The organism is Arthrobacter nitrophenolicus, assembly GCF_000332815.1.
GTDB classification, from domain to species: domain Bacteria; phylum Actinomycetota; class Actinomycetes; order Actinomycetales; family Micrococcaceae; genus Arthrobacter; species Arthrobacter nitrophenolicus.
The window spans coordinates 1-55757 of the sequence record NZ_AOFD01000005.1; the positions used below are offsets into that span (position 1 = coordinate 1).

A 55757-nucleotide genomic window follows, 5' to 3' on the forward strand; every position below is an offset into this window, starting at 1 on the left:
GGTCCCAGCCCGCCGGCCACGGCACCCATCACGGCGGCGGTGAAGCACCAGCTTGCCAGGCTTCCGCGCTGCAGCCGCCACGCAAGCCCGGGCAGCGACACCAGGCCACGGCGGGCACGCTCCGGGCCCGACTCGTTGGCAGCGACGTAGCTGGCGCCCAGGTCCCGCCCCCTGCGGAGCGCCACGGCAGCCCCGCCCAGGATCACGGCGGCGCCGGCCAGGACCAGCAGCGGCAGCGGATCGGCCTCGGTGAAGGGCCGGACGCGCTGGCCCCAGCCGATCGGCGAGAGGAGGGAGGGCCAGGCGGCGGTGACCTGCAGGGTTGACAGCTCGGCGGTTCCGAGGGCGTCGCCGGCGCCCCGGAGCAGATAGGCGGCACCCACCAGCGCCGCAGCCGTGCCGCTGGCGGTGCGGGCGGACGGCATCACCTGGGCCACGAGGGCCGCGGTGCCCACGAATAACAGACCCACGGCGCCCACCGCCGCCCCGGCCAGGAAGGAACCGTCGACCGGCAGGCCGGCCCCAATGAAACCGCCGGCGACGGCCAGGGCGAGGACCACAATGGCGAAGGTGCCAAGCAGCAGGGTGGCCTGCAGCGGCGCGGACCGGGTTACGCCCGTGGAGCCGACGAGTTCGAAGCGGCCCTGGTCCTCATCCGCCCGCGTGTGCCGGACTACCAGGAACGCGCCCATCAGCCCGGCCAGCACCGCGGTGAAGGAAAACCCCTGGAAGAAGGTGACCGCGCCGAAGCTGATGCCGTCCGGGAGGCCGCGCAGGAACAGGAACGCCGGGCTGGCTGCTGCCACGGCAACCAGGGCGGCCCGCTCGGTATCCGCCGCGAACTGGGTGGTGATGGCGGTGGCGGCGGCGTACCCCAGCCCGGCGATGCCGAGTATCCACGCCGCAAGGACTGCGCGGTCGCGGCGTGCCTGGAGCAGTGCCAGGCGCAGGACGGCGCGCATCAGAGCACCTGGCCCTGCTGGGCCTGGGTCTGTTCGGCCGGGGTCTGTTCGGCTTGGGCCTGCTGGGCCTGAACCTGCTGGGCCTGGCTCTGCTGCCCGTCCGGCTGGTCGCTGTAGTGCCGCAGGAACAGCTCCTCGAGGGAGGGCGGCGCGGCAGTAATGCCGGTGACGCCCGCCGACGCGAGCGCGTCCAGCACGGCGCCGAGGTGGGTGGCATCGGCGTCGAACTCGATGGCGTCCCCGTCAACGCGGACGTTGTGGAAGCCTGCAGGGCCGCCAGCACGTCCGGCTGCACGGTGGCGGTAATCCGGAAGCGGGTCCGGGTCAGGTGCCGGAGCTCGGCCAGGGTCCCCGACTCCACGGCAATTCCGGACCTGATGATGGTCACCCGGTCACACAGCTGTTCCACCTCGGCCAGGATGTGGCTGGACAGCAGCACGGTGGCCCCCTCCCCGGTGACCCGCCGGACGTGCCGGCGGAAGACAGCATCCATCACCGGGTCCAGCCCCGAACTTGGCTCATCCAGCAGGTAGAGCCTGGCGCGGCGGGAAAAGGCCGCAATCAGGGCCGCTTTCTGCCTGTTCCCCTTGGAATAGGTGCGGGCCTTCCGCCGCGGATCGAAATCGAATTCCTCGATCAGTTGCCGGCGCAGGGTTTCGTCGGCGCCGCCGCGGAGCCCTGCCAGCAGGTCGATCACCTCGCCGCCGGACAGGTTGGGCCAGAACGTCACGTCCCCGGGAACGTAGGCGACCTCCCGGTGTGCCCGGACCGGCTCGGCCCAGGGGTCAATGCCGAACACCCTGGCCGTTCCCGAAGTGGGCCGGATCAGCCCCAGGAGGATCCTCAGGGTGGTGGACTTTCCCGCGCCGTTCGGCCCCAGGAAGCCGTGGACCTCGCCGGGCATGACGGTCAGGTCCAGGCCCGCCAGCGCGGCGGTCCTGCCGAAGTTCTTCACCAGGCGGGAAGTGTGGACAACGGGGGTTGATTCTGTGTGCATGGCCGGCCGTTCCGTGGTCTCGTCACTCACGCACAGGCGGCTGCCATGCACGTGCCGCAGGCGGGGACGTCTGCGGGCCGACCAGGCTTCCCGGCTCTCCGGTCCACATCATACAAGCGGCGGATATGCCGCGGTAGAGGCTTTGGACCACGGGCATTGGCCTGGATACGACGGCTTCCGCCGCCCGGTGCTAACGTGACGCCTATGCATCTGAAGGCCTACCAGCGCGGTCCCACCCCACCGCGGCGGAGGCGGAAACCAAGCCTTGTCCTTGCCGGCTACAGCCGCTCCGTCGCAGCCTTCCAGAACCAGCAGCTCTCCACCCTCCAGAGGCTCGTGCGCCGCCTGCTGCCGCTGCACCCCGCCCAGCTGATCGTCCTGGGATTCGCGCTGGCCATCGGCGTTGGGACAGCGCTTCTGATGCTGCCCGTGGCACGGAACGGCGACGGCGGCGCCTCCCTCTTGGAGGCCCTGTTCACCGCCACCTCGGCCGTCTGCGTGACCGGGCTGATCACCGTGGACACACCGGTGTTCTGGAGCGGCTTCGGGCAGGTGGTGATCCTGGTCCTGATCCAGGTGGGCGGCTTCGGCGTGATGTCCTTCGGTACTTTGCTGGGTGTCCTGACCGCCCGGCGGCTGGGCCTGCGCTCCAAAATGCTGGCGGCAGCCGAAACCAAGAGCACTGGCTTCGGCGATGTCCGCCGGGTCCTGCTGGGCGTCTTCATCATCACCCTGCTCGTTGAGGTCACGCTGGCCCTGGTACTGATACTGCGGTTCCTGCTGGGCTACGGCTACTCCCCCGGCGAGGCACTGTGGCACGGGGTGTTCCACTCGATCTCCGCCTTCAACAACGCGGGGTTTGCCCTGTACTCGGACAACCTCATAGGGTTCGTCAGCGATCCCTGGGTGTGCCTGCCCATCGCCGCTGCGTGATCATCGGCGGGCTTGGCTTTCCCGTCCTGTTCGAACTTCGCCGCGAGTTCCGCACGCCCAAGTTCTGGAGCATGCACACCAAGCTGGTGCTGCTGGGGAGCGCCACCCTCCTGGCCGGCGGCACCGTGTTCCTGACGGCCGCGGAGTGGACCAACCCCGCCACGCTGGGTGCGCTGCCTCCCGGCGAACGGGTCCTGGGCGGGTTCTTCCAGTCCACCATCACCCGCACCGCAGGTTTCAACAGCATCGACATCAGCCAGATGCACCCGGTGTCCTGGCTGGGCATGGACATCCTGATGTTCATCGGCGGCGGCCCCGCCGGCACGGCGGGCGGCCTGAAGATCACCACCTTCGCCGTCCTGTTCTTCATCATGGCCACCGAACTGCGCGGCGGCACGGCTGTGAACATCTTCGGCAAGCGCCTCTCCCGGGCCGTCCACCGCCAGGCCATCACGGTGGTCCTGCTGGCCATCGCCCTCATCACGCGTCCACCATGTTCCTGATGCTCATCACCGACTTCGGCCAGGAACGGATCCTCTTCGAGGTGGTTTCCGCCTTCGCCACAGTGGGGCTCTCCACCGGCATCACGGCGGGAATGCCTCCGGCCGGCCAGGTGGTGCTGATCCTGCTCATGTTCATCGGCCGCCTGGGCCCCGTTACGCTCGGCACCGCCCTGGCTCTCCGCAGCCGCCCCATCATGTACGAATACCCGAAGGAAAGGCCCCTCATTGGCTAAGGACATGTTTTCCCGGCGAGCCGGACGCGCCGCACAGGCCGACTCCGTGGCAGTGATCGGGCTGGGCCGGTTCGGCGGGTCGCTGGCCCTGGAACTGGAGGCACAGGGCACGGAGGTGCTGGGCATCGACAGCAACGAGGAGATCGTCCAGTCCTACAACGGCCTCCTCACGCACGTGGTCCGCGCCGACTCCACCAAGGAGGCCGTGCTCCGCCAGCTGTCCGTGCACGAATTCGACCGGGTGGTGGTGGGCATCGGCACCGACCTTGAGGCCAGCATCCTGACCACTTCCCGGCTGCTCACCTTCAAGCGTCCGCAGATCTGGGCCAAGGCCATCAGCGAACCGCACGCCGAAATCCTGGCCCAGCTCGGCGTCGAGAACGTGATCCGGCCCGAGCACGACATGGGCAAACGGGTGGCGCACCTGGTTCGCGGCTCCATCCTGGACTACGTGGAGTTCGAGGACGACTTCGTGATGATCCGCACCCAGCCGCCGCTGGTGGCCCGGGACCGGCCGCTGGGCGTCCTGGGACTGCGCGACCAGTACGGGATCACCATCGTGGCCGTGAAGAGGCCCGCCGGGGCCTGGACGCACACCACCGCGCAGACGGTCCTGTACGACGACGACCAGATCATTGTGCAGGGTCCCAAGAACCTGGCGGAGGGGTTCAGTCAGCACGCCTAGGCACCTCCTCTAAGCTGGCAGCATGCCTGACCTTGCCGCCCTGGTGCCCACCCTCGTGGCCCTCGCCATCCTGGTGGCACTCACGGTGGGCATCCTGTGGGGCTCGCGGACGCCGTCGTACGCTGCTCCCGCCGCCGCCATCCTCCGCGGGGCGGCCCAGCTGGCGCTCATCAGCCTGGTCCTGGGCGGCATCATCACCGATCCGCTGTGGGTTGCGGCGGCTCTCCTGGTCATGTTCACCGTGGCCGCGGCGACTGCCACCCGCAGGCTGGGATGGTCGTGGCAGCGGTTCGCCGTGGTGTCCGCCACCATGGCGGCCGGCATCCTGGTGACCCTCGGCGTGGTGTTCGGCACCGGCGCCATCGAGTTCGCGCCGCGCTACGTCCTGGCCGTTGGCGGCATCGTGATCGGCAACTGCATGACCATCGCCGTCCTGGCGGGCCGCCGGTTCTATGAGGCCGTGCGGGAGCAGTGGGACGAGGTGGAGGGCTGGCTGGCACTCGGCGCAACGCCCGGCCGGGCCACCCTCAGGCAGGCCCGCGAGTCCGTGCACGCGGCACTGATCCCCTCCACGGACCAGACCAAGACCACCGGCCTGGTAACCCTGCCCGGCGCCTTCGTCGGTGCCATCTTCGGCGGCGCCTCGCCCCTTGAGGCCGGCCGCTTCCAAGTGGTGGTGCTGGCGTCCATCCTGGCTGCCGGGTCGCTGACCGCCGTCGCACTGATGCGCTCCCTCCGCGCCGTGAAGGTCCGCCCCGGAGCGCTCACCTAAGTCCTCCCCCGGCCGGTGTTGCGTGGGGGCCCTTGCGCCCGCGGTATTCAGCGTTACTATGTACTGGTAGTTAGTAACACTGAGTAGCCGAAGGTGGCCGATAAAAATGGGCAAGCAGATGACCGAGATGCTGAAGGGCACCCTGGAGGGCATCGTGCTGGCCATCCTGGCCGCGCAACCGGCCTATGGCTACGAAATCACGGCGCGGCTGCGCGAGCAGGGCTTCTCCGACATCGCCGAAGGCACCGTGTACGCGCTGCTGATCAGGATCGAGCAGCGCCGCCTGGTGGACGTAGAAAAGGTCCCGTCCGAGAAGGGCCCGCCGCGCAAGGTCTACTCGCTCAACACGCAGGGCAAGCAGGAACTCGAAGAGTTCTGGAGGACATGGAGCTTCCTCGCGGAACGTATCGAACAGCTCCACCACGGAGGAAACTGACATGGCCGCCAAATGGATTGAAGCACTCACCGGACCGCTCGAGCAGAAGAAGCAGTACAAGCAGGCCAAGGCCCGCATGGATGCGCTGCCCGAGCCCTACCTCACAGCGGCGAACGCCTACAACCGCTACCTCATGTACTACGGCGGCGTCACCGAGGGCGACACGATCGTCCAGATGTTCTCCGACCTCGCGGACCTCTGGGAGCGCGCCGCTGCGGACGGCACGCCCGTTGGCGACATCGTGGGAGACGACCCCGTGGAATTCGCCGAATCGTTCGCCCAGGCCTACGGCGGCAAGCGCTGGATCGACAAGGAACGCACCCGCCTCATCGAAGCAGTTGAGGACGCGAAGAGGAAGGAAGCCAGGCCATGACCGCCGCGCGGGCCCTGGACCCCGCCATCCGGGTGCAGGGCATCGAGAAGTCGTTCAAGGACCTGCAGGTGCTGCGCGGCGTTGGTTTCGAAGTGAAAGCCGGGAGCATCTTCGCGCTCCTCGGCTCCAACGGCGCCGGAAAGACCACGCTGGTGCGGATCCTTTCCACACTGCTCAGGCCCGACGCCGGCACCGCCTCGGTCAACGGGTTCGACGTCGGCGCGGAGCCGGCCGGGGTGCGCGGCTCCATCAGCCTGGGCGGCCAGTTTGCCGCGGTGGACGAGGTACTCACCGGGCGGGAGAACCTGGTGCTGGTGGCCAGGCTGCGGCACGTGAAAGACCCCGGCGCGGTGGCTGACAGCCTGCTGGCCCGCTTCGACCTTGCGGAGGCAGGGGACCGCAGGGCGGCCACGTACTCCGGCGGCATGCGGCGCCGGCTGGACATTGCCATGAGCCTGATCGGCGATCCGCCGGTCATCTTCCTCGACGAACCCACCACCGGGCTGGACCCGCAGGCGCGGATCGAGGTGTGGCAGACCATCCGGCAGCTCGCCGGCGGGGGCACCACCGTGCTCCTCACCACCCAGTACCTGGACGAGGCGGAACAGCTGGCGGACCGGATCGCCATCCTGCACCAGGGCACCATCATCCAGAACGGCACCCTGGCCGAGCTCAAGCAGCTCCTCCCGCCCGCGAAGGTGGAGTACGTGGAGAAGCAGCCCTCCCTTGAGGACGTCTTCCTCGCCCTCGTCGGTGACACGCGAAAGGAACCACGATGAGCACCCACGTCCTTGCCGACACCGGCGTCCTGACCGGCCGCTCCCTGCGCCATATCCTGCGCAGCCCGGACACGATCATCACGACGGCGGTCACCCCCATCGCGCTGATGCTGCTGTTCGTGTACGTGTTCGGCGGCGCGATCAGCACCGGTTCCCCGGACGCGTACGTCAACTACATGCTTCCGGGCATCCTGCTCATCACCATTGCCTCGGGGGTGGCGTACACCGCGTACCGGCTCTTCCTGGACCTGCAGGGCGGGATCTTCGAACGGTTCCAGTCCATGCCGATCGCGCGCTCCAGTGTCCTGTGGGCCCATGTGCTGACCTCGCTGGCGGCCAACCTGGCCTCCGTGGCGGTGGTCGTCGCCGTCGCCCTGGCCATGGGGTTCCGCACCGGAGCCTCCCCCGCCGCCTGGCTCGCCGTCGCCGGGATCCTGGTGCTGTTCACCCTGGCGCTGACCTGGATCGCGGTGCTGGCCGGCCTCTCGGCCAAGACCGTGGACGGCGCCAGCGCCTTCAGCTACCCGCTGATCTTCCTGCCGTTCATCAGCTCCGCATTCGTGCCCACGGACTCGATGCCCGGCCCGGTGGCCTGGTTCGCCGAGAACCAGCCGGTCACGTCCATCGTGGACACCATCAGGGCCCTGTTCGCCCAGGAGCCTGTGGGCACCGGGATCTGGATAGCCATGGCCTGGCTCGCCGGCATCCTGGTGGCCGGCTATGCCTTCGCAATCGCCGCCTACCGGCGCAAGGCTGCCTGATACGGGGGCGCCCGCGGTGCCCCCTGGGCTGGCCCCCGCCGGGGCAGGACTTCGGACTCTATCTTCCGGCCCGGACGGGGCCAAGAATCAGGGTAGGGATGGAGAAGAAAGGCACCGGCAATGATGTGGGGCTACGGACAAGGCATGGGGTGGATGTGGCTGTGGAGCCTCCTTCTGCTCATCGGAATCGCGCTCCTTGTGTGGCTGGTGGTGCTGGTCTCCACCGGTGGAGTCCGCAGCCGCCACGGACAGCCCGGGCAGGACGGCCGGTACTTCCCCGCCGGGCGGGACACTGCACGCCAGATCCTGGATGAGCGCTTCGCCAGGGGTGAACTGACCGCGGACGAGTACCGCGAACGGCTCAGGATACTCAACGAAGGCCGCTAATGCGTCCCCTCAGCCGCCGGCAGGCGCTGCTCCTGGGCGGGCTGGGCGTTGCGGGCACTGCCGCCGGCGGCGTTGGGCTGGTCTGGACTTTGGCCGGCAGGGATGCACCGGTTCCCGGAAGCAGCCCGGTCCAGCCGAACCAGGAGTCCAGCTCGGCCGGGCAGCTGCAGGTTGAGCTGGAAGCCGCTCCCGCGCTGGTGCAGTTGGCCGGCCGGCAGGTTTCAGCCCTGGCCTACAACGGAAGCGTCCCCGGGCCCACACTGCGCCTACGGGCAGGCGACACGTTGAAGATCAGGCTCGTCAACAACCTGGACCAGGTCACCAACCTGCACCTGCACGGCCTCCACGTCTCACCCGAAGGCAACGCGGACAACGTCTTCGTCCCGGTGGAACCCGGCCGCGCCTTCGACTACGAATACCGGCTCCCCGCGGACCATCCGCCGGGCGTGTACTGGTACCACCCGCACCACCACGGCACCGTGGCGGACCAGCTCTTCGCCGGCCTCTGCGGGGCAATCATTGTCGAGGACCCCGTACCCGTCGAAGCAAGCGCTGAACGCATCCTGGTGGTAACGGACACCGCCGTGGATTCCGCCGGCACCATCAGCGCGGTGTCGCCCATGGAACGGATGATGGGCCGCGAGGGCGGACTGGTCCTGGTCAACGGCCAAAGCAATCCGCAATTCTCGGCCCGTCCCGGACAACGGGAAAGGTGGCGGATCGTCAACGCCTGCGTGGCCCGCTATCTCCGGCTGCGGCTGGACGGGCAGCAGTTGCAACTCCTGGGCATCGACTTTGGCGGGCCGCAGGATCCGGAGGCAGTGGAAGAGCTGCTGCTGGCACCCGGAAACCGGGCCGACCTCCTGGTGACCGCACAGCCCGGCAACGCCGTCCTGCGCGCCTACCGGTACAACCGGGGCAGCATGCCCGGCATGATGGGTCCCGGATTCGGCCAGCGCGCTCCGCAGGAGGTGCCGGACAGCATCGCCCTGGCCACGCTCCAGGTGTCCGGGGAGCCGGCTGCCCCGCCAGCTGCCGCCGTCGCACCGCAGGGGCTCGGTGACCTGCGGCAATCCGTGGTGGCCGCCCACCGCCAGCTCACCATGGCCATGGGCATGGGCATGGGGGGTTTCACCATCAACGGCAGGGAGTTCGATGCAGCCAGGACAGACACGGTGGTCACTGCCGGGAGCGTGGAGGAATGGACCATCGTCAACGCAAGCCCCATGGACCACCCCTTCCACCTCCACGTCTGGCCCATGCAGGTCATTGAGGAGGGCGGGCGCGAGGCCGGCACACCCCGCTGGCGGGACGTGGTGAACGTTCCGGCCAACGGGCGCGTGAAGGTCAGGGTGGCTTTCGAGGATTTCCGCGGCCGCTCCGTGTATCACTGCCACATCCTTGACCACGAGGACCTCGGCATGATGGGCGTGATCGACGTACGCTAGGGCCTGCGAGGGGGTCCAGCCGGCATGAAAGCAATTGTCGTTGGGGCCGGCATAGCCGGCCTGGTCACAGCCCGGCAGCTGGGGCTAGCCGGCTGGGACGTGGCGCTGCTGGAAAAATCGGATGGTCCGCGTCCCGACGGCTACATGATGGATTTCTTCGGCCCGGGCGTGGACGCGGCGGAGCGGATCGGCCTCTACCCGCGGCTCGCTGCGGCGGCGTACCGCCCTGACGCGGTGGAGTATGTGGACACGAGGGGACGCCGCACCTGCAGCCTGGACTACGGGCAGTTTTCCCGCCTGGCCGGCGGCAACGTCCTGAGCCTCCTTCGCCCGGACATGGAGCGGGCAGCACTGGCTGCCCTGGCGGACGTCCCCGCCGGAAGGGTGCGGATCCGTTACGGGGCGAGGCTGGCCGGGGCATGGAATGACGACGACGGCGGCGTCCGTGCCGCCGTCGTCGGCCCCACCGGCGAGGTGCTCACCGGGGACGTACTGGTGGGTGCCGACGGCATCCATTCCGAAGTCCGCGCCCGTATCTTCGGCCCCGAACGTGACTACCTGCACCCCCTGGGCATGCGCGCGGCGGCGTTCATTGCCGAGGACCCGAAGCTGGCCAGCCGGTTCCGGAACCGGTTCGTCCTGACGGACAGCATCGGCCGGATGGCCGGGATCTACAGCCTCCGGACCGACCAGGTGGCCGCTTTCCTGGTCTACCGGGACGCGGGGAGCACGGACTCCGGCCCGTTGGCCACGAGTGCGCGGGAGCGGCTGCGGAACGAATTCGACGGCCTGGGCAGCACCGTGGACCGGCTCCTCGAACTCTGCCCGGAATATCCCTACGACGACGTGGTTGCACAGACCATCATGCCGGTGTGGCACAGGGGCGCCACGGTCCTGGTCGGTGACGCCGGCGGGGCGGTCTCGCTCCTCGCCGGGCAGGGCGGTTCACTCGCTATTGCCGGCGGTGCATTGCTCGGGGACCTGCTCGGCCCCGCCTCCTCGCCGGACGGTGTCAGCGCAGCCCTCGGCGTGTTTGAAGAGCGGTGGCGGCCGCAGGTGGAGGCGGCCCAAAAGGCGGGGCGCCGTGCGGCGCGGTCGTTCCTCCCGGCGAACCGGGTCCAGCGCCTGGCCCGCCGGTGGGTCATCCGCGCAACCCATCTGCCCGGCGTCGACCGGCTCGTGGCCCGGCAAATCCTGGGCCAGACCGTGAAGTGACTGCGGGCCTTGGCCGGGACAGGAGCCGCTAGAACCCGCTGGGCTCGGTTTCCAGTTCCGGCTCGCTGGGCCGGTGTTCGTGGTGGAGCGGGCGCAGCGCGGTTGTCTTTGGGAACCAGATCAGCGCGTCGTACCTCTGTCCCATGACGGTGGGGACGTAGTTTCCCCGCTCCCGTTGCGGGTTGTAGACCACCCCGATGGCCCGGTGCCCCCGCCAGTTGGACAGCCAGGGCCCGGACCGGCGGGAACCGAAGACCAGCGTTGCCGGCCCTCCCAGCGCCTGGTTGAGGAGCTCCTCGTGGCTGCCGTGCACGCCTTCCGGGACGTCCATGGCCTGCTCCGGTGACCCCCATTCGCGAGCGGCTGTGACGGTCCCCGTGAACGAGGAGAAGCCGACCAGGACAGAAGAACCCGGATGCCGCTCACGCACCAGCTGGCCGACGTTGACCATGCCGTCGTCGGCCATGTCGGTGGCCCGGGCATCGCCAACATGGGTGTTGTGCGCCCAGACCAGCCCCTTGGAATCAGGTCCGTGGTGGCTGGCGAGGCGGTCGATAGTGTCGCTCATGTGGTAGTCGCGGATGTTCCAGGACTGGCGGTCGCCGCGGACCATCGTCCGGTAGTAGCGTTCAGCGTTGGCGGCCACGACGGCGTTCTGTACGGCGTCGAATGCAGAGGGATCTTCATGCAACCGCCCCAGGGTCCGCCGGTGCACCTCAGCGAGGAGCGCCACCACGTCCGCCTCGCAGGACTGCGGCACCAGGCGGTTGCTCCAGGCGTACCGCTGCGGGTCCTCGCGGAAGGGCATGAAGCATTGCCAGGCCCGCAGTGCCGCGGGCAGCGAGTCGGCGGCGTTCGCGTCCAGCCAGTTGAAGATTTCGCGGAGGGAATCCCACAGGGAGTAGACATCGAGCCCGTAGAAGCCCGTGCGCCGGTGCCCGGGCAGGTTGAGGTTCCATTCGCGGAGCCAGGTGAGGAAGCCAGCCACCTCGTGGTTGGCCCACATCCACGTGGGCCAGCGCTCGAAGCCTGCCAGCAACTGGCGGGCGTCGAGCTCCTGGTCCGCTTCCCCGCGGACCCAGCGGTTGATGCGCCAGCAGTCCGGCCAGTCGCCCTCCACCCCGATCCAGGTGAACCCGTGTTCCTCGATGAGCCTGCGGCTGAGCAGGGCCCGCCAGCGGTAGTACTCGCGGGTGCCGTGGGACGCTTCGCCGAGGCACACGAACCGGGCGGACGCGGACAGGCTGACCAGCCCGTCCAAATCGCCGATGCCAGTCAACGGCCGCGCCAGGGCTTGGATTTCCGCCAGCTCCGGTCCCCTGCCCGAATCCTCGTGGACGGCGTTCATCGCTGCACCTCCCGCGCAACATTCGTTTCCCGTGACGGGAGCAGGTACTGGCTGAACCATCCGGCAGCCAGCTCGGCCGCCTTGGCCAGTGTTCCGGGCTCCTCGAAAAGATGCGTCGCCCCCGGAACGATCTCCAGCCGGGTGGTGGCCCGCATCAGGGACTGGGCCTCGCGGTTGAGGGCAAGCACCTGGGGATCGGCTCCGCCGACAATCAGCAGGGTGGGGGCACGCACGGCGGCGAGCCGTGCGCCGGCAAGGTCGGGACGCCCGCCCCTGGACACCACTGCCGCTATGTTGGCGTCCAGTTCGGCGGCTGCCCAGAGCGCCGCGCCGGCTCCCGTGCTCGCACCGAAGTAGCCGATCCGGCCGCGCCAGCCGTCCTGCCGTGATTCCACCCAGCGGGTGGCGGACCCCAGCCGGCGTGCCAGCAGGGCAATATCGAACACATTGCTCCGGTCCACTTCCTCGGCCGGGGTGAGCAGGTCAATCAGCAGCGTGCCCAGCCCGGCATCATGGAGGACTGACGCCACGAACCGGTTGCGCGGACTGTGCCGGCTGCTTCCGCTGCCGTGGGCGAAAATGACCATGCCTTCACACCCGGGGGGCCGGTACAGGTTGCCGGGCAGCCGCACTGCCCCGGCCGGGATCTCCACCTCTTCCTCCGCTCCTTCACCCTGCAGAATGCCCTCCTCGGCGGCGGTTTCGCGGATCAGCCGCAGCCGGCGTTCGGCGTCGTTGAGCAGCCGGACCACTTCGTCGTCCTCCGTGGCCGAGAAATCGTAGTAGTAGTAGCCCACCGCCTGGAAGTTCCGCGGCGTGGCCAGGCAGACGACGTCGTCCGCCTCCTTCAGCGACGGGATGGCACGCGCCGGGGCCACGGGGACGGCCAGGACCACCCGGGCCGCCCCGAGCTGCCGGGCAATGTGGCAGGCAACCCGGGCGGTGGAGCCGGTGGCGATGCCGTCGTCCACCACCACGGCGGTGCGGCCGCGCAGGTCCGTGGGCGGGCGCCCCTGCCGGTAGCGGGCCGTGCGGTCCTCCAGCACCTGGCGTTCATTCTTTTCGACGGCGGCCAGGTCCTCTTCCGTGACGCGGGCCAGGGAGAGGACACGTTCATCCAAAACCCGGGCACCGCCCTCACCGATGGCGCCCATCGCCACTTCCGGCTGGAACGGAACGCCGAGTTTCCGGACCATAATCACATCCAACGGGGCGTCGAGGGCTTTGGCCACCTCGAACGCCACCGGAACTCCGCCGCGGGGCAGGCCCAGCACCACCACGTCCCGGCCCCGCAGGCCGGCCAGCCGCTGCCCAAGCCGCCGGCCGGCGTCGGCCCTGTCCAGGAACTCGAACATCGCATTGTCCTCTCAGGGAGTCTCTTCCCCGTGCAGGGGCACCGTCTCCGGAGTCCACCACATGCGGAGGACAAAGTGGGCGTCGGCAGTGCTTTTGGCAATCATCGCCCCGGCGTCCCCGGCAAGTTTCACGCCGAATTCGATCTCCATCTGCTCAGGGGTGAGTTCCGCCATGGCCTCCAGCGCGGCATGGGCGGCAGGGCGGACACTGGCGAGCGCATCTTCCAGGCGCCGGCCCACATCCAGGATTCCCTGTTCGTTGCGGGCCGGGTGGTCCACGCCGTAGCTGTTGTCGTCAGCCTCGACGAGGATGGTCCCGGACCCGACTTCATACCGCAGCACTTCAGTCATGGCGGATCACCTTCCTGCTAGTGCGACATGCGCATGTTGTGATGGACCTCAATGCTGGGCCGGATGGCAACCGCAGTGACCACCAGGGCCACAGCCCCTGCGATCCATGACGTCCAGGCTGCCCCCGTTGCGGAGGTGTAGGACCCCAGCCACGGCGAGAGGACCAGGACGGCGGCCAGGACGGCCTGCACGTACTCCATTGCCGGGGTTCCGGGCATGGCCAGGTTGACGATGCCGCTGACCGCCAGGAGCGCGCCAAGCACGAGCATCAGGGTGGTGGACATGCCTTCCTGCCGGGTGAACAGGACCGCGGCGGCGGTGAAGAGTCCGGCGGCGACGGCCACGTAGTCCTGCCACCGATACCACTTTTTCACTGATTTTCCTTTCTGTTCGGGACGGGGGAAAGCCTGATGCTGTCCGCGCCCCGCGGGCGCTGGGCCCGCAATTCCAGTCAACTCCTGGGCGGCACCGCCATCTAGGGCAGAAAGACCCGGCTTACGGAGGGATGCTGGATGCCAAGTTCCGCGGGCCGGGGTCAGAGCTGCTGGCCGATGAGGGAACCGATGCCAAAGGTGATGGCGGTCGCGGCAAGTCCGCCGGCGACGGTGCGCAGGGCAGCCCGCTTCCACGGGGCACGGCCCAGCCGCGCGGCGAGCGATCCCGTGATCGCCAGGGCAATCACGACGGATCCCATGGTGACCGGCACGGCGATGGGCCGCGGAGAGGACAGGATGGTGATCAACGGGATGAGGGCGCCGAGGACAAAGGAAGCGGTTGATGACCATGCTGCATGCCAGGGGCTGGTCAGCCGGCCGGGTTCGATCCCCAGTTCGTACCGGGCGTGCGCCGTCAGGGCACCCTGGGCCATCAGTTGCTCCGCCACCTGGCGGGCGAGGGGCGGGTCAATACCCTGGGCGGAGAACAGCTCGGCCAGGTGCGAGGTCTCGTAGGCGGGATCGGTGTCAAGCTCCCGCTGTTCGTGCGCCAGTTCGGCCTTCTGGGAGTCCCGCTGGCTGGAAACCGACAGGTACTCCCCCACCCCCATGGAAAGCGCGCCGGCGATCACTGCCGCCACGCCCGCCGCCACCAGGGCGCTGGTATCCACGGCGGCTCCGGCCACCCCCACCACCATCCCGGCAGTAGAGACGATCCCGTCATTGGCGCCCATCACCGAGGCCCGCAGCCAGTTCAGCCGGGAGGCTATGGCTGCGCTCTGGGACTTCCCGCCCGCACCTGCGTCCGCTGGATCCTGCTTCCTGGAGATCCACATGATGTTCCTCCCTGCCAGGGCCGCGCGGTGGCGGCACCGGACCCTCCCATGGCACCATGCCCGTTCCCCGAAATCCACACCCTGGGGTCCCCAGCCGCGCGGACTGCTCCGCACAGAAGCCCGGACTCCGGGCTCCTGAAAAAGGCGCAGCGGTTATGGACCTGCCCGGCCCTCCGGCGCACACTGATAGTGCCGGGCCGCCCAAGGGCAACCGCGGGGCCGGCGGCACGGTCCGGCGCCGCGCCCGGACGCGTCCCCGAGGAGCATCATCACCACCATGAGCACGCCGGGCACGGAGGTTCCGGGCACGGGCACTGACGGGCACGGGCACTGACAGGCGCCCCGGCCATGAACCCCGACCTGCTCGCGGCGGCTGCGGCGCTGCCGGCCGCCGTCGTCGCAGGTTTTGCTGTCCGCCGCTGGCTGCTATTCGTGACGGTGGTGGACTCGGTGTCCATGGCACCCGCGCTGAACCCCGGCCAGCGCGTGCTCACCCGTCGCCTCCGGAACCCGGCCCGCATCCGCCGCGGAGACATCGTGGTGGTCTCCTCGCCGGAACTGGGCCGGACCGTGGTCAAGCGCGTCCTGGGGCTGCCCGGGGAGCGGGTGGTGATCGAACCCGCCGGCAGCATCCGCCTCAACGGAAGCCCGGTGCCCGAACCCTACGTGGCATACCCCGGCGGCCCGGGCGGGACGTTCCAGGTCCCGCCGGGACATGTGCTGCTGCTCGGGGACAACCGCGCCTGCTCCACCGACAGCCGGCACTGGAACCAGCCATACGTCCCTTTGGCCGCCGTCCGTGGAACAGTCATGCACCGCAGGGTTCCCTAGCCGCCGCCCGCCGCGACGCCCACCGTGCAGTTGGCGGCGTCCTCCACCACATCCTCGAGGTCGCCGGTGCGGTGCATGACCTCCAGCTGCCGGATGGCGCCGGTGCCCACATGCAGCAGGTTGTCCGTCAGCTCCTCCACGCGCTGCAGGTCCCCGCTGTCCTCCAGCGCCGGGCGGATAAAGTTCAGCAGGGAATTGACGACGGCGAGCGCGGGCCCCGGCCTGCTGGTCACCGGATCCAGGAGTTCCCCGCGCAGTCCCCAGCGGCTGGCCTTCCATCCCGCCAGCCGCAGCAGCGCCGTCGGCACCGGGACGGGCTCGACGCCGTCCCGCCACTCCCGCGCAGCCGTTTCCACCAGCCCCCGGGCGATCCCGGCGAGCAGCACAGTATTCTCCGGCCGCAGGCAGACATCGGCGAGCCGGACCTCCACCGTGGGGTAGTGCCGCGAGAGCCTGGCATCGAAGTAGACCATCCCCTCGTCCATCGCGACGCCGGTGGCCACCATGTCGTGTACCAGCTGGTAGTAGGCGTCCGGTGTCCCCAGGATTTCCAGCGGCCCGGCGGACGGCCAGCGGTTCCACACCTGCGACCGGTAGCTGGCGTAGCCGGTGTCCTCCCCGTGCCAGAACGGCGAGTTGGCACTGAGCGCGGTCAGCACCGGCAGCCAGTTCCGGATCCGGTCCAGGACCGCCACACCCTCCTCCGGCGATTCGATTGCCACATGGATGTGGCAGCCGCAGGTGAGCTGTTCCCGCGCTGTCAGCCCGTACTCCTCCGCCATGGCCGCGAAGCGCCGCAGCTTCACCGGATGCGGGTCGCAGGGCAGCGGGGACGTTCCGAGTGCGGCTACCCGCACCCCCACGTCCTCCCCCGCCTGGTGCGCAATGGCCCGCCCGGCCACGATGTCCGCCTCAAGCGCGGCCATGGTGGAATGCGGCGGCGTGACCACCTCGATCATCTCCTGCTGGAATTCGGCTGTGAGCACCGGGCCGGCACTGGACTCGAACGGCCGCACATACAGGTCCAGGAGCGCCCCCGCCATGGGCACGGCGTCGCCGCTGCCCGGATCCACCAGGAGGAGTTCCTCCTCGATGCCGAAGGTCCTGACGTTCCCACCGCTGCCTGTACCCGCGCCGCCGGTGCCGTCACTCGGGAATGTGTCCATCGCCGTCGTCCTTTGCTCGTTGCATCCTTGCAAGCTCGTCCCAGAAGCAGGCCAGCGTCACGGCGCCGTTCTCGAGGACGTCCAGGCTGGCGCTTTCGTCGCTGTCATGCCAGTGGTCCTCCACAAGCCCGGTGCCGAAGAACAGCACCGGGGCGCGGAGCACGCGGGCCAGCAGCTCCGCCGGTCCGCCGCCCGCGTTGCCCATCCGGCCGACCGCGCCGGCACGGAAGCCCCGCGCCATGGCCCGTTCCAGCGCTGAAACGGCGGGGTGGTCCGGGGTGCGGTACGGCTCCTGGGCCGTGTCCAGGTCCACCGTCAGCCGGTGGTGGAAGGCGCCGCTGATGGTTGCATCCACCCACTGCTGCAGCAGGTCCGCCAACTTCTCCACCCGCTGGCCCGGGACAGTGCGGAACGTCAGGTCAGCGGCGGCAACAGCCGGCACCGCGCCGCGGGAGACTTCGCCGGGATCGCCGGCCACGAGGGCCGTGACCTCGACGGCGGGCCGCAGCCACAGCCGCTCCAGCACCGTGTATCCCTCCTCGCCGGTGATGGCGCCGGTTTCGGACCGGCTGAGCCAGTCCTCGTCGGTGTAGGGAAGGTCCGCGATGGCCTGCCGCAGGTCCCCGGGGAGCGGCTCGACGTCGTCGTAGAACCCCGGGATCGCAATCCGGCCGTCCTCGCCATGCAGCCGGGCCAGGAGCCGACTCAGTTCAAACACCGGGTTGGGGGCGTTGCCGGAAACGGCGCCGCTGTGGACGTCGCGCTCCGGGCCGAACACCTCCAGGTCCGCCTTGAGGATCCCGCGCAGGCCAACGCACAGGCCGAGTGGTCTTCGCGCCACAGCTGGGTATCGGAGAAAAGGACGACGTCGGCCCGGAGCCTTTCCGCCTGCTCCTCCAGGAGCGCGGCCAGGTGGGGGGAGCTTGCCTCCTCCTCGCCCTCGACGAGGAACTTCAGGTTGACGGCGGGCGTTGGGCCGGCCTGGGGGGACGTGGAGTGGGAGGGCGTTTCGGTTTTGGCCGCCGTAAGTGAGCGGGCGTTGGGGGTTTGACCGCCGGAAGTGGGAGGGCGTTGGTGGAGATGGGCGCGGATCCCCTCGAGGTGTGCCAGGACCTGGCCCTTGGCGTCCGAACTGCCCCGGCCGTACAGCCTGCCCTCGCGCACCACCGGCTGGAACGGTGCCGTTTGGTTCCAGTTCTCCGGCTTGACGGCGCGGACGTCGTGATGGCTGTAGACCAGGACGGTAGGCGCACCGGAGGCAGCGCACCATTCCGCATAAACCGCGTGCGACTCCCCCGTGGGCTGCACCTCGACAACAGGGAAGCCGATGTCCCGGAACGCGGCGGCCAGCCAGTTGGCCGAGCGGAGCAGGTCCTTCGCGTGCCCGGGTTCCCCCACTATTCCCGGGACCTGTACCCACTCGGCCAACTGACGCTTCAGGTCCCCCCTGCGCGAGCGGGCATAGGCGTGCAGGTCCGGGCCGCCGTCGTCCGTTGGGGCAGCGGCGGCAGGGCTGTCCTGCCTCTCCATGCAGGCTCCTCAGGTCAGGTGCGCGGCTGGGCCGGATTGGTGGGGACCCCCTGCGACGGCGGGTTGACCGGCGGACCGGGCACCGACGTGGGCTGCGGTGCGGCCGGGGCTCCGGTGGCAGCTTCCGGGCTGGGTACCTGCGGCCCGCCCGGTTCCGCGCCGCCCTGCAGGTCCTTGTGTTCAGGGACGCTGTGCCCGGGGACTTTGTGCTCGGGAATACGCTTCATCTGCTCTTCTCCCTATCTCCTCGTTACCCGTATGCGGCCCGACTGCCGGCCCCAGGCGGCGGACGGAACTGCTGACGGACTCTGCTTGCCGCCGAAGAGAACAACATAATAAGCACCCTTATTAATCTGCCGAAAGGGTCAGCCGCCCCCTGTTTCCGCGGCAGGAGGCCCTGCGCGGGCCGGATGCGTCCGGAAGGGGAATTAGCGAACACTATTGGGTCTTTTTGATTGGTTCTGACGGGCTTACGGTGGACCCACGAGGGCCGCCTATCCGGGGCGGCCGGCCAAGGAGGACTTTCCATGACAACGCACGTCGCGGACTGCAGCGTAACGAACTGTTCCTTTAACGACCACACCAACTGCAACGCGGCCGCCATCACCGTGGGCGGCGCCGAAAACCACGCACACTGCGCCACGTTCATTGAAACCGGAATGCACGGCGGCCTGCCCAAGGTCCTGGCCGACGTCGGAGCCTGCCAGCGCAGCGAATGCGTCCACAACGACCACCTGATGTGCAAGGCGCCTGAGGTGCACGTGGGTCCGGGCCGTGACAACGCCGACTGCCTGACGTACTCGCACGCATAGCCCGCACATCTGAAGGATCCGGAGCACCCGGGACGGCAACGCCCCCGGGTGCTCCGTTATGTCCGGGCCCGGCACCTCACCGCCGCACCGGCACGCGCTGCCTTGCCGCCGTCGTACGCGCTGAACCGCTGGCGCTACCGAAATTCCGTGCCGCTGCGCAGGCTCCCTGGCGCTGCCCAAATATCAGGCGCGTCAGGTCACGTGCGGGTCGCGGGCGAATATGCGCGTCATCAGAAGGGGGAGAGAGCCAGCAGCACTCCCCCTGCGGCGCCCACGAGCACCACCAGCCACGGCGGCGCCTTCCACGCGATAAGCAGGACGAAGCAGACCAGGGCCAGGCAGAACGGGCCGGCACCGGTGATGGCCGTGGTGAACACCGGGTTGTAGAGGGCTGCAGCCAGGATCCCCACCACTGCCGCGTTCGCGCCGCGCATCAGCGCCTGCGCCTGCGGCCGGGTCCGGAACCTGTCCCAGAAGGGAAGCACGCCGACAAGGAGGAGGAAGCCCGGCAGGAAGATTCCGGCCAGCGCGACGGCGGCACCCGCCACGCCGCCCGGTCCGGCCCCGGACAGGGTCCCCAGGTAGGCAGCGAACGTGAACAGCGGACCCGGGACGGCCTGCGCAGCGCCATATCCTGCCAGGAACTGCTCCGGGGTGACCCAGCCGGGGGTGACCACGCCGGCCTGGAGCAGGGGCAGGACCACGTGCCCGCCGCCGAACACCAGCGCACCTGCACGGTAAAACGCGTCAAAGAGGGCGAGGCCGGCCGATCCGGCGGCCAGGGACAGCAGCGGCAGCCCGGCCAGCAGCACCAGGAACAGGACCAGGCACACGGCGCCGGCCGCCCTGCTCACCGGGAAGCGCATGGCACCCGTCACGACGCCGGTGCCGGCCCGGCAGAAAAACAGGCCCGCCAGCGCACCGACGCCGATCGCCAGCACCTGCCCCAGCGGACCCGCCAGCAGGATCACGGCCAAGGCAGCCACCACCGCAATCGACGCCCGTTCCCGGTCCGGCGTCAGGGCCTTCGCCATCCCCCAGACAGCCTGCGCCACGATGGCCACAGCCACGATTTTCAGCCCGTCAAGGATTCCCGAACCGAGCACGCCCTGGAAGAGGGAGGCGCCTGCGGCGAACGCCACCAGCAGCGCGGCCGACGGCAGCGTGAAAGCAAGGAACGCGGCGAGGGCGCCGAGCGGCCCGGCCCGGTGCAGCCCCAGGCCGAATCCCACCTGGCTGGACGCGGGGCCGGGGAGGAACTGGCAGAGGGCCACAAGATCGGCGTATTCCTTGTCATCCACCCACCGGCGGCGTTCCACCAGCTCGTCCCGGAAGTAGCCCAGGTGCGCGATGGGTCCGCCGAAAGACGTAAAACCCAGCTTCAGGAAGACCCGGAAAACCTCCCCCGCCGAGCCCACCGAGCCGCGTGCGGTAACCGTTTCCGTCACAGGTCCGCCACGAGCCCGGCAACCCGCTCCAGCGCGCCCGGAACCACCGAGTAGTAGGCCCACGTGCCCCGCTTTTCGCGGTGCAGCAGTCCGGCGTCCACCAGGATCTTCAAATGGTGCGAGACAGTCGGCTGGCCCAGGCTGAGCGGTTCCGTCAGGTCGCAGACGCAGCGCTCCCCCGCCTCGCCGGCCTTCACCAGCGAGAGCAGCCGCACGCGGTTGGGGTCCGCGAGCGCTTTGAAAACCAGCGCGGCTTGCTTGGCCTCCTCCGCTCCGAGGGCTGCACCCGCGGGCGGCGGGCAGCAGGAAGGATCCGTCTCAGTGACGGACGAGGTCAATGGCAGCACAGCGGTCATGGACACCATTATGCCGCCATATCGACATTCATCAATATGGCGGCATAACGGTTTTGGGGCTGGAGCCGGATACGGGGGGTTACGTACCTGCCGGTTCCTCGCGGTGGGGGATCACCACGTTGTCTGCCGCCTGGCCGGCGGCGGGAAAAAGGGCCAGGAGGAGTCCGAGTCCGACGGCGGCGCCCGCCAGTTGCGCCAGCACGAACCCAGGCACCGAGCCAGGCGCGATGCCCGCGAAGGTGTCGCTGAAGATCCGGCCCACGGTTACGGCCGGGTTGGCGAAGGAAGTGGAGGAGGTGAACCAGTAGGCGGCGCCGATGTACGCGCCCACGGCCGGAGCGGCCAGCACTCCCCGCGAGGTCCGGGCCAGGGCGAAGATCAGCAGGATGAGCCCGGCGGTGGCCACCACCTCGCCCAGGACGTGGCCGCCGGTGAGGCGGTCCTTGCCGGAGATGGAGGTCCCGACGTCGAACATTGCGTTGGCCAGGACGCTTCCCCCGATTGCCCCGACCACTTGGGCGGCCACGTATGCGCCGACTTCCGGCAGCGTCAGGCCGGTGCCGCTGCGCCGGCCGAGCGCCCAGTCGGCCAGGGACACCACAGGGTTGAAGTGCGCGCCGCTGACCGGCCCCAGCACCAGGATGAGCACCGTCAGGCCCAGAACCGTGGCGGTGCTGTTCTGGAGCAGCTGCAGGCCGACGTCGTTGGGGGAAAGCTGCTGGGCGGCGATCCCGGAGCCGACAACGACGGCCACCAGCAGGCCGGTGCCAAGCAGCTCGGCTAGGGCGCGGCGCCAGAGGGGAGGCTGGGAAATATGCATGCAACCAGCTTGACCCACCCGGAATACCTCAGTCAAACTTGAGTCAATGGAAACTGAACTAAGCGCCGCGTTCCGCCAGCGGCTGGCCAGGCATGCAGCCCTGGCCGACGCCGGCCGGCTGCGCATCGTGGACCTGCTGACGCTGGGCGACCGCTCGCCGTCGGAATTGCAGGCGGAGCTGGGAATGCCGTCCAACCTGCTGGCCCACCACCTCCGCATCCTTGAGGACGCCGGACTGGCGGCGCGGCACCGCTCGGAGGCGGACCGGCGGCGGAGCTACATCCGCCTGGTGGCCGGGTCGCTTGAGGACCTGGTTCCCGGCAGCGGGCACCAGGCGCGGCGCGTCCTTTTCGTGTGCACCCGCAACAGCGCACGCTCCCAGCTCGCGGCGGCCCTCTGGCGCCAGGCCAGCGGTATTCCCGCGACATCGGCGGGGACGCATCCCGCAGACCGGATTTCCCGCGGCGCCCTGGAAGTCGCCGCCCGCCACGGCCTGGACCTGGCCGACGCCGTACCGCAGCAACTGGACCAGGTCATGGGAGAAGGGGATTTCGTGGTGACCGTCTGCGACAACGCCCACGAAGAGGTTCCGGGCCTGCAGGGGGTGCACTGGTCCATCCCCGACCCCGTCAGGCAGGGCACCGCCGCGGCCTTCGAGGAAGCCTACGGGCAGATCTCACACCGCGTCAGCGACCTCGCACCCCGCCTCACCGCCGCCTGACACCAATACATTGACAACCATCAATATTTAGCGCCATACTCCCCATATCGATCATCATCAATCTTTCGGGACTGAGAGGTCGGGCGGGAGCACCACCACCCACCGCGGCACCTCCCGCCGTACGTCATCATTAGGAGAACAGCGTGACCACCGAGACAGCCAAGAAGCCCTCCGTCCTTTTCGTCTGCGTCCACAACGCAGGCCGTTCCCAGATGGCCGCAGCCTTCCTGACGTCCCTGTCCAAGGGTGCCGTGGAGGTCCGCTCCGCAGGGTCCCAGCCCGCGGAGAAGATCAACCCCGCCGCCGTCGAGGCCATGGCCGAGGTGGGCATCGACATGTCCGCGGAGGTTCCCAAAGTCCTCACCACCGAAGCTGTCAAGGACTCGGACGTGGTGATCACCATGGGCTGCGGCGACGAGTGCCCGTACTTCCCCGGCAAGCGCTACGAGGACTGGGTGCTGGAGGATCCGGCCGGCAAGGGCGTAGAATCCGTCCGCCCCATCCGGGACGAAATCAGGACCCGCATCGAAGCCCTGATCACCGAACTGGTGCCCGCGCAGCACCCGGACGCCCAGTAACTCCAGGAGACCTCCATGACGAACGAACAGCTGATCATCATCGGTTCCGGCCCCGCGGGGTACACCGCAGCCATCTACGCCGCACGCGCAGGCCTGGCACCGCTGGTGCTGGCCGGCTCGGTCACCGCGGGCGGTGCCCTGATGAACACCACCGAGGTGGAGAACTTCCCGGGCTTCCCCGCCGGCATCCAGGGCCCGGAACTGATGGACGGCCTGCAGGAACAGGCCGAGAAATTCGGCGCCAAAGTGGTGTTCGACGACGCCACCTCGGTTGATCTCAAAGGCCACCTGAAGACCGTGGTCACCGGCGGCGGCGAGACCCACCAGGCCCCGGCCGTCATCCTGGCCACCGGCTCGGCGTACAAGGAACTCGGCCTGCCGGAGGAGAAGAAGTTCAGCGGCCACGGGGTCTCCTGGTGCGCCACCTGCGACGGGTTCTTCTTCCGTGACCAGGACATCATCGTGGTGGGCGGCGGTGACTCCGCCATGGAGGAAGCCACGTTCCTGACCCGGTTCGGAAAGTCCGTGACCGTCGTCGTACGCCGTGAGGAACTGCGGGCCTCCCGCATCATGGCGCAGCGGGCCAAGGACAACCCCAAGATCAGCTTCGCCTGGAACTCCGCCGTCACCGCCATCCACGGCAACGGCAAGGTCACCGGCGTGACGCTCACGGACACCCGCTCCGGCGAAACCCGGCACCAGGCGGCCACCGGCATCTTCGTGGCCATCGGCCACGTGCCGCGGACGGAGCTCGTGGCCGGCCAGGTGGACCTGGACGCGGACGGCTACATCAAGGTGGACTCCCCCACCACGGTCACCAACCTGTCCGGCGTGTTCGCCTGCGGCGACGCCGTGGACCACCGCTACCGCCAGGCCATCACCGCCGCCGGGACCGGCTGCGCCGCCGCCCTGGACGCCGAACGCTACCTGGCAGCCCTGGACGACGCGGACAGCATCGCCACGGCGCTGGTCGAAGAACCTACCCACAGCTGACAACCCGGGCAGGAAGGGGGTGGGCTGGATGAACACGGATTGCTGCGGCGACAACGGTTGCTGCGACGACGAGGATCAGGACTGCTGCTAGCCCTTCCGCACAACCAACACATCGATGAGAGGACATGCCATGGAAAAGACCAGCCTTCCGGTAGCCGTGATCGGCGCCGGGCCGGTGGGACTCGCCGCCGCAGCGCACCTGCTGGAGCGCGGCCTGGAGCCGCTGGTTTTCGAGGCGGGTCCGACGGCGGGCGCGGCCATTGAGGAATGGCGCCACATCCGCCTGTTCTCGCCCTGGCGGTTCAACATCGACGCCGCCGCCGTCCGGCTGCTGGAGGCATCCGGCTGGGAAGCACCCCGGCCCACCGCCCTGCCGTACGGCGGCGAGCTCATCGACAACTACCTCGCTCCCCTGGCGGCGCTGCCGGCCCTGGCCTCCCGGCTGGAGACCGGCGCCCGGGTACTGGCCGTGACCCGGCAGGGCATGGACAAGACCCACGTCCGCAACCGGGACACCACCCCCTTCATTGTCCGGGTCCTGCACTCCGACGGCGAAACCCGCGACCACACCGTGGCTGCGGTGATCGACGCCTCCGGCACCTGGTCCACCCGCAACCCGCTGGGCACGTCCGGGCTGCCGGCGATCGGCGAGGAGGCGGCCGCGGCCCGCATCTCCTCCCCGCTGCCCGACGTCGCGGGCCGGGACCGCGAAGCCTTCGCGGGCAAACGCGTCCTGGTGGTCGGCGCCGGACACTCCGCCGCCAACACCCTGCTCAACCTTGCCGCACTGGCCAAGGAGGCACCCGAAACCCGGATCCTGTGGGCCATCCGGGGCGCCTCACCGTCCAAGACCTACGGCGGCGGGGACGCTGACGGGCTGCCCGCCCGCGGCCAGCTCGGCGCCCGGCTCCGCCGCCTGGTGGAGGCGGGAAAGATCGAACTGCACACCGGTTTCGGCATCAGCTCCTTCAAATCCCTGGACTCCGGGGTCACCGTCGGCGCCGTGGACGGCCGCACCCTGGAGGCCGACGTCGTGGTGCCCTGCACCGGCTTCCGGCCGGACCTGGACATGCTGCGCGAGCTCCGCCTCAACCTGGACCCCGCCGTCGAGGCGCCCATGGAACTTGGCCCGCTGATCGATCCCGAATTCCACTCCTGCGGCACGGTGCCGCCGCACGGTGCCAGGCTGCTGGCCCACCCGGACAAGGACTTCTACATTGTGGGCATGAAGTCCTACGGAAGGGCTCCCACCTTCCTGCTGGCCACCGGGTACGAGCAGGTCCGCTCCGTTGCCGCCGCCCTGGCCGGGGACCGCGAGGCCGCCGACACCGTCCAGCTTGAACTTCCGGAAACCGGCGTCTGCTCCACCGACGCCGGCACCAGCTGTGACGTTCCCGCTACCCGGCCCGCAGCCGGCGCGGGTGAGGCCGGCGGCGAGTCCGGCTGCTGCGCTGCCCCGGAACCGGTCCTGGTCGCTTTCCCACCGGCCTGGCCCACGGCCGCTCCGCCGACAACTGACACCTGAAAACCACAAAGGAAACCCATGACTGACGCCTCTCCCGCCACCGCCGGGGACAAGAAGCCCGCCGTCCTGTTCGTCTGCAGCAAGAACGGCGGCAAGTCCCAGCTTGCGGCCGGGCTGATGCGCCAGCTCGCCGGCAGCAGCGTGGACGTCTACTCGGCCGGCACCAAGCCGGCCAAGGACCTCAACCCGCTGGCTGTTGAATCACTGGCCGAGCTCGGCATCCCCGTTGAGGGCGAGTACCCGAAGCCCGTCAGCGAGGAGGTCCTTGAGACGGCGGACGTGGTGGTGGTCCTGGGCACCGAGGCAAAGCTTGAACCGCGCGAGGGCACCCGCTTCGAACTCTGGGAAACCGACGAGCCCTCTGAACGCGGCATTGAAGGCATGGAACGCATGCGCCTGGTCAGGGACGACGTCCGGGCCCGCGTCCAGAAGCTGCACCAGGACCTCACCACTTCCTGACGGGCCGGCGCGATGGACCACCAGGACCGGTCCGGCGGGTCAGCGGGGCCCGCCATCCTGGCCGTGCCCTGGGAATGCCCGGAACACCTGGTCCTGACGGCGGCGGAATTTGCGGCCGCCATGGACCTCCACCTCGTCTGCGCCTTCGTTGACCCGGCAAGCTACCTGGTGGAGTGGGCCGGGTCGCCGGAACTTCCCGGAGCCTCGCTGGACCCTGCCGTTAACGATGAGGCGGCCTACCCTTCACGGGAACTCCTTGGGCGCCTGCAGGAAATCCTTGCCAGGGCGGAGGACGTGAGCTGGTCTTTCCGGGTCCTCAACGGCGCCGTTGCCCCGGCCCTGATGCGGCTAGCGGACAGCTTGGCGCTTCCATGTTCATCGTGGGAGGCCGGCGCCCGGGGATCCTGTCCCGGTTCGAGCGGGTCCTGGAGGGCTCAGTGGCGGAGGCCCTGGAGCACTCGCAGCGGCGGCCCGTCCTGGTGGTTCCCGCGGTGGGCCACTAGGCCAAAAAGCCGGGCACAGCACTGCGAAAAATGCTTGGTGGGCAATGCCCCTGTCAGTACACTTAGCTTATTCATCCGGCGGGCTGGGGACCAGCAGCGACGCTCCTCCGGAGGGAGCCTGTTAAGGCGCGAAGGCGGCACCCATGCATGGAAACCGGAAGCTCCCCCGCAGCATTCGCGAGGAAGTCGCCCATCTGGAGCTACAACTGCAGGTCCTGGAAATCATCGACGAAATCCTCAGCGGAACCGCCGCCTGCGAGGCCGATGCCCGCAGCTCGCTGCGATGGTACGTCAGCGCCAATCCGGGCCAGCCGCAGCGCGCCCTGCTGATGCACATGATGAGCATCCAGCGCTCCGATCACACCTGACACAGAAAAAACACCCTGCTGAAACACCACGGCAACCTCGCCACGGCAAGCTGTGCCTACGGGGATACAACAGCAGGAGGCAGCCCATTATGGAGGCACAAGGAGTACGTACGGACCAGCTCCGCATCGGAGACCACATCGAGGCCTGGCACCGGGGCAGGCTGTTCCACCGCGGCCGGGTGACCGGCGTGGTGCCGGCCCTGGAACTGTTCTGGATCCTGGACGCGAGGACCGGCACGCGCAAGCTGCTGGACCCCGAGGCCCTGGAGATCAGGCACGTGGAAGAGCCCGTGGAGCAGCCGGCCCGGCCGGCCAAGCTGGAACCCGCATAACGTCCGGGTGGCAGGTTTACTGGGCCCGGTCCTGGTAGACGTCCGGGATGCCGTCCTGGTCCGCGTCCACTTTCTCCAGTTCCTCTGCCTGCCGGTACTGCCGGTTCCTGGTCCGCAGCACCAGGGTGGCCAGCATGGCGGCGAGCAGTGAGGCGCCGAGGATGCCCACCTTTGCGTGGTCATCGTGGATGCTGCCGTGGCCGAAGCTGAGCTCCGCCACCAGCAGGGACACCGTGAAACCGATGCCGGCCAGCAGCGCCACGCCGAAGATGTCGATCCATTTGAAGGAGCTGTCCAGGGTTGCCCGGGTGGCTTTGGTCAGGATCCACGTGGTGCCCAGGATGCCGATCGGCTTGCCGAGCACCAGGCCCAGGATGATGCCGAGCGCCACCGGGTCGGCCAGGGCAGAAACCAGCCCGTCCCAGCCGCCCACCGCGACGCCGGCTGAGAAGAACGCGAAAATGGGGACGGCAATGCCGGCGGAAATGGGCCGGAAGCGGTGCTCGAAAATCTCCGCCAGCCCGGGCCCGGCCTCCGGACCGCCGCCGGCCTGCGAGCGGATGACCGGCACGGCGAAGCCCAGCAGGACACCGGCCACGGTGGCGTGGATGCCCGAGGCATGGACGAGCGCCCACGTGACCATGCCCAGGGGCAGCAGGATCAGCCACGCGGCTGACGCTTTGCGGCCGAAGAAGTGCCGGTACTTCTGCGCCAGGAAGGTGTAGAGGGCCAGCGGCACCAGGGCCAGCAGCAGCGGCGTCACCTGGATGTCGGTGGAGTAGAAGAACGCGATGATGCTGATGGCGATCAGGTCATCCACCACGGCCAGGGTCAGCAGGAAGATCCGCAGCGCGCTGGGCAGGTGGGAGCCGATGATGGCCAGCACGGCAACGGCGAAGGCGATGTCCGTGGCGGTGGGGATGGCCCAGCCGCGCAGGGTCTCCGGGCTGGTGAGGTTGACGACGGCGTAGATCACCGCCGGGACAACCACGCCGCCGGCCGCTGCAGCCACCGGGACGATCGACTTGCTGATCTGGCGCAGGTCGCCGGCCACGAATTCGCGCTTGAGTTCCAGGCCCACCAGGAAGAAGAAGATGGCGAGCAGTCCGTCGGCAGCCCAGGCGCCGAGGCTCAGCTCCAGGTGCCAGGGCTCGTAGCCGATCTTGAAGTCGCGGAGCGCGAAGTAGCTGTCGGAAGCCGGCGAGTTTGCCCAGACGAGGGCGATGATTGCCGCTGCGACCAGCAGGGCGCCGCCGACGGTTTCCTTGCGGAGGATTTCCCCGATCCGCAGGGCCTCGGAGTAGGAGCCCCGGGCAAAGACCGTGCCCCGGGGCGCGGCGGGCGGCGGTGTTGATGGCGGGGTGGAGTTCATGAAGGAGTCCTAACGTTTGGGCTCGACAAAATTACTGCCGACCAGACTTCCCGGCGCACCTTCGACCCATTCTAGGGGCGCTACCGCCGGCGCCCAAAAGTATTGTGTCCTGCGGTGCTATCCCGCCCGGCGCCGGGACGCCCCCGGCCGGCTTTCGGTCGCGATAGCTTTGACGGCGTGGTCGAGGTAGTTCCGTGCCTCGGCGGAATTGGCCAGCTTCACGAGCTCCGCCGCCACCACCACCAGTTTGACGTTCCGGTGGCTGCTGGTGCTGACCAGCATCTGGAAAGCGTCGTCGGCACCCATTTTCAGCTGGCCCATCAGGATGCCTCGGGCCTGGTCCACCACGCTGCGGGTGGAAGTGGCACCGGCGACGGCGTCGCGTGCGGTCTGTTCCGTTTCGCGCTGCAGGGTGGTGGTGAGGTCCACCATGACCCCCTCCATGACCGAGACGTTGCCGGCGTCATCCATGATGCCCTCACCGGAGGTCAGCACCCGCCGGGTCCGCCCCTTGGCGTCAATGATCCGGTGGTACATGCAGAAGTAGCCGCCTGTTTGCAGGACCTGGTCCACGATGGCCTGGCACCGGGGCCTGTCCTCCGGATGCTTGTGGGAGTACAGCAGCTCCAGGGTGGGCACCACGTCGCCACGCCGATACCCGTGCAGTTCGAACATGCTGTCGGACCATTGGACCTTCCACCCTGCCACGTCCACATGGAAGGTCCCGGCGACGCATTCATTGTCGCCCAGGGCGCTCGAATAGGTGTAAGGGCCGGTCAGGTCCGTCATCACAGGGGCCACCTCCATGTAGCATCCAGCACCCGCGGCGCAACAGATCATCCGGGGCACTACTACCAGTATGGCCGCGGCGGACTCCGACGGGTAGGCCATAGGTCCCGCCTACCCGAAGAGGGGTGGGCCGGCAGCCCCCTCCCACCCCTTGACGAAGATACCCCCTGGGGGTATGCTCAACGTGTTGTCAGTGAAGTGGTATGTCCCGGCGGTTCCAGCGCCTTCACAGCCGTTCAACCCCAGCACCCTGCTTACCAAGGATTCATCCTTCGTCAAGGAACGGAACTGACATGGACATCGAACACCGCACAGCGCTCCCCCTGGCATCCGCCGCCGGCTGCAGCTGCTGCTCCCCCGCAGGCCACGCACCCAAGACCGCAGCCGCCGTCGCCCATTCCCCTGCGGCCTCGGGCCGGCGCGAGTTCGCGCTTGAAGGACTCACCTGCGGGCACTGCGTCAAGACTGTTGAAACGGCGGTAGCGCCCTGGACGGCGTTGATTCGGCCTCCGTTGACCTGGTTCCCGGCGGGCGTTCCCGCCTCACGGTCGCCGGTTCCGCCTCCGAAGAGGCCGTCCGCACGGCCGTCACCACCGCCGGGTATTCCCTGGCCGCACACTGACCTTTGCGCTTCTGCTGGCACCGCCCGGCGCAGTACCAGTCCTCCAAGGAGGAAACCATGCAGGACATGCACCAACCAACGCACCACCACGACGACGGCAGCCAGGCAGGCGGCACGCTCACCCGCCACACCGCTCCCCATGCGGGCCACCACCAGCCGGCGCACCAGCACCACGGCGACGACGACCACGCCGTCCACACCTCCGGCCAGCACGCCGGGCACAGCACCGCCATGTTCAAGAACCGGTTCTGGCTTACCCTGGCGCTGTCCGTTCCGGTGGTCTACTTCAGCCCCATGGTGGGCCACATCCTGGGCTACATGGCGCCCATGTTCCCCGGTTCCACCTGGATCCCGCCCGTCCTGGGCACCGTCATTTTCCTGTACGGCGGGCAGCCGTTCCTCAAGGGCGGGCTCCAGGAACTGAAGGACCGGCGGCCGGGCATGATGCTCCTGATCGCCATGGCCATTACAGTGGCCTTCGCGGCCTCGTGGATCACCAGCCTGGGCCTGGGCGGCTTCGACCTGGACTTCTGGTGGGAGCTCGCGCTGCTGGTGGCCATCATGCTCCTGGGCCACTGGATCGAGATGCGCGCCCTTGGCTCCGCGCAGGGTGCGCTGGATGCCCTTGCGGCCCTGCTGCCCGACGAGGCCGAGCGCGTCACGGACGGCGGCACCGAGACGGTGCCGGTCTCCGAACTCCGCCCTGACGACCTGGTCCTGGTCCGGCCCGGCGCCCGGATGCCCGCCGACGGCACCGTGGTGGACGGGCAGGCCGAGTTCGACGAATCCATGATCACGGGCGAGTCCAAGACAGTTCCCCGCAGCCCCGGAGCCCCGGTGGTGGCAGGAACCGTCGCCACGGACAGCAGCGTCCGCGTGCGGGTCACGGCCGTGGGCGACGATACGGCGCTGGCAGGAATCCAGCGGCTCGTGGCCGAAGCCCAGGCTTCGTCCTCGCGTGCACAGGCGCTGGCGGACCGCGCGGCAGCGTTCCTCTTCTACTTCGCCACCGCGGCCGGCGTCCTGACGTTCATCGCCTGGACGCTGCTGGGCAGTGTTCCGGAGGCCGTCACCCGGACCGTGACAGTGCTGGTGATCGCCTGCCCCCATGCCCTGGGCCTCGCCATTCCGCTGGTCATCGCCATTTCCACCGAGCAGGCCGCCCGGGCCGGCGTGCTGATCAAGAACCGGATGGCCCTGGAACGCATGCGGACCGTTGACGTTGTCCTCTTCGACAAGACCGGCACCCTCACCACCGGTGAACCCGAGCTGATGGATGTGGCAGTGGCCGAGGGCGTCGATCCTGACGAGTTGCTGGCCCTGGCCGCGGCCGTCGAATCGGACAGCGAGCACCCCGTGGCGCGGGCCATCGTGCGCGCGGCCCGGGACCGGAACCTGGTGGTGCCGGCCGCCGGCTCGTTCACTTCCCTGACCGGGCGGGGCGTGCGGGCCACCCTGGACGGACGGACGCTGCACGTGGGCGGACCCGCGCTCCTGCGCGAGCTTGCCGCCGTCGAACCCCCTGCCCTGGCCGCGGTGACCCGCGGCTGGATGGACCGCGGCGCGGCAGTCCTGCACGTGCTCGACGGCGGCCGCATCCTGGGCGCAGTCAGCCTGGAGGACGCGGTGCGTCCGGGAGTCCCGGCAGGCCGTGGCGGCGCTGCAGAACCGGGGCGTCAAGGTAGCAATGGTCACCGGCGACGCGCGGCAGGTGGCGCGGGCCGTGGCGGCGGACCTCAGGATCGATGAGGTGTTCGCCGAGGTCCTACCCGCCGACAAGGACAAGAAGGTGGCCGAGCTCCAGGCCCGCGGGCTGAAGGTGGCCATGGTGGGCGACGGCGTCAACGATTCCCCGGCGCTGGCCCGTGCCGAGGTGGGCATCGCGATCGGCGCCGGCACCGACGTGGCCATGGAGTCCGCCGGGGTGGTCCTGGCCGGAAACGATCCCCGGGCCGTCCTGTCCATGGTGGACCTCTCGCGGGCGAGCTACCGCAAGATGTGGCAGAACCTGGTGTGGGCGACGGGCTACAACATCCTGTCCGTGCCCCTGGCCGCCGGGGTCCTGGCGTTCGCCGGCGTTGTCCTCTCGCCCGCGGCGGGTGCCGTGCTGATGTCCGCGTCCACTATTGTGGTGGCGCTGAACGCCCAGTTGCTGCGGCGCCTGAAACTGAACCCGTCCGAGGTACGTTGACGTTGAGGGTACGTTGAAAGGTGTGGTCCGCGTGAGGGGAGGGAACAGCATGCAGGCAGGCATCCGCACCGCCGTCGTGGCTGCCCTCCGCCCGGCCGCGTTGGCTGCCGCGGTCCTGGCCCTGCTGGCCGGCATCCTGGGGATGCACGTGCTGACCGCAGGCCATTCGGCCCACGCGACGCCGGCCTCCACGGCCGCTGAGCACGCCGGCCATACCGGTGCCGCGCACGACGGCGGCACCCACCCACGTGCCGGGGATCCCGCCGTCGGACATTCCCATGACGGCCACAAGGGGCAGGGCGCCCAGCCCGCGGACGAGTCCTTCACCGCCTCGGGTTCCTGCAGCTCCGGCTGCCCCGGGGCGGAGGAAGCCGGAGCGGCCTGCGTCCCGCTGGTGCCGGCGGGATCGCCGGCCGTCGCACCTCCCCCGGCCACCTCGGCAGCTCCGCTGTATCTGGCGTCGGGAGCCCGGTCCACCGCCTACAGCTACATCCCTTCAGGTCCCACGCCCTGCGAACTGTCCATCAGCCGGACGTAAACCGGCGCCGCGGCGTGCCGCTGCACGCACCGTTTCGGCCCAGTTCCACTGACCTACCTGAAGGACAATCTTCATGAACAGCAAGATCAAGACCCTCTCCCTCGCCGCTGCCCTGGCAGCCTCGCTCGGCCTTGCCGGCTGCGCGGCCGGCTCCGGAAGCTCCGGCGGAAACACCATGCCCATGGATCACGGCAGCTCCGCGCCGATGTCCAGCATGATGCCGGACGCCAGCGCCGACCATAACCAGGCGGACATCGCGTTCTCACAGATGATGATTCCGCACCACGCCCAGGCCGTGGAGATGAGTGACATCATCCTGGCCAAGCAGGACGTCCCGGCCGAGGTCACGGCCCTGGCCACCAGGATCAAGGAGGCCCAGGCGCCCGAGATCGAGACCATGACCGGCTGGCTGGAAAGCTGGAACGTGCCCACCATGATGTCGGACCACTCCGGGCACGGCATGAGCGGCATGGTGGACGCCGAAGGCATCGAGAAATTCAAGGCCGCCGAGGGGACCGACGCCGTCCGGCTCTTCCTCGAACACATGATTAAGCACCACGAGGGCGCCGTCGACATGGCCCAGCAGGAAATCGGTGCCGGCAAGAACGCGGCGTCCATCCAGCTGGCCCGCGACATCATCGCCGCCCAGGAAGCCGAGATCACCGAGATGAAGGAGCTGCTCGGCAAACTCTGACCCTCCCCGGCGACGCTCTCTCACTTACCGCACCCCATCGGCCGACGCTCTCTCACTTTCCTGAGGAAAGTGAGAGAGCGTGCCTTCGAGAATGGCGTTAGGTGAGAGAGCGTTGGTTTGGCCGGCGGCGCCTGGCTTTGGGTGCCGCCGGCTTCACATGCTCGGGGCGGATCCCGACGCCCACGAACCGGGCGGTCACGCGCCGCAGCACCGGTGAGGCGAGCCGGAGGACAGGAGGCAGCCAGCGGGGCGCAACCCGGCTGCCGCTGGTGGCCCTGGCAAGCACCCGGTGCCCGCCGCGCTGGAGCCGCTGCATGATCTTGACCGGCATCTCGCGCCGGCGCTGGACGGCGGCGAGCTTCTCCGGCGGTGCGGTGCCGACGGCAAGGTCTGCCGCAATGGCGTTGGCCAGTGCCACCGCATCCTGGATCGCGAAGTTCACGCCCACGCCGAACATCGGGGACATCGCATGCGCGGCATCGCCGATGGCAATGAACCCGGGGCGGTGCCAGCGCCGCAGCCTATTGATCCGGACGGACAGGAGCTTGACCTGGTCCCAGTCCTGCAGCGTGCCGACAACGGTCTTGAGGAAGGGTGCCGCGTACGTGATCCGGTCCCGGAGCGCACCGAGCCCCGCCTTTTCCAGCCCGTCGAACCCGCCCTTTTCGATGACCATGCCCGACTGGTACCTGTCGCCGCGGTCGATCGTGAGGACCATGCCCCGTGACGAGACGTAGGCGAGGGTTACCGGCGGCGGGTCGGGCGGCTTGGGCAGGCCGAACCAGAGCACATCGATGGGCACACCGTACTCGTCGGGGACCAGTCCCGCCGCCGCCCGGAGCACCGAGGCACGCCCGTCGGCAGCGACGGTGAGCGTCGCGCGGAACTCCCGTCCGCCGTCGGGCCCTGTTGCCCGGACGCCCCGCACCTGGTCCTGCTCCATGATGAGTCCGGTGGCCTCGGTCTCCATGTGCAGTTCGAAGGTGGGGAACGCCGCAGCCTCGCCGGCCAGGAAGTTGAGGAAGTCCCACTGCGGGGCGAGGACCAGGAAGTTGTCCGGGCCCCGAAGGCTGTGGAAGTCGACGAGGGTGAATCGCTTGCCATCCACCACCGCGTCCATCGTGGACAGCCTGGTCAGCGGCAGCTGCAGGAACTTTTCCCGCAGCCCGAGTTCCCCCAGCAGGGTCACGGTTGAGGGGTGGACGGTGTCGCCGCGGAAATCGCGGAAGAAGTCGCCGTGCTTCTCCAGCACGGCCACCTTCAGGCCTGCCCGCGCGAGCAGGTAGCCGAGCACCATGCCGGCCGGTCCGCCGCCGGCGATCACGCAATCATGTTCCGACGTCTCTGCAGTCACGTCGTCCCCTCTCCGTTTCCCGGGCTGCTTCCATGGTGGCGGCAGCGGGCCGGGATGGGTAGTGCGGGTCCCGGGGTGTTGCGTGTTAAGTTGAAAGGCACGGGCTGAACGTCCGTCCACCAGCTGGGAAGAGGGACATCTCCTTGGACACATCCGCACCAGTACGAATCCTCACCGTCTGCACCGGCAACATCTGCCGCTCCCCCGTGGCCGAACGGCTGCTGCAGGCAGGGCTGGACCAGGTGCTGCCCGGCGGTTTCGAGGTGGCCAGCGCCGGAACCCGGGCCATGGTGGGCGACCCCATCCAGCCTCTCTCCGCGGACATCGTGCGGACCTTCGGCGGCGACCCGGAGGGCTTTGCGGCCCGCCAGCTCACCCAGAAAATCCTCCGCGGCGTCGACCTGGTGCTCACCATGACCTCCGGCCATCGCGGGGAGGTGCTGCAGCTGGACGCGTCCCTGTTGAAGCGGACCTTCACCATCCGCGAGTTCGCCCGCATGCTCGACGTGCTGGACGAGCGGGACGCCTCCTCCCAGCCGCCCGCCGCTGCTTCGGACATGCCCGACGGCGGCGATCCCCTGGCTGCCAACACCGCCTTCTGGCGCGGCCTGCCGGCCCGTGCGGCCGGGGTGCGCCACCTCTCGCTCCCCGCGGACGCCGCCGAGAACGACGTCATCGACCCCTACCGCCGCGCCCCCGAGGTGTACCGGCAGATGGAGGACGAGCTGGCCCCGGCCATCGTCTCCATCCTCCGCCACGCACGCCTGCACGCCCCCGACCGCCGGAAGGCTGCCAACACGCTGTAACCGCAGCTGCGTGCCTCTGTGCGGTTTTCCTGTGGATTCCCCCGATGTGCCGCCATGCTTCCCGGTGCTAGATTCCCGCAATGGAAAGTGCCCGGATCACGGTGCCGTTGCGGGACCCGGTCCGGGAACTGGCAGATGACAGTTTGGACAAGTTTGTAGCCAGCAGGGGGCTGGCGGGCGGACACTAAACCCACCAATCACAATGAGGTGGAGGCAGCATGAGCACTCCAGGCGGTTCCGGCCCTTCCGGGGCGGCAGGTTCCGGAGCGGATCCGGCAGGCCACGGCATGGTGGCGCACGGGCGGCGGCGCTGGATCGCGGCGCTGCTGGCGCTGGTGCTCGTCGCCGCGGCCGTGGTGGCGGTGATCAGCCTGAACCGCGCCGGCCAGGAAGCGCAGCCCGCGGCGACCCAAACCGAGTCGCCGAGCCCCACGCCCACTCCCACGCCAACCCCCACGGAGACAACGCCGGCGGCGCCACCGCCTCCCCCGCCGCCACCACCCATCCCTGAACTTCCGGCCACGCCCATGAACGTGCTGGTAATCGGCAGCGACAGCCGCGCCAGTGCCCGGGAGGCGGCTGACCACACGGCCAGGACCGGCGAAGCGATCGACCACCGCGCCGACACCCTGATGGTGGTCCATGTCCCCGCGGACCGCCGGACGCTTTACATCGTGTCCATCAACCGCGACACCTGGGTGGACATCCCGGGCTTCGGGGGCGCCAAGATCAACGCCGCCCTCCAGTACGGGGGCATCGACATGCAGACCTCCACCGTGCAGTCGCTGCTGGGGATCACCATCGACCACACGCTCATGCTTGACTTCCACGGCTTCCGCGGCCTCATTGACGGGCTGGGCGGGATCGACGTCAACGTGCCCATCGCGTTCCAGTCCACCCACGACACCCAGCATGTCTTCGCTGCCGGGGTGAACCACCTGGACGGGCAGTCGGCCCTGGAGTTCGCCCGCGAGCGCTACGCGTTTTCGGACGGCGACTTCCAGCGGGTCCGCAACCAGCAGATCCTGCTCCGCGCCATCCTGGCCCGCCTGACGGGCGGCGGGGCGCTGAATGATGTCAACGCCGTGCGCGGGCTGGTGGATTTCGCCGCCTGCTGCCTCACCGTGGACCGCGGTTTCGACCCCGTACAGGTGGCCATGCTGGCGTACAGCCTCCGCAACCTGGACCCCAACGCGATCGGCACCATGACCATGCCCACCGCCGGGTCCGGGTTCGTGGCCGGCCAGTCGGTGCTGTTCCCGGACTACGGGGCCATCGCCGCGGTGGGGGCCGCCCTGCGCGAGGGCAGGATCGCCGAGTTCGCCAGGCCCTAGGCCAGAGCCGCCCGCTTCCCTGCGCAGTGAACTCGGGTTTTACCGCGCAGGGACTGCCCCGGCGCAGTGAGCCCGGGCTTCACCGCGAGGATCCGCCCACGCTGTTAAGCCCCGGCTCACCGCAAGTTCACCCGTGTGAAAAGGTCTGTGCGCCGGGTGGCGGAAACCTGAGGGCATGACTTCCGCTTCCCGCACTGAGATTTCCCGCCGCATCATCGTCAAGGGCTCCGTCCTGGCCGCCGCCCTGGCTTCCGTGCCTGCCGCCGCGTACGCAGCACCCACCCGGTCCGGCGTCGCACTGGTCCGCAACCGGCTCACCCTGCCCAGCGGCATCGCCACCGGCGACGTCACCTCGGATTCGGCCGTCCTGTGGTCCCGCGCGTCGGGTGCCGGCCGGATGACGGCGGTGCTGCGCGCAGTGGACGACGCCGGCGCGATCCTGCGCGGGCGCGGCGCCTTTGAGCGCACCCTCCGCGGGCCACGGGCGACCCAGGCGTCCGACTTCACCACCAAGATCCATGCCGGGAACCTGCCGTCCAACACGCGGTTCGCGCTGGAGATCAGCTTCGAGGACGACGCCGGCGCGGCCAGTGAGACGGTCCGCGGCAGCTTCCGCACGGCTCCGGACGCCGGGACGTACAACGGCACGGGCCGCACCGGCGGCACGAGCAACGGAGGCGAGGTGCCGGCGTCGTCCGCGCAGAGCTTCGTCTGGACCGGCGACACGGCCGGGCAGGGCTGGGGCATCAACGAGGAGATCGGCGGGATGCGCGGCTACCGGGCCATGCACCAGACCCGGCCGGACTTCTTCATCCACTCCGGCGACACCGTGTACGCGGACGGCCCGATCGCCGAAACCGTGGTGGAGAAGGACGGGCAGGTGTGGCGGAACCTGGTGACCGAGGAGGTGTCCAAGGTGGCTGAGACGCTGACCGAGTTCCGCGGCCGGCACCGGTACAACTCGCTGGACGCGAACATGCGGGCCCTGTTCGCGGACGTGCCCGTGATCGCCCAATGGGACGACCACGAGACCACCAACAACTGGTACCCCGGGGAGATCCTGGAGGACCCCCGCTACACGGTGCGCGACGTCAACACGCTCGCCGCCCGTGGCCGGCAGGCGTGGCAGGAGAACATGCCCATCGCGGACAGTGCCGCGCTGTGGCGGCCGGGAACGTTCGACGACGGCGGCCAGTACCAGCCCGCGCGCATCTACCGGAAGATCTCCCGCGGACCGCAGCTGGACATCTTCTGCCTGGACATGCGGACCTTCAAGTCCCCGAACACCGACGGCAAGGAAACTTACACCACCAGCATCCTGGGCCAGGAGCAGGTGGACTGGCTGATCCGGGAGGTCTCGGCGTCGAAGGCCACCTGGAAGGTGATCGCGGCGGACATGCCCCTGGGCGTCATCGTGCCGGACGGTCCGGTCAACCAGGAAAGCGTTGCCAACCGCGAGGCCGGCGCTCCGCTGGGCCGCGAACTGGAGATCGCAGGGGTCCTTAGCGCGTTCAAACGGAACCGGGTGAAGAACACCGTGTGGCTGACCGCAGACGTGCACTACTGTGCCGCGCACCACTACTCCCCCGAGCGGGCGGCATTCACCGACTTCGACCCGTTCTGGGAGTTCGTCGCCGGGCCCATCGCCGCCGGGTCTTTCGGTCCCAATGCGATGGACGGCACGTTCGGGCCCGAGGTGGTGTTCTCCAAGGCGGGCCGCTTCCCGGGTGAGTCACCGCGCGACGGCGAGAACCAGTTCTTCGGGCATGTCCAGCTGGATACCGACGCCTTCACCGTGAGCCTGCGGAACGCCAACGGTGCCACGGTGTTCTCGAAGGTGCTGACGCCGGAGCGGTAGGTCTGTCTTTCAGCGGCGGCGGGAACCACGGGAGCCTGCCGCCGCCGCCGTCGCATCCCGCCTCCGTCCCGGGAATTCTTAGCGGAGGTCGGGGAGGCGCCTGTCCAGGTATTTCCCAGTGAAGACCAGCGCGGCAGTCAGCACGAGGATGGACGCGAAGTACGTGAGCGCGCCTGTCACGCCGAAGCTGACCCCCGCCACACCGCGGAGCACCAGGTACAGCCCCAGCAGCCCAATCACGAGTCCGGCGGCAAGCCGCCCAACGCGGGCACCGAGGGACATAGAGGTTCCCGCAGGAAGGAGGCCGCATAATCACGCGGCTGACCGAAGGCCTCCTCGCCGCTTTCACCGCTTACAGCAAGGTGGCTGTGGACTTCCTGCAATGTGCTGCTGACCATGTCTTCGCTATGTTTCCGCTGGCGCAACTCATAGGCCAGAGCCTTCAGGTATTCCTGTGATGACATCTAGTGAGCCTTCTTTGCTTGGAGGAGTTTGTTGATGATTGAGGTGAAGGCATCCCAGTCCGATGAGGATTCCTGAAGCCGTTGCCGCCCCTTATCGGTCAGTGAATAAAACTTCTTCCCCGGACCCGCCTCGCCTTCCCGCCACTCTGAGCTGACCAACCCATCAAGTTCGAGGCGATTCAGGGCGGGATAGATCGTGCCACCGCTGAGCCCATCAATGCCGGATCCCTTCAAGACTTGGATGACCTGATATCCGTAAGCCTCGCCGCTGGTGGCCACGGCCTGAAGGAGGCAGACAGGAAGCGCGGCCCGGACCCAGTCGCTGGGCCAACGCTTTTCTGGATTCATAGCTAGATAGTCTCACAGACTAGGTAGTCACACAACCGTCTGGAAGCTGTGCTTTCCCTATCGGCCGGCCGCCGTCGTCCGGTTATTTTCCCTGCCCGGTGGGTACGCCGCTGGTAGTGTTCCTGCATTCGGCACGGCACGCGGACGGGGTGATCTTTTTGAACGACGACGGACTGACACAGGCAGTACAGGAGGCCGGGGCGGTGGAACTGCTGCTGGTCCGGCACGGCGAGAGCGAAGGCAACGTGGCTGCCACGGAAGCCCGGCTTGCGGGGGCGGAGGTCATTGACGTGCCCGCCCGCGATGCTGACGTGAACCTGTCCGGCACAGGTCAGGAACAGGCCAAGGCCCTGGGAATCGCGCTGGCCCGGATCGCCCAGGAGTTCCGGCCGGACGCTGTGGTGTCCTCCCCCTACGCCCGGGCCCGGCAGACGGCGGAGATCGCCGTCGAGGCTGCGGGCTGGCCGGCGGAGGTGCGCACGGATGAAAGGCTGCGCGACCGTGAACTAGGCATCCTGGACCGGCTGACCCGGCTCGGCGTGGAGAAGCGCTACCCGGATGAGGTGGAGCGCCGCTCCTGGCTCGGCAAGCTCTACTACCGGCCGCCAGGGGGTGAGTCCTGGGCGGACGTGGCCCTCCGGCTCCGCTCGGTCCTCAATGAGCTAAACAACCTGGGCAACGGGCACCGCGTGATGCTGGTCTGCCACGACGCCGTGATCATGCTGTTCCGCTACGTGCTTGAGGGCATGTCCGAGCAGGAACTCCTGGACCTTGCCGCGGACACGGCCATCCTGAACGCGTCGATCACCCGGTATGTGCGTCCCTCCGGCGCGGGGCCATGGACACTGGAGAGCTTCAACGTGGCCGACCACCTCGCCGAGCAGGGCGTGGAAGTTACCGAGCATGCAGGGGACACAAGTGTCCACCCGCGGTGACGGCGCCGGCCCCGTGCTGGTCACGCCGTCGCTGCTGCGCGACTGGCCGCTGCCGGCTCCGGGCGAGGACAAGTATTCGCGCGGCTCGGTGCTGGTGGTCGGCGGTGCGCGGGCTACTCCCGGCGCTGCCCTGCTGGCCGGAACCGCAGCCCTGCGCGCCGGCGCCGGGAAGCTGACGCTCGCCGTCGCCGAATCCGTGGCGGTGCAGGTGGGGGTGGCGCTGCCGGAGTGCGGGGCCATCGCCCTGCCCGAGACTGCCGAAGGATCGGTGAAAGCCGACGGGCTGGACCGGATCTCGGCCTACCTTGACCGGGCGGACGCCATCCTGGTGGGCCCGGGCCTGGACAATCCGGACCTGGCTGAAGAGCTGCTGCGGGCCCTGCTGGAGCGGGAGTCCGCCGATGGCGGGCCGAAAGACGGGGAGGGCGCCGCCGTCGTGCTTGACGCCTTCGCCCTGGGCGGCCTGACCAAGATTGAAGAGCAGCTGGAGCCGTGGCGGGGACGGCTGATCCTGACCCCGAATCCGAAGGAAGCGGAGATCCTGCTGGGCCGCGACATCGGGGACCTGGAAAGCGACGTGGCCGCGGTTGCCCAGCAGTTCGACGCCGTGGTGAGCTGCCAGGGCATCGTCGCCCAGCCGCCGAGCCCGGGGGGCAAACGGGAACCGGAGCTGTGGAAGATCACCACCGGGTACGGCGGGCTGGGGACTTCCGGCAGCGGGGACGTGCTGGCCGGGGCGATTGCCGGCCTCAGGGCGCGCGGGACCAGCGGCGCCCAGGCCGCCTGCTGGGGAACGCACCTTCACGCCGCGGCTGCCGACCGGCTGGCCAGCAGGATGGGCCCGCTCGGGTTCCTGGCCCGGGAACTCGCCGACGAACTGCCCGCGCTGATGCTGGAACTGAACACCTGAACGCGGGGTCACATCCCGCCCGATTCCAGCTGATTATTGGGCGCTAAATGACCCCGCGTTGGGATCAGATAGCCCGGGCAAAGTGATGGCCCCCTGCTTGGAAGCTCGGGGGCCATCGTATCGGAGGGGATCACTCGCAACTGCCGATGCGCTACCGGCGCTGTGGCGTCCCTTAACGGCAAACCGCCCAAAACTGGCAGATACAACGCGTTCGGATCCTCCCGGTAACCCTGTTCTAGCACCGGCAGGCGGACCAGGACAAGGCATCCCCGCCGGTAACTTTGGACGACCCCCGGCCGGAGCCGGGGGCCACCGTATCGGGAAGTACGGGTTGACGCTGCCGATGCGCTGTCTGGCGCTGTGGCGTGCACTTGGCGACCCGCCCCATCCTGCAGTCAACAGAGAACCCGACGTCCCGATCCTTGGAGGGAACTAGGCCGCGATCTCCTGCTTTGCCCCCTTCGTCTCGATCTCGATCTTCCGCGGCTGGGCCTTCTCGGCGACAGGAATCCGCAGCGTCAGGACACCGGCATCGTAGCTTGCCTTGATCTTGTCGACATCCAGGGTGTCCCCGAGGATCAGCTGGCGGCTGAAGACGCCGCGCGGCCTCTCGGAGGCGATCAGTTCGGTGTCCTTGCCCGCAACGTCAGGCCGTTCAGCCCGCACCGTCAGGACATTCCGTTCCACATCCAGATCCACTGAATCCACCGCGACGCCGGGCAGATCGAAGGCCACGACAAATTCCTTGTCCTCCCGCCAAGCGTCCATCGGCATGGCTGCCGGACGCGCTGCCGTTCCGAGGACCTGCTGGGCCAGCCTGTCCAGCTCGCGGAACGGATCGGTTCGCATCAACATGGCTTCCCTCCTCGTAAGAGTTGGTCCAACACTATTCTTGAGTACCAGCCGATCTGTATTGGCTGATATAGATTTTTTAGCACTGCAGAGGGAGATCCGCAAGCGGTCCGGAAGGGAATTTTCCAAACTTTTTGGGGCCTGTCCGGGGCATGGAAAAGGGGCCTTCCGCAGTGGGCGGAAGGCCCCTTTCGGGTGGTCCCTGCTAACTCCGGGTGGGGTCCGGGCGGAGCGGGGCCGGCCCCGGATCGGGCACCGGCAGCGGGCCTGGAGACGGCGGCGCCGGGAACGGGTTGGGAGATGGATGTCCGGGCTGGGGCTGGGTGGGGTCCGGCGGTGTGGGCTCGGGGCCGGGTTCCGGCGGGAACGGCTCGGGTTCGTGCACTGGCGGGATGGTCATAAACTTCCCCTCTCACGCGTGGCTGATGTGCCTGGCGTGATCAGGATACGCCTGCCGCCTGAAGGTCACTAGGCCCCCTCACGGCCAGTTGCCCCATCAGCTACGGCTGCTAATACCCTCTTTTAGGGACCATAAGTGACAGGGCATCACGGCGGCGGATGGCGGGTTCAGTCCCCCAACGCGCCCACCAGCCGCAGCCAGTCCCGCAGCTGGTGCACATCCGCTGCCGCGCACCGGAAGCCGATGTGTCCGTCCGGCCGTACGGCCACCAGCCCTGAACCGGGGTGGCTGGTGAGCCGGTGCACGTGGAGCAGCGGGGCCTGCCGGGCGTCCGCAGCGGTGACTGCGGCCGCAACGTCCGGGCCGGCGTCGCGCTCCAGGAAGATATGGATGCCGGGCACGGCGGTCAGCCCGTGCAGGCGGACCTTCCGGCCGTCCACTGTCGCGGGCCCGTCCGGCAGCCGGTCCCCCGGCCTCGGCCAGCTGCCGGCCCGCGGTGTGCCGTCCACGGAAATGGGACTGCGCCGGTACCGGACGAAGGGCTGCGCCAGCAGCCTGATCCCTTTCGAGGTGAGCCAGCGCCGGCGGAGCACCAGCGGAAGTAGCGGCGCACAGAGCGGCAGCAGTGCGCGGATGGCCCGGGCGGCAGGATGCGGTGACGCCTCCCCGAAGAAGATGACGTGCGTCAGGGCAAGCACCCGCCTCGCGGCGAGCCGGCGTTCCTGCCCATAGGACCCGAGCAGCTCGGGCAGTTGCCGTCCGGCCTGGGCGACGAACCCCAGCCGCCAGCCGAGGCTGAGCGCGTCCAGGATTCCGTTGTTCATGCCCTGGCCGCCGGCGGGAGAATGCGCGTGCGCGGCGTCGCCGGCCAGGAAGACGGTGGTGCTGCCGAACGTGCCGGCAATGCGGTGCTGCAGCGGGACCTGGGCGGACCAGCGCACCTCCCTCACCGCGGCCTCCAGTCCGGACGCACGGACCAGGCGCACCACCTCCTCCGCCGGAACGGGCGGTCCGAGCTGCCCGTAGTGCGCGCCCGGCTGCGGTGCTGCCGGCCTTGTGGCCAGCATCCGCCACGAGGCGCCCTCGCCCAGCGCAAACAGGAAGGCCAGCCCGGCCGTCCCGACGGCGGCGTGCAGCAGCCCCGGGTCCAGGGACCCGTCCAGCTCCAGGTCGGCCAGGACCGCCTCCACCGGGTACGGCCCGCCCCGCCAGCGGGCCCCCAGGACGCCGCGGACGGTGCTGGACTGCCCGTCACACCCGGCCAGGAACCGGCACCGGTGCTGCTCCAGCCCGCGGGCGGTGTGGAGCTCCGCACGGAGAAGTCCGTCCGCAGCTTCCGGTTCCAGCCTGCGGAACTCGACGCCCCAGTCCACGGGGACCCCACGTTTCCGAAGCGCCTGCCAGAGCACGTCCTCGACGTCGGCCTGCCGGACCAGGGTCAGGTGCGGAAAGGCGGTGTCCGGAAGGTCGGCGCGGCCGAGCCTGGCGGCCACCACCTTGCGGCCCAGGTGGATGTGGGCTTCCGGAGCCGTATCCGCCCGGTCCAGCAGCTCGTCGGTGACGCCCAGGGGGCGGAGGCCTTCAAGCGCCCGGGCATGGAGCATCATCGCCCGGGACGGGCGGATCCGATCCGCGCGGCGGTCAACCACGCGGACCGTGGCGCCATGCGCGTGGGCCTGCAGGGCTGCGGTGAGGCCGGCGGGACCGGCCCCTACCACCAAGACGTCGGTGGCCGCCGTCGTACCTGCCCCCGCTGTCACGCCTGGCTGAGAAGCCGCCACCAGGCCCGGTCACCTTCCGCCGCCGCCATCCGGGCAGGATCGGCGAGCACCTCGTCCCGGCGCAGGCCGGGCAGCACCTTGTAGCTGATGGACCCGGGAACACTCACAAGCTCGAGGACGCGCCACAGGGCAGCCGCATAGTCGTGGGCCCGCGCCGCACCGTCCCATTCATAGAGGCCGCGGTAGGCGCCATTGGTATCGTGCGCGCACCACAGCTTGGACACGAACCCCGGGAACCCGACGAAGAGCGGGGTGTTGAGCAGGCTTTCAGCCTCGAAGAACCGGTGCGCCTTGCCCCGCACCAGCCGGAGCTTGAAGGCGACCACCAGGACGCAGGGCTCGGCGGGTGAGATCCGGTCGACGGCGGTCTCCCGGTAGACCCGTGCCGTGCTGCCGTCCGCGAAGCGGAGCACCCGGCCCACGTTGTTCCTGGGCAGATGCACCTGGCTCCGGGCCAGCATCACGCAGGTTTTTCCCACGCAGCGGGCCACCGCCCGCCACGCTGCGGCCCGCGGTGCGGGCCCTGAATCAAAGGACATGGTTGTCTCCCTTTCGCGGACTGGCGCTGTCCTTCCACTGCCGGGAAACGCACGCCCGATCCCAGAGTCTTTGGCCCCTTCCAGCCGGCTTGGGAAGGCACGACGGCGGTTCTCCCCCGGTAGCGAACGCGCCCTGCCCTTGGCGGGGACGGTGGCTATATTGAAGGCATGACCTCCACTCCGCTGCAGGATTCCGCCACCACGCCCGCGTCCGCCGCCACCCCGCCCGTGGCCAAGAAGGTCCCCCTGGAGCGGACACACCACGGGGACACCTTCGTGGACAACTACGAGTGGCTGCGGGACAAGGAGTCCGCCGAGGTGGTGGAGCACCTGAAGGCCGAGAACGCCTACCAGGAAGCGGTGACGGCGCACCAGGAGCCGCTGCGCGAGGCCATCTTCCAGGAGATCAAGGGCCGCACGCAGGAAACCGACCTCTCCGTTCCGCACCGCAAGGACGGCTGGTGGTACTACAGCCGCTCCGTGGAGGGCAAGGAATACGGCATCCAGTGCCGGGTCAAGGCCGCCGACACCGGGGACAGGACCGCCGACTGGACCCCGCCTGCCGTAGAGCCCGGCGTCGCGATCCCCGGCGAGGAAGTCCTGCTGGACGGCAACGTCGAGGCCGAGGGCAAGCCGTTCTTCTCCGTGGGCGGCTCGGCCGTGACCGTGGACGGCAACCTCTACGCCTACGCCGTGGACAACTCCGGCGACGAGCGCTTCACCCTTCGGATCAAGGACCTCCGCACGGGCGAACTCCTGCCTGACGTCATCGAGAACGTCTTCTACGGCGTCTCGTTCTCCCCCGACGGCGCGCGCATCTTCTACACCGTGGTGGACGATTCCTGGCGCCCGCACCAGGTGAAGGCGCACGTGCTGGGCACGCCCGTCACCGAGGACGTGGTGATCTACCAGGAGGACGACGCCGCCATGTGGCTGGGCTTTGAGCTCTCCGCAGACCGGCGCTACCTGGTGCTCGGCATCGGCTGCTCCGAATACAGCGAGACCCGGCTGCTCCGCTTCGACGACCCCTCCGAAACCGTCCGGACAGTGATCTCACGCAACGAGCGGGTCCTCTACGAGGCCGAGCCGTTCCTGCTGGACGGCCCGGACGGGCAAAAGACCGAGCGGATCCTCCTCACCCACAACCGCGGTGCCATCAACTCCATGGTCTCGCTGGCGGACCCGGCCGAGCTGGAGAAGCCGCTGGCCCAGCAGCAGTGGCAGACCGTCGTCGAACATTCCGACGACGTCCGGGTCAACGGCGCGGGCGTCACCGCCACGCACCTGATCGTATCCATCCGGAAAGACACTATTGAGCGGGTGCAGGTGATGGGCCTGGCCGGGCTGGGCACGCCGGCGCAGCAGGCCCCGGTGGAGCCGGCCTTCGACGAGGAGCTCTACACAGCGGGCGTCAGCGGATCGGACTATGAGGCCCCCGTCATCCGGCTGGGTTACACCTCCTACTTCACGCCGTCGCGCGTCTACGACTTCGTGCTGCCCACCCCGGAGCGGCCCGCCGGCGAGCTGCTGCTGCGGAAGGAAAGCCCGGTGCTGGGCGGCTACGACGGCAGCAACTACGTGGCCACCCGGGAATGGGCGACGGCGGCGGACGGCACCCGGATCCCGCTCTCCGTGCTGCGGCACAAGAGCATCAAGCAGGATTCGACGGCGGCGGGCCTGGTGTACGGGTACGGGTCCTACGAGCTGAGCATGGACCCGGGCTTCGGCATTGCGCGCCTTTCGCTGTTGGACCGCGGCGTGGTGTTCGTGATCGCGCACATCCGCGGCGGCGGCGAGCTGGGCCGGCACTGGTACGAGGACGGGAAGAAGCTCACCAAGAAGAACACCTTCACCGACTTCATCGCCGCCACCGACTGGCTGGCCGGCTCGGGCTGGGTGGACCCGGCGCGGATCGCGGCGCTGGGCGGATCCGCCGGCGGCCTGCTGATGGGCGCGGTGGCAAACATGGCGCCGGAAAAGTACGCCGCCATCGTGGCGCAGGTGCCGTTCGTGGACCCGCTCACCAGCATCCTGGATCCGGACCTGCCGCTGTCCGCCCTTGAGTGGGAGGAGTGGGGCAACCCGATCACGGACCCGCAGGCGTACGAGTACATGAAGTCCTACTCCCCGTACGAGAACGTGCGGGAGGTGGCCTACCCGAAAATCGCCGCGGTGACGTCCTTCAACGACACCCGGGTGCTGTACGTGGAGCCGGCCAAGTGGGTGCAGGAGCTGCGAAACCGGACCGCCGGATCCGAGCCCATCCTCATGAAGATCGAGATGGATGGCGGCCACGGCGGCGCCTCCGGCCGGTACGTGCAGTGGCGCGAGCGGGCGTGGGACTACGCGTTCATCGCCGATTCCCTCGGCGCCACCGAACTGCTGCCCGGGGCGGGCCTGAAGTAGCATCGACTGCTCCGTAACTGCCGTTTGGGAGGACCAAAAGGGCAGTTACGGAGCACTCGATGGGGCTGCGATCAGGTCTGCGGGTGCTCCGCCAGCCACCGGGCAAGGTTCTTGAGGTTGCCACGGAGTGACCAGCCCAGGATCCTGCTCACCAGCGGGTCGGGCAGCTTGTCGAGGAATCCCAGCCCTGATCTGACCTCGATACGTTCACTAAGGCGCGTGCCGCCGTCGGCCGGTTCCAGGTTGAATGCCACAGTGAGGTCGCGCTTCCCTTCCAGCGAGCGGGACACCAGCCGCCGGGGCGGGTCGAATTCCGTGTACTCGACGGTCCAGTCGGACCGCATGCCCATATAACTGTTCGAGCCCCACCCCCGCGTTCCCAGCCCCACGGGGCCGTCGCCCACCTGCCCGGACGCGGTAACGAACCGGTCATAGGCCGCGAGGTTCTCGAACTTCGACAGGAAATCAAAGACCTCCTGTGGAGGCCGGGCAACGACGATGTTTTCTTCCACTACAGGCACGGGGTTCTCCTCTGAGGGACGCCTGTTGCCGGCGGCCCGGCCGGTAGGAATGCAGGCACAGCGACAGCTTGGACCTGCCTCCAGTTCCTGTCAACGGCCGCTGCAGGGCGGTCTGTCGGATGCATGCACCGCCCTGTGGCGGCGGCCCGGCCGGAACGCTACCTTATGAAGGTAACCGTGCTTACCATTAGCGTCCGGCCACCGGCGCCTGGAGCGCCAGCCTCCGCCAGATCCACCGAAGGAGAACACATGTCATTGAGCAAGGGAACATCCGTGGAGTGGAACACATCGCAGGGCAAGACGCACGGCAAGATCATCGAGAAGAAAACCAGCGACTTCGAGCTGGACGGCCACACGCACCGCGCCAGCGAGGACGAGCCGCAGTACGTGGTGGAATCGGCCAAGACAGGTGCCCGGGCTGCACACAAGGCCTCCGCCCTGACGGAGAAGAAGTAGCGCCGTGGCCGGGCAGCACGAGGTAGTGATCATCGGCGGCGGCAACGCCGGCGTGTCCCTGGCGGCGCGCCTGGAGCGCTACGGCGTCAAGGACGTGGCACTCATCGAGCCGAAGGACCACCACCTTTACCAGCCGCTGTTCTCGCACATCGCCGGGGGCCGGGCGTCGGCCAAGGAGGCGGTCCGCACCCAGGAGTCTGTGACCCCGAACGGTGTCACCTGGATCCGGGACAGCGCCGTGGACGTGGACGCCAACGCCAACACCGTCACGCTGGCGAACGGGTCAACCGTGGCCTACGGGCAGCTGGTGGTGTGCCCGGGCCTGCAGTACGACTGGGACGCGGTGCCCGGACTGGCCGAGGCCGTCCACTCCCCGCACGGCGCCTCGCACTACGAGTTCGAACTGGCGCCCAAGGCCTGGACGCTCCTCAGCGGGCTGACCTCCGGGACCGCGGTGTTCACCATGCCGGCGGGGCCCATCAAGTGCGGCGGTGCCAGCCAGAAGCCCATGTACCTGGCCTGCGACTACTGGCAGGAGCAGGGCGTCCTGGACAAGATCCGCGTGGTGATGGTCCAGCTACCCCACCGTCTTCGGCGTGCCGGAGGTGGACCGGGAGCTGGACCGCAAGATCGCCGAGTACGGGATCGAGCTCTGGACCAACAGCGAACTGGTCTCGGTGGACGCCGCCGGCCAGACGGCCAACATCCGCAATATCGAGACCGGTGAGCAGGAGTCCCTGCACTACGACGTCCTCAACGCCGTTCCGCCGCAGTCGGCGCCCGACTGGTTGAAAGCCACCGACCTGCCGGCGGCCGGGGACAAGGGCGGATTCGTGGAGGTGGACCGGCAGACGTTGCGGCACATCCGGTACCCCAACGTGTGGGCGCTGGGGGACGCCGCCGGCACCACCAACTCCAAGTCCGGAGGTTCGCTGCGCAAGCAGACCAAGGTGCTGGCGAAGAACCTGGTGGCGGCGCGGAAGGGGAAGCCGCTGACCCGGAAGTACAACGGCTACTCGGTATGCCCGTTCACCGTCTCACGCGACACTGTGGTGTTCGCCGAGTTCGACGACCGGTACCGGCCCATGCCCACCATCCCCCGGGTGCCCACGTGGAACGAAAGCAAGCTGTCCTGGGTGGTGGACCGGGACATGTTCCCGCAGATCTACTGGAACCTGATCCTCAAGGGCCGGGCGTAGGTGAGAGAGCGTCCCGGGAAAACCCACGATAAGTGAGAGAGCGTCCCGGGAACCCCATCGAGTGCTCCAATAATGCCGTTTTGGGCGCCGAAAACGGCACTTACGAAGCAACCGATGAGGAGACGACGGCGGCCGTCGCCTCCGCGATGGCGCGCTCCTCGTCCGTGGGAACCACCAGGACGGGGATGGCCGACTGCGGCGTGGAAATGACGCGCGGTTCCTTGGACCGCTCGGCGTTCAGGCCGCCGTCGAGCTCCACTCCCAGGGCTCCCAGCCTGTCCGCCACCAGCGCGCGGAACTGGTGGGAGTTCTCGCCGATGCCGGCCGTGAACACGAGGGCCTTGGCTCCGCCCACCGCCACATGGTAGCCGCCGATGTACTTGGCCAGCCGGTAGGAGGTGACCGCGAGCGCCGTCGTTGCCCGCGCGTCACCGTCTTCCGAGGCCTCAACGACGGAGCGCATGTCGTTGTTGCCTGCCAGGCCCTTGAGCCCGGATTCGCGGTTCAGCATGGTGTCGATGTCCTCCGGGGTCCAGCCGGCCCGGCCCAGGAACACCAGGATGGAGGGGTCCAGGTCGCCGGAGCGGGTGCCCATCACCAGGCCCTCCAGCGGGGTGAAGCCCATGGAGGTGTCCACGGACCGGCCGCCCTGGATGGCCGTGACGGAGGCGCCGTTGCCCAGGTGGGCGATGACGCCGTCGAACTCCTCCACCGGGATGTCCAGCAAAGCAGCGGCGCGGCGCGTGACGTACTCGTGCGAGGTGCCGTGGAAGCCGTAGCGGCGGATGCCGTGGTTGGTGTAGAGCTCGTCCGGGACGGCGTACCGCCAGGCGTGCTCGGGAAGGGTGCGGTGGAAGGCAGTATCGAATACGGCCACCTGAGGCATGTCCGGCCACTTCTTGGTGATGGCCCGGATGCCCAGGACGTTGGCGGGGTTGTGCAGCGGCGCCAGCGGGTTGAGCCGCTCGATGGCGCGGGTGATCTCGTTGTCGATCAGCACCGGCTCGGCGAACCGCTCGCCGCCGTGGACCACCCGGTGGCCCACGGCCCCCAGCTGCAGGTCGCCCAGTTCCTGGTGGATGGCGGCGTCCACCTGCTCTAGGGCTGCTGCATGGTCCCGCGGGCCCACGATCTCGCCGTCGCCCTCTCCCCCGTTGCCCATCCCGATCTTTTCGATCAGGCCCTCCGTGAGGACGGTTCCGGCCGCGACGTCACGCACCTGGTACTTGAGCGAGGACGAGCCGGAGTTGATGACGAGGACGAGCATGCGGGGCCTCCTGAGCCTTTGCGCCAGCGGTTCAGTCCCCACTATATGTGGGCCGGTTCCGGGAGCGGATTCCTTGCGGATCGGGCCTGGCTGTGCCTACAGTCGGCGGACAGGCTGGACCACGCCGAGAGGACATTCCAATGACGAACGAGCCCACTTCGATCGACGAGAACGACCCCACCAACACCGGATCCAGCAGCACCGCGCCGCTCCACACCGGCGCCGGTTCCGGCACCAAGGACCCCACCGGCGTCGAGGGCGCCAATCCCGCACTGGACGATACTGGCAACCCCAAGGCCGGCGAGACGGGCGAGGCGCCGCAGCCGCCCGAGAACCCGGAGAGCCTGGACCTGACGCCGCAGGGCCTGTCGGATGAGCCCGCCAAGGAAGAGGACAAGGAAAGCCTGGCCAAGCCGGACAACAGCTGACCACAGCGGAAAGGACGACGTCGGCACCCATGGTGGGTGCCGGCGTCGTCCTTCGTTAATAAACGCCTACGTCCGCTGGGGCTGCCGCTGTCCGGCCAGGTAGTCGAACAGCTGGCGGAGGCCGAAGGACCATTCCGGCAGCTCCTCGCAGGCTCCAACCCGGTTGACCAGGGTGCCGAGGTGCCTGCAGCTGATGCTCACCACGTCGCCGTGCTTGTGGGTGAAGCCCTGCCCCGGTTCGTCCCGGTCCTGCGTGGGCGCGAACAGGGTGCCGGTGAACAGTGCGAAGCCGTCCGGATACTGGTGATGCCGTCCGTAGGTCGCCGAGACGAGTTCCTCGAAGGGGCGGCTGATCCGGGCAACACTGTTCCGTCCTTCGAGCCGGAAGCCGTCCGGGCCCTCCACCCGCAGCAGGATCTCCTCCGCGCGCAGCGTCTCCAGGGTGAACGTCCCATCAAACAGCCGGATCAGCGGGCCGAGTGCGCTGGAGCCGTTGTTGTCCTTGGCCTTGCCCAGCAGCAGGGCGCTGCGGCCTTCGACGTCGCGGAGGTTTACGTCGTTGCCGAGCGTCGCCCCCACCACCTGGCCACGGGACGTGGCAATCAGCACCAGTTCGGGCTCGGGATTGTTCCAGGCGGAGAAGGCCGGGATGCCGATTCCGGCGCCGAGCCCCACGGATGAGAGGACCGGCGCCTTGGTGAAGACCTCCGGGTCCGGCCCGATGCCCACCTCCAGGTACTGGGACCACAGCCCCTCGGCCATCAGGATGCGTTTGGCCTCGGCCGCTTCCGGGGAGCCCGGCCGGATCCCGTGGATGCTTCCGCCGAGGGCCTTCCCGACGAGTTCCCGCATGCCGGCTGCGCGGCCGGCATCACCCGCGCAGCGTTCTTCGATCACCCGCTCGATCATGCTGTCCACGAACGTCACGCCGCAGGCTTTGATGACCTGCAGGTCAACGGGCGCCAGCAGGTGCGGCCGGGCGGTGTCCCCGGCGAGGGAAGCGCCGACGACGTCGTCCGTCGACCAGCGCGGTTCGGCCAGGTCCGGGTCCGGCAGCGCAGCACGGACGGCTGCGGCGGGATCCGGCAGTTCCAGCAGTTCCGAGACGGTTCCGGCCAGGCGGTGCAGGTCGTAGACCGTGCCGCCGCTGACGGCAACCGGGCGCGGCCCGCCGGATTCAACGTCCCAGACCCGGCCGATCAGGAGTGCCTGCGCGGCATCCTCAGGCAGGACGGAGGCGGCGGAAATATTCACTGCAGGCCCTCCCCGCTCGACGTGCGGGAACCGGACCCGCCGGACGGGTGGTGCCAGACGCCGTCGACCCTTTGCGGGACGCGCCACGGATTGCCGTCCTGCAGCGGTTCGGGCAGCCGCGCCGCCGGGAAGGACTGGTACGCCACGGGCCGGAGGAAGCGGCGGATGGCCGCCGTCCCCACCGATGTGGTGGCGGACGTGGTGGCCGGGTACGGCCCGCCGTGGTGCTGGGCGTAGCTGACGGTGACGCCCGTGGGCCAGCCGTTCCAGAGGACCCGGCCGCTGATGTCCACCAGCCGGGCAGCCAGCGCCGCGACGTCGTCGTCCTCCTCGGCCTGCAGCGTGGTGGTCAGCTGCCCTTCCAGCAGCCCGGCCAGTCCGGGAAGCTCCGCCTGGTCCTGGTACTCCACCACCAGGCTGGCCGGACCGAACATCTCCTGCCGGAGCAGGCCGGGATTCTTCCGGACCTCCGCGGCGGTGGTGAGCAGGACCGTGGGGGACGGCTCCTCGGCGAAGTCGCCCGCCAGCAGGACGTCAACACCCCCACTGCCCCGAAGTCCGGCAACCGCGTCGGCGTAGCCTGCGTGCAGCCGCTCGCTGAGCAGCCGGGCGGGTGTGAAGGCCGAGAGCTCCTGTTCCAGCTGGCCGCGGATCTCCGCCGCGTGCCGGGCAGGAACGAACAGCAGGCCGGGCTTGGTGCAGAACTGGCCCATGCCCAGCGTGAAGGACGCGGCGTAGCCGGCAAGGATCTCAGCCCGCCGCGACGCCCAGGCCTTTGGCATGGCGAAGACTGCGTTGATGCCGCCCAGCTCACCGAAGAACGGAATGGGCTCGGGCCGCGCGGCGATGCGGTTGAGCAGCGCCCGGCCGCCCGCTGTGGAACCGGTGAAGCCGACAGCCTTGACCAGCGGGTCGTCCACAAGTGCCTCCCCCGCCTGGCGGCCCGTCACCAGGGCGAACAGGCCCGACGGCGCGCCGGCACCATCCAGCGCGTCGGTCACTGTCCGGGCGGTGCGCGCTGCCAGCTCCGCATGGGCGTCATGCGCCTTGTGGACGACGGCGCAGCCGGCCGCCAGGGCCGAAGCGCTGTCGCCGCCCATCACGCTGAAGGCGAAGGGGAAGTTCGAGGCCCCAAACACGCCCACGACGCCGAGCGGCACGTTGTACCGCCGCAGGTCCGGCCGCGGTCCCATGCCCCAGGCGGGATCGGCGTGGTCAATGGTGGCGTCAAAGTGCTCGCCGAGCCGGATTTCAGCTGCAAAGAGGCGCAGCTGGAAGACAGCGCGCTTCAGTTCACCCTCCAGCCGGGCAACAGCCAGGTGGGTTTCCCGGGCGGCGATTTCAACCAGCCCGGCGCTGTCCTGCTCGAGGCCCGCGGCAATGGCTTCCAGCCAGCCGGCGCGCCGGTCCGGGTCCGCCTGCCGGCCCAGCTCGAAGGCGCGATGGGCCGCCTCCACCGCCTCGTTCAACTGGGCCACGGCGGTTGCCGGCTGCAGCGTGCCGGCGGACAGTCCGGCGGCGCTCATCGCCCGGTTCCCGCAGCGGCCAGGGACGCGCCGGTAACGGCGGCGCGGTTGCCCACTTCCTGCCAGCCGGCCCCGTCCGGGAATTCCCAGCGGGCCCGGGAGGCGGCATACATTTCAGCTCCGGTGCCGGGCAGAACCGGGGCGGCGTAGCGCCCGCCGACGATCCGGACCGGTTCGGCGAAATGCTCGTGCAGGTGGTCCACAAATTCAATCATCCGGTTTTCCTGGCTGCGCCCCACCACGGCGTAGTCGAAGAAGGAGAAGTGCTGGACCAGCTCGCACAGGCCAACACCGCCGGCGTGCGGGCACACCGGTACGCCGAACTTGGCTGCCAGCAGCAGGATGGCGATGTTCTCGCTGACGCCGCCCACGCGGGTCGAGTCGAGCTGGAGCACATCGATGGCGCCGGCCTGCAACAGCTGCTTGAAGATGATGCGGCTGGCAACCGCCTCGCCCGTGGCCACCCGCACCGGGGCAACGCCCTTGCGGATGTCGGCGTGGCCGAGGATGTCGTCGGTGCTGGTGGGCTCCTCGATCCAGTACGGGTTGAACTCAGCCAGCTGGTTGACCCATTCAATGGCTTCGGATACTTCCCAGCGCTGGTTGGCGTCGATGGCGATGGGGAGGTCTCCCACCGCTTCCCGGGCAAGCGCCATGCGGCGGCGGTCGTCGTTGATGTCCCCGCCCACCTTGAGCTTGATCATCGAGAAGCCGTCGGCCGCGGCCTCCTTGCTCAGCCGCACGAGCTTTTCGTCGCTGTAGCCGAGCCAGCCCGGCGAGGTGGTGTAGGCGGGGAAGCCGTCAGCCTTAAGCGCGGCAATCCGCTCCTCTTTGCCAGCCTGGCCGGCGCGCAGGATGTCCAGCGCCTCCTCCGGGCTTAGGGCGTCCCGGATATGGGTGAAGTCGACCACGCTGACGAGCTCTTCAGGGGTCATTTCGCTGAGCAGGAGCCACAGCGGCTTGTTTTCGCGGCGGGCACGGATGTCCCACAGCGCACTGACCAGGGCGCCGCACGCCATCTGGGTGACGCCCTTTTCCGGGCCCAGCCAGCGGAGCTGGGAGTCGTGGATGAGGAGCTTGGAGGCGCCGCCAAGATCGTAGATGAGTTCGTCGATGTCGCGGCCCAGGAGCAGGCGGGCGTAGGCGTCGATGGCTGCCGTGAGGATTTCGTTGCCCCGGCCGCAGCTGAAGACGAAGCCGTGGCCCTCGTCGCCCGCATCGGTGCGGATGACCACGTAGGCGGCAGAGTAGTCGGGGTCCACGTTGACCGCGTCGGACCCGTCAAGCTCCAGGGACGTGGGGAAACGGACGTCCTGGGTCTTGATGGAGGTGATGGAAGGCATGGATCTCAACTTTCATGGAAGAACTGGAGAGGGAAAGATTCGATTCCTATACGAATTATGAAAATCATATAGGACAGGTGACGCAGGTCAAGCCCCCACCTGCCCGGCCGGCTTCCGGAGGCACCAAAAAGCCCCGGCCACTGCGGGCCGGGGCGAAGGGTTGGACCTACGTGATGATGCGCTTCCGGGGCGGGCCACTGTCTTCGAGCGGCGCAAGCTCGCCCTCGAAAGCCTTGGCGAACCTGTCGAAGGAGTTGCGGATATGGGTGGTCATTGCGGCCTCGGCCTGCTCCGGATCGCAGGCTTCGATTGCCTCCCGG

Annotated in this window: 54 protein-coding genes and 6 pseudogenes (1 of these 60 running past the window's edge); 32 read left to right on the plus strand and 28 right to left on the minus strand. The window is 68.9% G+C overall.

The genetic code is table 11. The annotated features are described in order from the left end of the window. A pseudogene (locus G205_RS02480) lies at window positions 1–962 on the minus strand (ABC transporter permease); the annotation flags it as partial. Then, window positions 962–1959: pseudogene (locus tag G205_RS02485) on the minus strand (ABC transporter ATP-binding protein). The pseudogenes G205_RS02485 and G205_RS02480, both read right to left, overlap by 1 nt. Before the next feature lie 345 nt (window positions 1960–2304). Here G205_RS02485 and G205_RS24160 point away from each other — a divergent pair. From G205_RS24160 to G205_RS02535, 10 genes and pseudogenes are all read left to right on the plus strand, one after another. Beyond that, window positions 2305–3628, plus strand: a pseudogene (locus G205_RS24160) (TrkH family potassium uptake protein). Between the two features lie 4 nt (window positions 3629–3632). Next, a complete protein-coding gene (locus tag G205_RS02495; protein ID WP_052014004.1) occupies window positions 3633–4313 on the plus strand; it encodes a potassium channel family protein in 681 nt (226 codons plus the stop codon). Window positions 4314–4335: 22 nt separating this feature from the next. Continuing rightward, a complete protein-coding gene (locus tag G205_RS02500) occupies window positions 4336–5085 on the plus strand; it encodes an ABC transporter permease (RefSeq protein ID WP_009356580.1) in 750 nt (249 codons plus the stop codon). 106 nt (window positions 5086–5191) lie between these two features. After that, the gene (locus G205_RS02505) at window positions 5192–5521 is read left to right on the plus strand and encodes a PadR family transcriptional regulator (protein ID WP_009356581.1); all 330 of its coding nucleotides are present in this window, start codon (window positions 5192–5194) and stop codon (window positions 5519–5521) included. Between the two features lies 1 nt (window position 5522). Then, window positions 5523–5894, plus strand: a complete 372-nt coding sequence (locus G205_RS02510) for a DUF1048 domain-containing protein (RefSeq protein ID WP_009356582.1) — start codon at window positions 5523–5525, stop codon at window positions 5892–5894. After that, entirely contained in the window at window positions 5891–6673 is a 783-nt protein-coding gene (locus G205_RS02515) for an ABC transporter ATP-binding protein (RefSeq protein WP_009356583.1), read from the plus strand. Before G205_RS02510 ends, G205_RS02515 begins: the two co-directional genes overlap by 4 nt. Continuing rightward, window positions 6670–7434 (plus strand): ABC transporter permease, encoded by a 765-nt coding sequence (locus tag G205_RS02520; protein ID WP_009356584.1) that lies wholly within the window; start codon window positions 6670–6672, stop codon window positions 7432–7434. The genes G205_RS02515 and G205_RS02520 overlap by 4 nt, the downstream gene beginning before the upstream one ends. 120 nt (window positions 7435–7554) lie before the next feature. After that, window positions 7555–7821, plus strand: a complete 267-nt coding sequence (locus G205_RS02525; RefSeq protein ID WP_009356585.1) for an SHOCT domain-containing protein — start codon at window positions 7555–7557, stop codon at window positions 7819–7821. Beyond that, window positions 7821–9269 carry a multicopper oxidase family protein gene (locus tag G205_RS02530; RefSeq protein WP_009356586.1) on the plus strand — a complete coding sequence of 483 codons (1449 nt, stop codon included), beginning with the start codon at window positions 7821–7823 and terminating at the stop codon, window positions 9267–9269. The genes G205_RS02525 and G205_RS02530 overlap by 1 nt, the downstream gene beginning before the upstream one ends. Before the next feature lie 24 nt (window positions 9270–9293). Then, window positions 9294–10484 (plus strand): FAD-dependent oxidoreductase, encoded by a 1191-nt coding sequence (locus G205_RS02535; protein ID WP_009356587.1) that lies wholly within the window; start codon window positions 9294–9296, stop codon window positions 10482–10484. 28 nt (window positions 10485–10512) lie between these two features. Here G205_RS02535 and G205_RS02540 read toward each other — a convergent pair whose 3' ends face one another. The 5 genes from G205_RS02540 to G205_RS02560 all read right to left on the minus strand — a co-directional run bounded on the left by G205_RS02540 (window position 10513) and on the right by G205_RS02560 (window position 14808). Next, the gene (locus G205_RS02540) at window positions 10513–11832 is read right to left on the minus strand and encodes an erythromycin esterase family protein (RefSeq protein WP_009356588.1); all 1320 of its coding nucleotides are present in this window, start codon (window positions 11830–11832) and stop codon (window positions 10513–10515) included. Continuing rightward, window positions 11829–13187: a phosphoribosyltransferase gene (locus tag G205_RS02545; protein WP_009356589.1), complete on the minus strand. Its 1359-nt coding sequence runs from the start codon at window positions 13185–13187 to the stop codon at window positions 11829–11831. Before G205_RS02545 ends, G205_RS02540 begins: the two co-directional genes overlap by 4 nt. 12 nt (window positions 13188–13199) lie before the next feature. Beyond that, window positions 13200–13538 carry a CU044_2847 family protein gene (locus G205_RS02550; protein WP_009356590.1) on the minus strand — a complete coding sequence of 113 codons (339 nt, stop codon included), beginning with the start codon at window positions 13536–13538 and terminating at the stop codon, window positions 13200–13202. Window positions 13539–13555: 17 nt separating this feature from the next. Next, window positions 13556–13912 (minus strand): SPW repeat domain-containing protein, encoded by a 357-nt coding sequence (locus G205_RS02555; RefSeq protein ID WP_009356591.1) that lies wholly within the window; start codon window positions 13910–13912, stop codon window positions 13556–13558. A 161-nt stretch (window positions 13913–14073) separates the two neighbouring features. Beyond that, window positions 14074–14808, minus strand: a complete 735-nt coding sequence (locus tag G205_RS02560; RefSeq protein ID WP_009356592.1) for a VIT1/CCC1 transporter family protein — start codon at window positions 14806–14808, stop codon at window positions 14074–14076. Between the two features lie 348 nt (window positions 14809–15156). Between G205_RS02560 and lepB the strand changes: the two genes are divergently transcribed. Further along, window positions 15157–15639: a signal peptidase I gene (gene lepB / locus G205_RS02565; RefSeq protein ID WP_009356593.1), complete on the plus strand. Its 483-nt coding sequence runs from the start codon at window positions 15157–15159 to the stop codon at window positions 15637–15639. Here lepB and G205_RS02570 read toward each other — a convergent pair. The 4 genes from G205_RS02570 to G205_RS02580 are packed head-to-tail and all read right to left on the minus strand — an operon-like array spanning window position 15636 to window position 18562. After that, a complete protein-coding gene (locus G205_RS02570) occupies window positions 15636–16805 on the minus strand; it encodes a carboxylate-amine ligase (protein ID WP_009356594.1) in 1170 nt (389 codons plus the stop codon). The genes lepB and G205_RS02570 overlap by 4 nt on opposite strands. Further along, window positions 16786–17583, minus strand: a complete 798-nt coding sequence (locus G205_RS22015) for a M20/M25/M40 family metallo-hydrolase (RefSeq protein ID WP_235046756.1) — start codon at window positions 17581–17583, stop codon at window positions 16786–16788. The genes G205_RS02570 and G205_RS22015 overlap by 20 nt, the downstream gene beginning before the upstream one ends. Beyond that, on the minus strand, window positions 17511–18335 hold the full coding sequence (locus G205_RS22405; RefSeq protein ID WP_235046748.1) for a M20/M25/M40 family metallo-hydrolase: 825 nt from the start codon (window positions 18333–18335) through the stop codon (window positions 17511–17513). Before G205_RS22405 ends, G205_RS22015 begins: the two co-directional genes overlap by 73 nt. A 14-nt stretch (window positions 18336–18349) precedes the next feature. Next, window positions 18350–18562, minus strand: coding sequence for a hypothetical protein (locus G205_RS02580; RefSeq protein ID WP_009356595.1), 213 nt, complete (start codon window positions 18560–18562; stop codon window positions 18350–18352). Window positions 18563–18862: 300 nt separating this feature from the next. On the opposite strand from G205_RS02580, the gene G205_RS02585 reads away from it, so the two are divergent. Then, complete coding sequence (locus tag G205_RS02585) at window positions 18863–19147, plus strand: DUF1540 domain-containing protein (protein ID WP_009356596.1); 285 nt, start codon at window positions 18863–18865, stop codon at window positions 19145–19147. A 230-nt stretch (window positions 19148–19377) separates the two neighbouring features. Here G205_RS02585 and chrA read toward each other — a convergent pair whose 3' ends face one another. The 3 genes from chrA to G205_RS02600 form a co-directional block, all read right to left on the minus strand. Further along, window positions 19378–20595 (minus strand): chromate efflux transporter, encoded by a 1218-nt coding sequence (chrA, locus tag G205_RS02590; RefSeq protein WP_035751839.1) that lies wholly within the window; start codon window positions 20593–20595, stop codon window positions 19378–19380. Beyond that, on the minus strand, window positions 20592–20951 hold the full coding sequence (locus G205_RS02595; protein ID WP_035751871.1) for an ArsR/SmtB family transcription factor: 360 nt from the start codon (window positions 20949–20951) through the stop codon (window positions 20592–20594). Before G205_RS02595 ends, chrA begins: the two co-directional genes overlap by 4 nt. Window positions 20952–21030: 79 nt before the next feature. Next, window positions 21031–21771 carry an aquaporin gene (locus G205_RS02600; RefSeq protein ID WP_009356599.1) on the minus strand — a complete coding sequence of 247 codons (741 nt, stop codon included), beginning with the start codon at window positions 21769–21771 and terminating at the stop codon, window positions 21031–21033. Between the two features lie 46 nt (window positions 21772–21817). On the opposite strand from G205_RS02600, the gene G205_RS02605 reads away from it, so the two are divergent. From G205_RS02605 to G205_RS02640, 8 genes and pseudogenes are all read left to right on the plus strand, one after another. Then, the gene (locus G205_RS02605) at window positions 21818–22492 is read left to right on the plus strand and encodes an arsenate reductase/protein-tyrosine-phosphatase family protein (RefSeq protein WP_009356600.1); all 675 of its coding nucleotides are present in this window, start codon (window positions 21818–21820) and stop codon (window positions 22490–22492) included. A gap of 143 nt (window positions 22493–22635) precedes the next feature. Further along, entirely contained in the window at window positions 22636–23070 is a 435-nt protein-coding gene (locus G205_RS02610; protein WP_009356601.1) for an arsenate reductase ArsC, read from the plus strand. A gap of 15 nt (window positions 23071–23085) precedes the next feature. Next, window positions 23086–24063, plus strand: coding sequence for a thioredoxin-disulfide reductase (trxB, locus tag G205_RS02615; protein WP_009356602.1), 978 nt, complete (start codon window positions 23086–23088; stop codon window positions 24061–24063). A gap of 130 nt (window positions 24064–24193) precedes the next feature. After that, window positions 24194–25581 (plus strand): annotated as a pseudogene (locus G205_RS02620) (FAD-dependent oxidoreductase). Window positions 25582–25606: 25 nt separating this feature from the next. Further along, window positions 25607–26047, plus strand: coding sequence for an arsenate-mycothiol transferase ArsC (locus G205_RS02625; RefSeq protein ID WP_009356604.1), 441 nt, complete (start codon window positions 25607–25609; stop codon window positions 26045–26047). A 371-nt stretch (window positions 26048–26418) separates the two neighbouring features. Next, entirely contained in the window at window positions 26419–26550 is a 132-nt protein-coding gene (locus G205_RS23375) for a hypothetical protein (protein WP_009356605.1), read from the plus strand. Between the two features lie 143 nt (window positions 26551–26693). Beyond that, window positions 26694–26918 (plus strand): hypothetical protein, encoded by a 225-nt coding sequence (locus G205_RS02635; protein ID WP_009356606.1) that lies wholly within the window; start codon window positions 26694–26696, stop codon window positions 26916–26918. 89 nt (window positions 26919–27007) lie between these two features. After that, on the plus strand, window positions 27008–27250 hold the full coding sequence (locus G205_RS02640) for a hypothetical protein (protein WP_009356607.1): 243 nt from the start codon (window positions 27008–27010) through the stop codon (window positions 27248–27250). 16 nt (window positions 27251–27266) lie between these two features. Here G205_RS02640 and nhaA read toward each other — a convergent pair whose 3' ends face one another. Together nhaA and G205_RS02650 are read right to left on the minus strand one after the other, a co-directional pair. Further along, a complete protein-coding gene (gene nhaA, locus G205_RS02645; RefSeq protein ID WP_009356608.1) occupies window positions 27267–28622 on the minus strand; it encodes a Na+/H+ antiporter NhaA in 1356 nt (451 codons plus the stop codon). 117 nt (window positions 28623–28739) lie between these two features. After that, window positions 28740–29429, minus strand: a complete 690-nt coding sequence (locus tag G205_RS02650; RefSeq protein WP_009356609.1) for a PAS and ANTAR domain-containing protein — start codon at window positions 29427–29429, stop codon at window positions 28740–28742. Between the two features lie 670 nt (window positions 29430–30099). Between G205_RS02650 and G205_RS02655 the strand changes: the two are divergent. The 3 genes and pseudogenes from G205_RS02655 (at window position 30100) to G205_RS02665 (ending at window position 33456) form a co-directional block, all read left to right on the plus strand. Then, window positions 30100–32224, plus strand: a pseudogene (locus G205_RS02655) (heavy metal translocating P-type ATPase). Window positions 32225–32255: 31 nt separating this feature from the next. Next, complete coding sequence (locus tag G205_RS02660; protein ID WP_235046749.1) at window positions 32256–32762, plus strand: hypothetical protein; 507 nt, start codon at window positions 32256–32258, stop codon at window positions 32760–32762. 73 nt (window positions 32763–32835) lie between these two features. Then, a complete protein-coding gene (locus G205_RS02665; RefSeq protein ID WP_009356611.1) occupies window positions 32836–33456 on the plus strand; it encodes a DUF305 domain-containing protein in 621 nt (206 codons plus the stop codon). Between the two features lie 97 nt (window positions 33457–33553). On the opposite strand, the gene G205_RS02670 is transcribed toward G205_RS02665, so the two are convergent. Then, window positions 33554–34810 (minus strand): FAD-dependent oxidoreductase, encoded by a 1257-nt coding sequence (locus G205_RS02670; RefSeq protein ID WP_268743655.1) that lies wholly within the window; start codon window positions 34808–34810, stop codon window positions 33554–33556. A gap of 143 nt (window positions 34811–34953) precedes the next feature. Between G205_RS02670 and G205_RS02675 the strand changes: the two genes are divergently transcribed. The 3 genes from G205_RS02675 (at window position 34954) to G205_RS02685 (ending at window position 38808) form a co-directional block, all read left to right on the plus strand. Next, complete coding sequence (locus G205_RS02675; RefSeq protein WP_009356613.1) at window positions 34954–35616, plus strand: arsenate reductase/protein-tyrosine-phosphatase family protein; 663 nt, start codon at window positions 34954–34956, stop codon at window positions 35614–35616. 218 nt (window positions 35617–35834) lie between these two features. Next, on the plus strand, window positions 35835–36950 hold the full coding sequence (locus G205_RS02680; RefSeq protein WP_009356614.1) for an LCP family protein: 1116 nt from the start codon (window positions 35835–35837) through the stop codon (window positions 36948–36950). Between the two features lie 175 nt (window positions 36951–37125). After that, entirely contained in the window at window positions 37126–38808 is a 1683-nt protein-coding gene (locus tag G205_RS02685; RefSeq protein ID WP_009356615.1) for an alkaline phosphatase D family protein, read from the plus strand. Window positions 38809–38886: 78 nt separating this feature from the next. Here the strand turns inward: G205_RS02685 and G205_RS02690 are convergent, their stop codons facing one another. Then, window positions 38887–39090 (minus strand): hypothetical protein, encoded by a 204-nt coding sequence (locus G205_RS02690; RefSeq protein WP_009356616.1) that lies wholly within the window; start codon window positions 39088–39090, stop codon window positions 38887–38889. 182 nt (window positions 39091–39272) lie between these two features. Continuing rightward, complete coding sequence (locus G205_RS02695; protein WP_009356617.1) at window positions 39273–39620, minus strand: PadR family transcriptional regulator; 348 nt, start codon at window positions 39618–39620, stop codon at window positions 39273–39275. Between the two features lie 149 nt (window positions 39621–39769). On the opposite strand from G205_RS02695, the gene G205_RS02700 reads away from it, so the two are divergent. Next, window positions 39770–40555, plus strand: a complete 786-nt coding sequence (locus G205_RS02700) for a histidine phosphatase family protein (protein ID WP_035751843.1) — start codon at window positions 39770–39772, stop codon at window positions 40553–40555. Continuing rightward, complete coding sequence (locus tag G205_RS02705) at window positions 40524–41465, plus strand: NAD(P)H-hydrate dehydratase (protein WP_052014006.1); 942 nt, start codon at window positions 40524–40526, stop codon at window positions 41463–41465. Before G205_RS02700 ends, G205_RS02705 begins: the two co-directional genes overlap by 32 nt. 432 nt (window positions 41466–41897) lie before the next feature. Here G205_RS02705 and G205_RS02710 read toward each other — a convergent pair whose 3' ends face one another. From G205_RS02710 to G205_RS02720, 3 genes are all read right to left on the minus strand, one after another. Then, window positions 41898–42320, minus strand: a complete 423-nt coding sequence (locus G205_RS02710) for an Hsp20/alpha crystallin family protein (RefSeq protein WP_009356620.1) — start codon at window positions 42318–42320, stop codon at window positions 41898–41900. 564 nt (window positions 42321–42884) lie between these two features. After that, window positions 42885–44498 (minus strand): FAD-dependent monooxygenase, encoded by a 1614-nt coding sequence (locus tag G205_RS02715; RefSeq protein ID WP_235046750.1) that lies wholly within the window; start codon window positions 44496–44498, stop codon window positions 42885–42887. Beyond that, complete coding sequence (locus tag G205_RS02720) at window positions 44474–45037, minus strand: hypothetical protein (RefSeq protein WP_009356622.1); 564 nt, start codon at window positions 45035–45037, stop codon at window positions 44474–44476. Before G205_RS02720 ends, G205_RS02715 begins: the two co-directional genes overlap by 25 nt. A 168-nt stretch (window positions 45038–45205) precedes the next feature. Here G205_RS02720 and G205_RS02725 point away from each other — a divergent pair, with 168 nt between their 5' ends. Then, window positions 45206–47443: a S9 family peptidase gene (locus G205_RS02725; RefSeq protein ID WP_009356623.1), complete on the plus strand. Its 2238-nt coding sequence runs from the start codon at window positions 45206–45208 to the stop codon at window positions 47441–47443. A 71-nt stretch (window positions 47444–47514) separates the two neighbouring features. Here G205_RS02725 and G205_RS02730 read toward each other — a convergent pair whose 3' ends face one another. Then, a complete protein-coding gene (locus G205_RS02730; RefSeq protein WP_152419505.1) occupies window positions 47515–47964 on the minus strand; it encodes an SRPBCC family protein in 450 nt (149 codons plus the stop codon). Window positions 47965–48213: 249 nt separating this feature from the next. Here G205_RS02730 and G205_RS02735 point away from each other — a divergent pair, with 249 nt between their 5' ends. Together G205_RS02735 and G205_RS02740 are read left to right on the plus strand one after the other, a co-directional pair. Beyond that, window positions 48214–48420: a hypervirulence associated TUDOR domain-containing protein gene (locus G205_RS02735; RefSeq protein WP_009356625.1), complete on the plus strand. Its 207-nt coding sequence runs from the start codon at window positions 48214–48216 to the stop codon at window positions 48418–48420. A 4-nt stretch (window positions 48421–48424) separates the two neighbouring features. After that, window positions 48425–49619 (plus strand): annotated as a pseudogene (locus G205_RS02740) (NAD(P)/FAD-dependent oxidoreductase). A 100-nt stretch (window positions 49620–49719) separates the two neighbouring features. Here G205_RS02740 and G205_RS02745 read toward each other — a convergent pair. Beyond that, window positions 49720–50886 (minus strand): acetate kinase, encoded by a 1167-nt coding sequence (locus G205_RS02745; protein WP_009356626.1) that lies wholly within the window; start codon window positions 50884–50886, stop codon window positions 49720–49722. Window positions 50887–51026: 140 nt separating this feature from the next. Between G205_RS02745 and G205_RS02750 the strand changes: the two genes are divergently transcribed. Beyond that, entirely contained in the window at window positions 51027–51314 is a 288-nt protein-coding gene (locus G205_RS02750; protein ID WP_009356627.1) for a hypothetical protein, read from the plus strand. 66 nt (window positions 51315–51380) lie between these two features. Here G205_RS02750 and G205_RS02755 read toward each other — a convergent pair whose 3' ends face one another. The 4 genes from G205_RS02755 to G205_RS02770 form a co-directional block, all read right to left on the minus strand. Continuing rightward, window positions 51381–52568, minus strand: coding sequence for a fumarylacetoacetate hydrolase family protein (locus tag G205_RS02755; protein ID WP_009356628.1), 1188 nt, complete (start codon window positions 52566–52568; stop codon window positions 51381–51383). Beyond that, on the minus strand, window positions 52565–54094 hold the full coding sequence (locus G205_RS02760; protein WP_009356629.1) for an aldehyde dehydrogenase (NADP(+)): 1530 nt from the start codon (window positions 54092–54094) through the stop codon (window positions 52565–52567). The genes G205_RS02755 and G205_RS02760 overlap by 4 nt, the downstream gene beginning before the upstream one ends. Further along, window positions 54091–55437 (minus strand): L-fuconate dehydratase, encoded by a 1347-nt coding sequence (locus G205_RS02765; protein ID WP_009356630.1) that lies wholly within the window; start codon window positions 55435–55437, stop codon window positions 54091–54093. The genes G205_RS02760 and G205_RS02765 overlap by 4 nt, the downstream gene beginning before the upstream one ends. A gap of 166 nt (window positions 55438–55603) precedes the next feature. Next, window positions 55604–55757: the end of a GntR family transcriptional regulator gene (locus G205_RS02770; RefSeq protein WP_009356631.1), read on the minus strand. The gene runs 545 nt beyond the window's last position; the window shows 154 of its 699 coding nt (coding positions 546–699); its start codon lies off the right edge, out of view; its stop codon occupies window positions 55604–55606.

Coding starts and splice junctions, on each gene's coding strand:
- G205_RS02650 (WP_009356609.1), bottom strand. CDS start 29,429: ATGGAGGTGGCCCCTGTGATGACGGACCTGACCGGCCCTTACACCTAT.
- G205_RS02625 (WP_009356604.1), top strand. CDS start 25,607: ATGACTGACGCCTCTCCCGCCACCGCCGGGGACAAGAAGCCCGCCGTC.
- G205_RS02545 (WP_009356589.1), bottom strand. CDS start 13,187: ATGTTCGAGTTCCTGGACAGGGCCGACGCCGGCCGGCGGCTTGGGCAG.
- G205_RS02605 (WP_009356600.1), top strand. CDS start 21,818: ATGGAAACTGAACTAAGCGCCGCGTTCCGCCAGCGGCTGGCCAGGCAT.
- G205_RS02530 (WP_009356586.1), top strand. CDS start 7,821: ATGCGTCCCCTCAGCCGCCGGCAGGCGCTGCTCCTGGGCGGGCTGGGC.
- G205_RS02520 (WP_009356584.1), top strand. CDS start 6,670: ATGAGCACCCACGTCCTTGCCGACACCGGCGTCCTGACCGGCCGCTCC.
- G205_RS02505 (WP_009356581.1), top strand. CDS start 5,192: ATGGGCAAGCAGATGACCGAGATGCTGAAGGGCACCCTGGAGGGCATC.
- trxB (WP_009356602.1), top strand. CDS start 23,086: ATGACGAACGAACAGCTGATCATCATCGGTTCCGGCCCCGCGGGGTAC.
- nhaA (WP_009356608.1), bottom strand. CDS start 28,622: ATGAACTCCACCCCGCCATCAACACCGCCGCCCGCCGCGCCCCGGGGC.
- G205_RS02735 (WP_009356625.1), top strand. CDS start 48,214: ATGTCATTGAGCAAGGGAACATCCGTGGAGTGGAACACATCGCAGGGC.
- G205_RS02695 (WP_009356617.1), bottom strand. CDS start 39,620: ATGAATCCAGAAAAGCGTTGGCCCAGCGACTGGGTCCGGGCCGCGCTT.
- G205_RS02745 (WP_009356626.1), bottom strand. CDS start 50,886: ATGCTCGTCCTCGTCATCAACTCCGGCTCGTCCTCGCTCAAGTACCAG.
- G205_RS02760 (WP_009356629.1), bottom strand. CDS start 54,094: ATGAGCGCCGCCGGACTGTCCGCCGGCACGCTGCAGCCGGCAACCGCC.
- G205_RS02690 (WP_009356616.1), bottom strand. CDS start 39,090: ATGTCCCTCGGTGCCCGCGTTGGGCGGCTTGCCGCCGGACTCGTGATT.
- G205_RS02680 (WP_009356614.1), top strand. CDS start 35,835: ATGAGCACTCCAGGCGGTTCCGGCCCTTCCGGGGCGGCAGGTTCCGGA.
- G205_RS02580 (WP_009356595.1), bottom strand. CDS start 18,562: ATGAAGCGTATTCCCGAGCACAAAGTCCCCGGGCACAGCGTCCCTGAA.
- G205_RS22405 (WP_235046748.1), bottom strand. CDS start 18,335: ATGGAGAGGCAGGACAGCCCTGCCGCCGCTGCCCCAACGGACGACGGC.
- G205_RS02600 (WP_009356599.1), bottom strand. CDS start 21,771: ATGCATATTTCCCAGCCTCCCCTCTGGCGCCGCGCCCTAGCCGAGCTG.
- G205_RS02585 (WP_009356596.1), top strand. CDS start 18,863: ATGACAACGCACGTCGCGGACTGCAGCGTAACGAACTGTTCCTTTAAC.
- G205_RS02510 (WP_009356582.1), top strand. CDS start 5,523: ATGGCCGCCAAATGGATTGAAGCACTCACCGGACCGCTCGAGCAGAAG.
- G205_RS02500 (WP_009356580.1), top strand. CDS start 4,336: ATGCCTGACCTTGCCGCCCTGGTGCCCACCCTCGTGGCCCTCGCCATC.
- G205_RS02535 (WP_009356587.1), top strand. CDS start 9,294: ATGAAAGCAATTGTCGTTGGGGCCGGCATAGCCGGCCTGGTCACAGCC.
- G205_RS02525 (WP_009356585.1), top strand. CDS start 7,555: ATGATGTGGGGCTACGGACAAGGCATGGGGTGGATGTGGCTGTGGAGC.
- G205_RS02595 (WP_035751871.1), bottom strand. CDS start 20,951: ATGACCGCTGTGCTGCCATTGACCTCGTCCGTCACTGAGACGGATCCT.
- G205_RS02640 (WP_009356607.1), top strand. CDS start 27,008: ATGGAGGCACAAGGAGTACGTACGGACCAGCTCCGCATCGGAGACCAC.
- G205_RS02560 (WP_009356592.1), bottom strand. CDS start 14,808: ATGTGGATCTCCAGGAAGCAGGATCCAGCGGACGCAGGTGCGGGCGGG.
- G205_RS02515 (WP_009356583.1), top strand. CDS start 5,891: ATGACCGCCGCGCGGGCCCTGGACCCCGCCATCCGGGTGCAGGGCATC.
- G205_RS02765 (WP_009356630.1), bottom strand. CDS start 55,437: ATGCCTTCCATCACCTCCATCAAGACCCAGGACGTCCGTTTCCCCACG.
- G205_RS02725 (WP_009356623.1), top strand. CDS start 45,206: ATGACCTCCACTCCGCTGCAGGATTCCGCCACCACGCCCGCGTCCGCC.
- G205_RS23375 (WP_009356605.1), top strand. CDS start 26,419: ATGTTCATCGTGGGAGGCCGGCGCCCGGGGATCCTGTCCCGGTTCGAG.
- G205_RS02710 (WP_009356620.1), bottom strand. CDS start 42,320: ATGTTGATGCGAACCGATCCGTTCCGCGAGCTGGACAGGCTGGCCCAG.
- G205_RS02570 (WP_009356594.1), bottom strand. CDS start 16,805: ATGGACACATTCCCGAGTGACGGCACCGGCGGCGCGGGTACAGGCAGC.
- G205_RS02665 (WP_009356611.1), top strand. CDS start 32,836: ATGAACAGCAAGATCAAGACCCTCTCCCTCGCCGCTGCCCTGGCAGCC.
- lepB (WP_009356593.1), top strand. CDS start 15,157: ATGAACCCCGACCTGCTCGCGGCGGCTGCGGCGCTGCCGGCCGCCGTC.
- G205_RS02495 (WP_052014004.1), top strand. CDS start 3,633: ATGTTTTCCCGGCGAGCCGGACGCGCCGCACAGGCCGACTCCGTGGCA.
- G205_RS02720 (WP_009356622.1), bottom strand. CDS start 45,037: ATGTCCTTTGATTCAGGGCCCGCACCGCGGGCCGCAGCGTGGCGGGCG.
- G205_RS02750 (WP_009356627.1), top strand. CDS start 51,027: ATGACGAACGAGCCCACTTCGATCGACGAGAACGACCCCACCAACACC.
- G205_RS02635 (WP_009356606.1), top strand. CDS start 26,694: ATGCATGGAAACCGGAAGCTCCCCCGCAGCATTCGCGAGGAAGTCGCC.
- G205_RS02685 (WP_009356615.1), top strand. CDS start 37,126: ATGACTTCCGCTTCCCGCACTGAGATTTCCCGCCGCATCATCGTCAAG.
- G205_RS02540 (WP_009356588.1), bottom strand. CDS start 11,832: ATGAACGCCGTCCACGAGGATTCGGGCAGGGGACCGGAGCTGGCGGAA.
- G205_RS02550 (WP_009356590.1), bottom strand. CDS start 13,538: ATGACTGAAGTGCTGCGGTATGAAGTCGGGTCCGGGACCATCCTCGTC.
- G205_RS02705 (WP_052014006.1), top strand. CDS start 40,524: ATGCAGGGGACACAAGTGTCCACCCGCGGTGACGGCGCCGGCCCCGTG.